General features: G+C 65.7%; 51 protein-coding genes and 1 pseudogene. 31 read left to right on the forward strand and 21 right to left on the reverse strand.

The features are described 5' to 3' along the window. The first annotated feature begins 388 nt into the window (after window positions 1-388). Both CXY80_RS04660 and CXY80_RS04665 read left to right on the forward strand, forming a co-directional pair. The gene (locus CXY80_RS04660; protein WP_158251567.1) at window positions 389-1,639 is read left to right on the forward strand and encodes a low temperature requirement protein A; all 1,251 of its coding nucleotides are present in this window, start codon (window positions 389-391) and stop codon (window positions 1,637-1,639) included. Window positions 1,640-1,830: 191 nt separating this feature from the next. After that, on the forward strand, window positions 1,831-2,214 hold the full coding sequence (locus tag CXY80_RS04665) for an ATP-dependent DNA ligase (RefSeq protein ID WP_233194987.1): 384 nt from the start codon (window positions 1,831-1,833) through the stop codon (window positions 2,212-2,214). Between the two features lie 105 nt (window positions 2,215-2,319). Here the strand turns inward: CXY80_RS04665 and paaZ are convergent, their stop codons facing one another. The 4 genes from paaZ to CXY80_RS04685 all read right to left on the reverse strand — a co-directional run bounded on the left by paaZ (window position 2,320) and on the right by CXY80_RS04685 (window position 8,999). Then, window positions 2,320-4,377, reverse strand: a complete 2,058-nt coding sequence (paaZ, locus tag CXY80_RS04670) for a phenylacetic acid degradation bifunctional protein PaaZ (RefSeq protein ID WP_104131828.1) — start codon at window positions 4,375-4,377, stop codon at window positions 2,320-2,322. Between the two features lie 131 nt (window positions 4,378-4,508). Continuing rightward, entirely contained in the window at window positions 4,509-5,402 is an 894-nt protein-coding gene (locus CXY80_RS04675) for a 3-hydroxyacyl-CoA dehydrogenase family protein (protein ID WP_092447861.1), read from the reverse strand. A gap of 46 nt (window positions 5,403-5,448) precedes the next feature. Next, window positions 5,449-6,633, reverse strand: a complete 1,185-nt coding sequence (locus CXY80_RS04680) for a thiolase family protein (RefSeq protein WP_092447862.1) — start codon at window positions 6,631-6,633, stop codon at window positions 5,449-5,451. A gap of 203 nt (window positions 6,634-6,836) precedes the next feature. Then, window positions 6,837-8,999, reverse strand: coding sequence for a DEAD/DEAH box helicase (locus CXY80_RS04685; protein WP_104131785.1), 2,163 nt, complete (start codon window positions 8,997-8,999; stop codon window positions 6,837-6,839). Window positions 9,000-9,259: 260 nt separating this feature from the next. Here CXY80_RS04685 and CXY80_RS04690 point away from each other — a divergent pair, with 260 nt between their 5' ends. Then, complete coding sequence (locus CXY80_RS04690) at window positions 9,260-9,721, forward strand: GNAT family N-acetyltransferase (protein ID WP_104131786.1); 462 nt, start codon at window positions 9,260-9,262, stop codon at window positions 9,719-9,721. A 1-nt stretch (window position 9,722) separates the two neighbouring features. Here the strand turns inward: CXY80_RS04690 and CXY80_RS04695 are convergent, their stop codons facing one another. Then, the gene (locus tag CXY80_RS04695; protein ID WP_158251568.1) at window positions 9,723-10,799 is read right to left on the reverse strand and encodes a GTP-binding protein; all 1,077 of its coding nucleotides are present in this window, start codon (window positions 10,797-10,799) and stop codon (window positions 9,723-9,725) included. Window positions 10,800-10,848: 49 nt separating this feature from the next. On the opposite strand from CXY80_RS04695, the gene ykgO reads away from it, so the two are divergent. Continuing rightward, on the forward strand, window positions 10,849-10,971 hold the full coding sequence (ykgO, locus tag CXY80_RS04700) for a type B 50S ribosomal protein L36 (protein ID WP_035839829.1): 123 nt from the start codon (window positions 10,849-10,851) through the stop codon (window positions 10,969-10,971). 126 nt (window positions 10,972-11,097) lie between these two features. Here ykgO and CXY80_RS04705 read toward each other — a convergent pair whose 3' ends face one another. Next, window positions 11,098-11,871: an IclR family transcriptional regulator gene (locus CXY80_RS04705; RefSeq protein ID WP_104131788.1), complete on the reverse strand. Its 774-nt coding sequence runs from the start codon at window positions 11,869-11,871 to the stop codon at window positions 11,098-11,100. Window positions 11,872-12,026: 155 nt separating this feature from the next. On the opposite strand from CXY80_RS04705, the gene hutH reads away from it, so the two are divergent. The 4 genes from hutH to CXY80_RS04725 all read left to right on the forward strand — a co-directional run bounded on the left by hutH (window position 12,027) and on the right by CXY80_RS04725 (window position 16,549). Then, the gene (gene hutH, locus CXY80_RS04710; protein WP_104131789.1) at window positions 12,027-13,631 is read left to right on the forward strand and encodes a histidine ammonia-lyase; all 1,605 of its coding nucleotides are present in this window, start codon (window positions 12,027-12,029) and stop codon (window positions 13,629-13,631) included. Window positions 13,632-13,866: 235 nt separating this feature from the next. Further along, window positions 13,867-15,351, forward strand: coding sequence for a M23 family metallopeptidase (locus CXY80_RS04715; RefSeq protein WP_104131790.1), 1,485 nt, complete (start codon window positions 13,867-13,869; stop codon window positions 15,349-15,351). A 57-nt stretch (window positions 15,352-15,408) separates the two neighbouring features. After that, window positions 15,409-16,035, forward strand: a complete 627-nt coding sequence (locus CXY80_RS04720; RefSeq protein ID WP_092447869.1) for a YitT family protein — start codon at window positions 15,409-15,411, stop codon at window positions 16,033-16,035. 55 nt (window positions 16,036-16,090) lie between these two features. Then, a complete protein-coding gene (locus CXY80_RS04725) occupies window positions 16,091-16,549 on the forward strand; it encodes a pyridoxamine 5-phosphate oxidase (RefSeq protein WP_092447870.1) in 459 nt (152 codons plus the stop codon). On the opposite strand, the gene CXY80_RS04730 is transcribed toward CXY80_RS04725, so the two are convergent. Continuing rightward, the gene (locus tag CXY80_RS04730; RefSeq protein ID WP_104131791.1) at window positions 16,536-17,696 is read right to left on the reverse strand and encodes a M20/M25/M40 family metallo-hydrolase; all 1,161 of its coding nucleotides are present in this window, start codon (window positions 17,694-17,696) and stop codon (window positions 16,536-16,538) included. The genes CXY80_RS04725 and CXY80_RS04730 overlap by 14 nt on opposite strands. 113 nt (window positions 17,697-17,809) lie before the next feature. Between CXY80_RS04730 and CXY80_RS04735 the strand changes: the two genes are divergently transcribed. The 5 genes from CXY80_RS04735 to CXY80_RS04755 all read left to right on the forward strand — a co-directional run bounded on the left by CXY80_RS04735 (window position 17,810) and on the right by CXY80_RS04755 (window position 23,093). Beyond that, window positions 17,810-18,604, forward strand: coding sequence for a CPBP family intramembrane glutamic endopeptidase (locus tag CXY80_RS04735; protein WP_104131792.1), 795 nt, complete (start codon window positions 17,810-17,812; stop codon window positions 18,602-18,604). Window positions 18,605-18,687: 83 nt separating this feature from the next. Next, the gene (locus CXY80_RS04740; RefSeq protein WP_104131793.1) at window positions 18,688-19,611 is read left to right on the forward strand and encodes a DUF4097 family beta strand repeat-containing protein; all 924 of its coding nucleotides are present in this window, start codon (window positions 18,688-18,690) and stop codon (window positions 19,609-19,611) included. After that, a complete protein-coding gene (locus tag CXY80_RS04745) occupies window positions 19,608-20,291 on the forward strand; it encodes a PadR family transcriptional regulator (protein ID WP_092447874.1) in 684 nt (227 codons plus the stop codon). The genes CXY80_RS04740 and CXY80_RS04745 overlap by 4 nt, the downstream gene beginning before the upstream one ends. 134 nt (window positions 20,292-20,425) lie before the next feature. Continuing rightward, window positions 20,426-22,561: an APC family permease gene (locus CXY80_RS04750; protein ID WP_092447875.1), complete on the forward strand. Its 2,136-nt coding sequence runs from the start codon at window positions 20,426-20,428 to the stop codon at window positions 22,559-22,561. Window positions 22,562-22,805: 244 nt separating this feature from the next. Further along, window positions 22,806-23,093, forward strand: coding sequence for a DUF3073 domain-containing protein (locus CXY80_RS04755; protein WP_092447876.1), 288 nt, complete (start codon window positions 22,806-22,808; stop codon window positions 23,091-23,093). 216 nt (window positions 23,094-23,309) lie between these two features. Here CXY80_RS04755 and purM read toward each other — a convergent pair whose 3' ends face one another. From purM to CXY80_RS19680, 3 genes are read right to left on the reverse strand one after another with little or no spacing between them, the layout of a single operon-like run. After that, window positions 23,310-24,434, reverse strand: a complete 1,125-nt coding sequence (purM, locus tag CXY80_RS04760) for a phosphoribosylformylglycinamidine cyclo-ligase (RefSeq protein ID WP_092447877.1) — start codon at window positions 24,432-24,434, stop codon at window positions 23,310-23,312. Then, window positions 24,431-26,020: an amidophosphoribosyltransferase gene (purF, locus tag CXY80_RS04765; protein ID WP_104131794.1), complete on the reverse strand. Its 1,590-nt coding sequence runs from the start codon at window positions 26,018-26,020 to the stop codon at window positions 24,431-24,433. Before purF ends, purM begins: the two co-directional genes overlap by 4 nt. Before the next feature lie 12 nt (window positions 26,021-26,032). Further along, entirely contained in the window at window positions 26,033-26,437 is a 405-nt protein-coding gene (locus tag CXY80_RS19680; RefSeq protein WP_199182224.1) for a hypothetical protein, read from the reverse strand. Between the two features lie 38 nt (window positions 26,438-26,475). Between CXY80_RS19680 and CXY80_RS04775 the strand changes: the two genes are divergently transcribed. Beyond that, window positions 26,476-27,393, forward strand: coding sequence for a ribokinase (locus tag CXY80_RS04775; protein ID WP_104131795.1), 918 nt, complete (start codon window positions 26,476-26,478; stop codon window positions 27,391-27,393). 95 nt (window positions 27,394-27,488) lie between these two features. On the opposite strand, the gene CXY80_RS04780 is transcribed toward CXY80_RS04775, so the two are convergent. Next, window positions 27,489-27,857, reverse strand: a complete 369-nt coding sequence (locus CXY80_RS04780; RefSeq protein ID WP_092448174.1) for a sterol carrier family protein — start codon at window positions 27,855-27,857, stop codon at window positions 27,489-27,491. 265 nt (window positions 27,858-28,122) lie between these two features. Between CXY80_RS04780 and purD the strand changes: the two genes are divergently transcribed. From purD to CXY80_RS04795, 3 genes are all read left to right on the forward strand, one after another. Further along, window positions 28,123-29,388: a phosphoribosylamine--glycine ligase gene (gene purD / locus CXY80_RS04785; RefSeq protein ID WP_092447880.1), complete on the forward strand. Its 1,266-nt coding sequence runs from the start codon at window positions 28,123-28,125 to the stop codon at window positions 29,386-29,388. Between the two features lie 135 nt (window positions 29,389-29,523). Beyond that, window positions 29,524-30,501: a phosphoribosylaminoimidazolesuccinocarboxamide synthase gene (locus tag CXY80_RS04790; protein ID WP_104131796.1), complete on the forward strand. Its 978-nt coding sequence runs from the start codon at window positions 29,524-29,526 to the stop codon at window positions 30,499-30,501. Window positions 30,502-30,673: 172 nt separating this feature from the next. Beyond that, window positions 30,674-31,546: a VOC family protein gene (locus CXY80_RS04795; RefSeq protein ID WP_092448175.1), complete on the forward strand. Its 873-nt coding sequence runs from the start codon at window positions 30,674-30,676 to the stop codon at window positions 31,544-31,546. A 37-nt stretch (window positions 31,547-31,583) separates the two neighbouring features. Here CXY80_RS04795 and CXY80_RS04800 read toward each other — a convergent pair whose 3' ends face one another. Continuing rightward, a complete protein-coding gene (locus CXY80_RS04800) occupies window positions 31,584-32,297 on the reverse strand; it encodes a TetR/AcrR family transcriptional regulator (RefSeq protein WP_092447882.1) in 714 nt (237 codons plus the stop codon). A 96-nt stretch (window positions 32,298-32,393) separates the two neighbouring features. Between CXY80_RS04800 and kynA the strand changes: the two genes are divergently transcribed. The 5 genes from kynA (at window position 32,394) to purQ (ending at window position 36,512) form a co-directional block, all read left to right on the forward strand. After that, the gene (gene kynA / locus CXY80_RS04805; RefSeq protein WP_104131797.1) at window positions 32,394-33,248 is read left to right on the forward strand and encodes a tryptophan 2,3-dioxygenase; all 855 of its coding nucleotides are present in this window, start codon (window positions 32,394-32,396) and stop codon (window positions 33,246-33,248) included. Continuing rightward, on the forward strand, window positions 33,245-34,159 hold the full coding sequence (locus CXY80_RS04810; protein WP_092447884.1) for a hypothetical protein: 915 nt from the start codon (window positions 33,245-33,247) through the stop codon (window positions 34,157-34,159). Before kynA ends, CXY80_RS04810 begins: the two co-directional genes overlap by 4 nt. Further along, entirely contained in the window at window positions 34,156-35,448 is a 1,293-nt protein-coding gene (locus CXY80_RS04815; protein WP_104131798.1) for a kynureninase, read from the forward strand. The genes CXY80_RS04810 and CXY80_RS04815 overlap by 4 nt, the downstream gene beginning before the upstream one ends. 84 nt (window positions 35,449-35,532) lie before the next feature. Next, window positions 35,533-35,817 (forward strand): phosphoribosylformylglycinamidine synthase subunit PurS, encoded by a 285-nt coding sequence (locus CXY80_RS04820; protein WP_092447886.1) that lies wholly within the window; start codon window positions 35,533-35,535, stop codon window positions 35,815-35,817. Further along, a complete protein-coding gene (gene purQ / locus CXY80_RS04825) occupies window positions 35,817-36,512 on the forward strand; it encodes a phosphoribosylformylglycinamidine synthase subunit PurQ (protein ID WP_104131799.1) in 696 nt (231 codons plus the stop codon). The genes CXY80_RS04820 and purQ overlap by 1 nt, the downstream gene beginning before the upstream one ends. Window positions 36,513-36,614: 102 nt before the next feature. Here the strand turns inward: purQ and CXY80_RS04830 are convergent, their stop codons facing one another. Continuing rightward, window positions 36,615-37,469, reverse strand: coding sequence for an EamA family transporter (locus tag CXY80_RS04830; protein WP_104131800.1), 855 nt, complete (start codon window positions 37,467-37,469; stop codon window positions 36,615-36,617). Window positions 37,470-37,782: 313 nt separating this feature from the next. On the opposite strand from CXY80_RS04830, the gene CXY80_RS04835 reads away from it, so the two are divergent. Further along, on the forward strand, window positions 37,783-38,244 hold the full coding sequence (locus tag CXY80_RS04835; RefSeq protein WP_092447890.1) for a DUF3817 domain-containing protein: 462 nt from the start codon (window positions 37,783-37,785) through the stop codon (window positions 38,242-38,244). Window positions 38,245-38,314: 70 nt separating this feature from the next. Here the strand turns inward: CXY80_RS04835 and CXY80_RS04840 are convergent, their stop codons facing one another. Continuing rightward, complete coding sequence (locus tag CXY80_RS04840; protein ID WP_233194994.1) at window positions 38,315-39,553, reverse strand: alcohol dehydrogenase catalytic domain-containing protein; 1,239 nt, start codon at window positions 39,551-39,553, stop codon at window positions 38,315-38,317. 2 nt (window positions 39,554-39,555) lie between these two features. Beyond that, on the reverse strand, window positions 39,556-40,314 hold the full coding sequence (locus CXY80_RS04845) for a phosphonatase-like hydrolase (RefSeq protein WP_104131801.1): 759 nt from the start codon (window positions 40,312-40,314) through the stop codon (window positions 39,556-39,558). Window positions 40,315-40,645: 331 nt separating this feature from the next. Between CXY80_RS04845 and CXY80_RS04850 the strand changes: the two genes are divergently transcribed. Together CXY80_RS04850 and CXY80_RS04855 are read left to right on the forward strand one after the other, a co-directional pair. After that, window positions 40,646-42,235, forward strand: coding sequence for an AMP-binding protein (locus tag CXY80_RS04850; protein WP_199182225.1), 1,590 nt, complete (start codon window positions 40,646-40,648; stop codon window positions 42,233-42,235). A 189-nt stretch (window positions 42,236-42,424) separates the two neighbouring features. Then, window positions 42,425-42,865, forward strand: a complete 441-nt coding sequence (locus CXY80_RS04855; RefSeq protein ID WP_134478884.1) for a hypothetical protein — start codon at window positions 42,425-42,427, stop codon at window positions 42,863-42,865. Window positions 42,866-43,153: 288 nt separating this feature from the next. On the opposite strand, the gene CXY80_RS04860 is transcribed toward CXY80_RS04855, so the two are convergent. After that, window positions 43,154-43,537, reverse strand: a complete 384-nt coding sequence (locus CXY80_RS04860) for a hypothetical protein (RefSeq protein ID WP_104131804.1) — start codon at window positions 43,535-43,537, stop codon at window positions 43,154-43,156. Between the two features lie 44 nt (window positions 43,538-43,581). After that, window positions 43,582-43,956 (reverse strand): endonuclease/exonuclease/phosphatase family protein, encoded by a 375-nt coding sequence (locus CXY80_RS19685; protein ID WP_369828632.1) that lies wholly within the window; start codon window positions 43,954-43,956, stop codon window positions 43,582-43,584. 518 nt (window positions 43,957-44,474) lie between these two features. On the opposite strand from CXY80_RS19685, the gene CXY80_RS04870 reads away from it, so the two are divergent. The 6 genes from CXY80_RS04870 to CXY80_RS04895 all read left to right on the forward strand — a co-directional run bounded on the left by CXY80_RS04870 (window position 44,475) and on the right by CXY80_RS04895 (window position 53,802). Then, window positions 44,475-45,458 carry an ABC transporter permease gene (locus tag CXY80_RS04870; RefSeq protein ID WP_104131806.1) on the forward strand — a complete coding sequence of 328 codons (984 nt, stop codon included), beginning with the start codon at window positions 44,475-44,477 and terminating at the stop codon, window positions 45,456-45,458. A gap of 70 nt (window positions 45,459-45,528) precedes the next feature. Further along, window positions 45,529-46,380, forward strand: coding sequence for an ABC transporter permease (locus CXY80_RS04875; RefSeq protein ID WP_104129869.1), 852 nt, complete (start codon window positions 45,529-45,531; stop codon window positions 46,378-46,380). Further along, window positions 46,377-48,437 carry an ABC transporter ATP-binding protein gene (locus CXY80_RS04880; RefSeq protein ID WP_104131807.1) on the forward strand — a complete coding sequence of 687 codons (2,061 nt, stop codon included), beginning with the start codon at window positions 46,377-46,379 and terminating at the stop codon, window positions 48,435-48,437. The genes CXY80_RS04875 and CXY80_RS04880 overlap by 4 nt, the downstream gene beginning before the upstream one ends. A 97-nt stretch (window positions 48,438-48,534) precedes the next feature. Then, on the forward strand, window positions 48,535-50,238 hold the full coding sequence (locus CXY80_RS04885) for an ABC transporter family substrate-binding protein (RefSeq protein WP_104131808.1): 1,704 nt from the start codon (window positions 48,535-48,537) through the stop codon (window positions 50,236-50,238). Window positions 50,239-50,449: 211 nt separating this feature from the next. Continuing rightward, on the forward strand, window positions 50,450-52,756 hold the full coding sequence (purL, locus tag CXY80_RS04890) for a phosphoribosylformylglycinamidine synthase subunit PurL (RefSeq protein ID WP_092447893.1): 2,307 nt from the start codon (window positions 50,450-50,452) through the stop codon (window positions 52,754-52,756). A 134-nt stretch (window positions 52,757-52,890) separates the two neighbouring features. Next, complete coding sequence (locus CXY80_RS04895) at window positions 52,891-53,802, forward strand: hypothetical protein (protein ID WP_134495468.1); 912 nt, start codon at window positions 52,891-52,893, stop codon at window positions 53,800-53,802. A 75-nt stretch (window positions 53,803-53,877) separates the two neighbouring features. Here CXY80_RS04895 and CXY80_RS04900 read toward each other — a convergent pair whose 3' ends face one another. The 4 genes and pseudogenes from CXY80_RS04900 to CXY80_RS04915 all read right to left on the reverse strand — a co-directional run bounded on the left by CXY80_RS04900 (window position 53,878) and on the right by CXY80_RS04915 (window position 57,421). Beyond that, a complete protein-coding gene (locus CXY80_RS04900) occupies window positions 53,878-54,888 on the reverse strand; it encodes an aldo/keto reductase (protein ID WP_092447895.1) in 1,011 nt (336 codons plus the stop codon). Window positions 54,889-55,004: 116 nt separating this feature from the next. Beyond that, on the reverse strand, window positions 55,005-55,940 hold the full coding sequence (locus CXY80_RS04905; protein WP_233195001.1) for an SDR family NAD(P)-dependent oxidoreductase: 936 nt from the start codon (window positions 55,938-55,940) through the stop codon (window positions 55,005-55,007). Between the two features lie 175 nt (window positions 55,941-56,115). Then, window positions 56,116-56,433, reverse strand: a pseudogene (locus CXY80_RS04910) (chorismate mutase); the annotation flags it as partial. Between the two features lie 28 nt (window positions 56,434-56,461). Further along, entirely contained in the window at window positions 56,462-57,421 is a 960-nt protein-coding gene (locus tag CXY80_RS04915; RefSeq protein WP_307725674.1) for a DMT family transporter, read from the reverse strand. Window positions 57,422-57,671 lie beyond the last annotated feature (250 nt).

Consider the following 57,671-nt stretch of genomic DNA (forward strand, 5'->3'; position numbering starts at 1 on the left):
TACGGCTTTCCGCACCTTTGGGGTACGTATAGATACATTACGGCCAGACCACCCACCCGTCAAAACGCCCCCCACCCGGGCGTGTCGCAGCCCCGACACCCCCTCCCCCACCCAGCCGCAGGGCCGGCAACGCAGACCAGCTCACGCCGGTCGTATGGCAATCTCGACGAGCTCGATCAACGAAAAAGAGCGCGTTCCGCAGATCGCCCCGCGATGGCCGGGCAGCCGCGCAGCCGGGCCCACCGTATGAACGTGGACTCAGTTTCTAGACCGGGCCCCGTGCAGAAGTGAGGGCGGGGCCGGGCAGGTGGGGACGCTTACAGGAGGACTGAAGCATGGGAGCGGAATTGGAACTGCGGATGTCGGGGGCTTGCGGGAGACTGGGGACGTGAGCCGATCATCGAAGACGACGCAGCAGCATCCGCTTGAGCATCGCGCCTGGATTCTGCGTCTCGGGTTTCGGCGAAGCCTGCTGCGGCCGGAGGACACCGAGCGCAGCGAGCGCGTCACCTACATCGAGTTGTTTTTCGACCTTATTTTCGTCTTTGCTCTAACTCAGCTCTCGCGCTATTTGTATGCCAACCAGTCCTGGGTGGGTGCACTGGAGTCGATCATTCTCGTGCTCGCCCTGTGGTGGCTGTGGGTGTATACGACCTGGGTTACCAACTGGCTCGATCCGGCCAGGCTGCCGGTGCGCGGTGTCGTCATCGGCCTCTCCCTCGTGGGTCTCGTGATCAGTACCTCGATCTACGATTCCTTCGGTGACCAGGGGCTGATCTTCGCCATCGCGTATGTGGCCTTGCAACTCGGGCGCTCGGTGTTCATGGTGCTGGCCCTCGCCCGGCACGATCCGGCCCTGCACGCGACATTTTTGCGCATTCTGCTTTGGCTGTCGGCAGCCGGCGCCTTCTGGATCGTCGGGGCGCTGCTGCCGCTGACCTATCGCCTGCCGGCCTGGCTCATCGCCCTCGCCATCGAGTACGGGTCCGCGAGCCTCGGGTTTCGCGTTCCCGGGCTGAAAGCACCCGGTGTCGACGACTGGGATGTCTCCGGCCCGCATATTGCCGAGCGCAGCGCCCTGTTCGTGATCATCGCGATCGGCGAGTCCTTTTTGGTGACCGGGTTTGCATTTGTCGACCAGGAGGTATCCGCTTTGGGGATTGCCGGTCTGTTTCTCGCCTTTGTGAACGGCGTGGCCATGTGGTGGCTCTATTTCGATCACGGGGAGCGTGCCGGGAGCAAGGCAATCGCCGCGTCGAGCGAGCCGGGCCGCATCGCTCGACTCGCCTATACCTACGTGCACGCGATCGTCATCGCCGGAATCGTGCTGACCTCGGTCGCGGACAAATCAGTGCTCGAGCATCCGGAGGATGTGATGACGCTTCCGGTGGCCGTCACCCTGGTCGGTGGGCCGCTGTTCTACCTCGTCGGGCTGCTGCTGTTTCGCTGGATCGTCGCGCGCACCGTGCTCATGTCGCACGTCGTCGGAATTGCCGTGCTCGCCGTGGCCGGTGCGGCCGCCGCCCTCGTGACTCCGCTCGGGCTGGGCGTCGCGACCTCGGTCATTCTGGTTGCCGTGGCGGCGTGGGAGACGATCGCGCGCGTTCGCGCCGGCACCACAGACGACGACGCCGGTTGAATCACGCTAGTGCTGAGCGGATGCTGGGCCCACCTTACGAACGCGGGCCCAGTTTATAATCTGGGCTCAGGTTCCGGCCCCAGGCCCCGGACGAACTGGGGGGCAGGTGGGGCCGTTGGCCTCTAGTGCTCTCCTGGCGCGGCCGAGATACTGAGATGAGCGGCATTGCTGAATTTGACTGGAAGGCGCTCATGGGCTCTCTTACGTATGACCGAGTCATCGTGGAGATCGACGACCGCACCCTGGCACACCTGCAAATGGTGATCGTTCAGAAGCTGCGCCGCGGCGAGAGCTTTCTGCTGTCCTGGCGCGATTCCGCCGAGGTGGGGTCCGGGCGCAGTTCGATCTGGCTCAATCCCGCTATTCCGCTCTACTTCAAGTTCGTGGGAGGTCGGGCGGCCACCCTCAACCGCCAGTGGATCGAAGACCTGAGCCGTTCGGCCAACAGCGCCCAGGGACTGGTCGTAGTGAGCGAGGACGACTCCATGCCGGCCACTCCTCTGTCGCCGCGACCCAGGACCACCGTCACCGCCCGTCCGTCCACGCGCGGAACCACCGTGCCCCTGCCCGTGTAGCGAGCGGGCTCAATCACGACCGAGGGGCGCGCCCGACCGCGGACCGAGCTCACGACTGCGGGCCCGCGCTCGATGCGCGGGCCCGCCCGAATTCCCTGTTGGAAGTTAGTGCTTGGCAACCAGGGTGAGCACGTCGTAGGACGCGACCAGCTCGTCGTTCTGGTTGGTCAGCACGGCATCCCAGCGCACCTCGCCGTACTCGTCGGTCTCGCGCGGGGTGATCTGCTTCGCGGTGAGCGCGACGCGGATACTGTCACCGGGCGAGACCGGCGTGACGAAACGCAGGTTCTCGAGGCCGGAGTTCGCGAGTACCGGTCCGGGGGCCGGATCGACAAACAGGCCAGCGGCCCAGGAGACGAGCAGGTAGCCGTGGGCCACCCGGCCAGGGAAGAATGGGTTGGCTGCGGCGGCCGCTTCGTCCATGTGGGCGTAGAATGTGTCGCCGGTGAACTGGGCGAAGGTTTCGATGTCCTCGAGGGTCACCGTGCGCGAGTCCGAGACGATCTGATCGCCGATTACGAGCTCGGCCAGGCTCTTTCTGAACGGATGCGTGGAGCCGGCTCGCGCAGTCGCGCCCTGGTGCCAGATTCCGGTGATCGCCGTGAGCATCTCGGGTGAGCCCTGAATGGCGGTGCGCTGCATGTGGTGCAGCACCGCGCGGATGCCGCCGAGCTCTTCGCCGCCGCCGGCCCGGCCTGGGCCGCCGTGCACGAGCTGCGGCACCGGCGAACCGTGCCCGGTCGAGGTGCGGGCGTCGTCACGGTCGAGCACGAGCACCCGACCGTTGAAGGCCGAGATGCCGGTCATCAAGGCGACGGCCACTGACGGGTCGTGCGTGGCGATGCTGGTCACGAGCGATCCGCCGCCGCGCCGAACGAGGGCGATGGCCTCATCGATGGAGTCGTAGCCGAGCACGCTCGAGACCGGGCCAAAGGCCTCGACCTCGTGCACGGCGGCGGCCGACGCATCGTCGAAGCGCAGCAGCAGCGGCTCGACGAAAGCGCCGTCGGGAGCAAACCCGGTCGTGCCGTCCGCGTGCAGAACGGCGGGGGCATCCGTTTGGCCGACGACCAGCTTGCCGCCGGCCTCCTGCAGGCGAGCGACCTGCTTGAGCACCTCGAGGCGCTGGGCAGTGGAGGCGAGCGGTCCCATGGTCACGCCCTGGGCGCGCGGGTCTCCGAGCACGATGCGCTCGCTGATCCGTGCGTGCACGGCCGCGACCACGTCGTCCATCGCCGCGCGCGGCACGATGACCCTGCGGATCGCGGTGCACTTCTGGCCGGCCTTGACCGTCATTTCGGTGACGACCTGCTTGACGAACGCGTCGAATTCGGGGGTGCCCTTGGCCGCATCCGTTCCGAGGACGGAGGCGTTGATCGAGTCGGTCTCGTTGGTGAAGCGCACTCCCCCGGTCTGCACGGCGTCGCTCGCGCGCAGCTTCTCGGCGGTCGAGGCCGATCCGGTGAAAGCGACGAGGTCGCCGAGGCGCACGTCGTCGAACAGGGTCGGCACGCTGCCGGAGACGAGCTGCAGCGAGCCTTCCGGCAGCAGGCCGGATTCGGCGAGGATGCGCACGAAGGCCTCGGCAAGGTAGCCGGAGGGGGTCGCGGGCTTGACCAGGGTCGGCACGCCGGCCAGGAACGCCGGCGCGAACTTCTCCAGGGCACCCCAGACCGGAAAGTTGAAGGCGTTGATCTGCACGGCCACGCCGGGCAGGCGCGAGTAAATATGGCGGGCGATGAAGGAGCCGTCCTTGGAGAGCGGCTCGACCGGTCCGTCGACGTAGACACGGGCGTTGGGCAGTTCACGGCGGCCCTTGGAGGAGTAGCTGAACAGCACGCCGATTCCGCCGTCGATGTCGACCCAGGAGTCGACCTTGGTGGCGCCGGTCCGGCTGGAGAGCGCGTAGAGCTCCTGCTTGCGCTCGGTCAGCAGCAGCGCCATCTGCTTGAGCAGCACGGCACGCTGGTGAAACGTGAGCTCCCCGAGCGATTTTTGGCCGACCGTGCGCGCGTAGTGGAGCGCGGCGGCCAGATCGAGGCCGTGGGTGCTGACGCGGGTGACGACCTCGCCGGTCGAGGCGTCACAGACGTCGGTACCGATCGAGACATCGGTCGGGGTCCACCAGGCGCCCTGAACGTAGCTGGGCAGAATGGTCGTCATGGGCGCCTCCTTGGCGATGGGATGGGGTGCGTTTTCGAGGATGGGTCGCGTTGTCGGAATGGCGGTCTCGACAGGCTCGACCAACGGATTGGGTGCGTTTTCGAGAGTGCCTCGCGTGGTCGGGGCGGGCATCAGGCCTCGTCCCAGTGGTAGAAGCCCTGGCCGGACTTGCGGCCGAGCTTGCCCTCGGCTACAAGTTTGCGCAGCAGCGCCGGCGGTTCGAAGCGGGCGCCGAGCTGTTTGTGCAGGTATTCGGCGATTCCGAGCCGCACGTCGAGCCCGACCAGGTCGGTCAGTTTCAACGGTCCAACCGGATGCTTGTAGCCGAGCATCATGGCGGCGTCGATATCCGAGGCGCTCGCGACTCCCTCTTCGAGCATGCGGATGGCCTCGAGCCCGAGGGCCACTCCGAGCCGGGAGGAGGCGAATCCGGGGGCATCGCTGACGGTGATCGGAGTCTTGCCGAGGGCGGAGACCCAGCTTTGGGCATCCGCTACCAATTCAGCCGAGGTCGCGCTGCCGGTGACCAGTTCGACCAAGTTCGAGGCGGGAACCGGGTTGAAGAAATGCAGGCCGAGAAAGCGGGCCGGCCGTTTCAGCTCATAGGCGAGGTCGTCGATCGAGATCGATGAGGTGTTGCTGGCGAGCGCGGCGTCATCGGGAAGCTCTGCTTCGACCCTTTGCAGGGCGTCGACCTTCAGCGCGCGTATCTCGGGGACGGCCTCCACGACAAGTTCCCGGTCGCTGAACAGACCGAAGTCGGCGCCGACGGCGAGGCGGGCCTCGAGTTCGAGACGGGTTTCGCCGGTGGCCCCGCGGGCAATGCTCGCGTCGACGGCGCGCAGCACGCGCGCGCGCGCGGCATCTGCTTCGATGTCGTTGCGTTCAACCAGTACCACGCGGGCACCGGCCAGCAGGAAGGCGTGGGCAATGCCAGCGCCCATGCGCCCGCCGCCGAGCACGCCAACCCGGTCGGGCACGCCGTTTTCGCCGCGATCACCGAGTTCCAGTTCAGAAACAGACATCAGACATCCTCCACAGTGACGATTACGACGGCCGTGCCTTTCGACACTAGACCCGCTCCAGAATGAGGGCCGAGCCCTGGCCGACGCCGATGCACATCGTGGCGAGGCCATGCCCGGCATTTTCCCGTTCCATGCGGGCCAGCAGGGTCACGACCAGGCGCGCTCCGCTCGATCCCAGCGGATGCCCGAGCGCGATCGCCCCGCCATCCCGGTTGACGATCTCCTCATCGAAGCCGAGGCGACGGATGCAGGCGATGGACTGGGTGGCGAAGGCTTCGTTGAGCTCGATCGCCCCGAGGTCAGCGATGTCGAGGCCGCTGCGCTCGAGGGCACGCTGGGTGGCGACGACCGGGCCGAGGCCCATGATCTCGGGGGCCAGGCCGACGCTCGCGCCGACGACGACGCGGGCGCGCGGAGTCAGGCCGTACTTTTTCACGGCCTCACCGCTCGCGACCAGAATCGCCGAGGAGCCGTCGTTGAGCGAGCTCGCGTTGCCGGCTGTGACGACGGAGCCGCCCGCGACGATGGGGCGCAGGGCGGCGAGGCCCTCGAGGGTGGTGTCCCGGCGCAGGCCCTCATCGACGAGTACCTCGCCCTTTTTGGTGGGCACGCCGACGATTTCGTCAACGAAGTGGCCAGCATCGATCGCGGCAGCGGCGCGCTGATGGCTGCGGAGGGCGAAGGCATCCGCTTCTAAGCGGGTAATGCCGTCGAGTCGGGCGACCTCCTCGGCCGTCTCCGACATGGAGAAGGTGGCCTTGTCTCGGGCGGCGAGTTTGGGGTTGACGAACCGCCAGCCGATGGAGGTGTCGAACTGGGCGCCGGGCTTGGCCCAGGGGCGCTCGGGTTTGGCCTGCACCCAAGGTGCGCGGGTCATGGATTCGACTCCGCCGGCGATCATGAGGTCGGCGTCGCCGGCGCGGATCGCCTGGGCGGCCATCGTGATGGCGGACATTCCGGAGGCGCAGAGCCGGTTGACGGTAATTCCGGGCACGTGGTCGGGCAGCCCGGCGAGCAGCCCTGCCATGCGGGCGACGTTGCGGTTATCTTCGCCGGCCTGGGTGGCGGCGCCGAAGATGATCTCCTCGATCAGGCCGGGGTCGATTTCGGCGCGGCGTACGACCTCGCCGACGACGAGCGCGGCGAGGTCGTCGGGACGAACCGTGGCCAACGCTCCGCCGTAGCGGCCTACGGGGGTGCGTGCTCCTCCAACGAGGTAGGCCTCGGCCATATTCTCTCCTGACGACGGTGTCTGCGTGTGGCTGTAGGTGGCTGTAGGTGGCTGTAGGTGGCTGCGGAAACGATTGCCAACTTACCGATCGTTCGGAAAGTAATTCTGGCAGACGCGGCCGGGTTCGCACAACCCGCTGGGCGCCGGGCGCGAAAAAGGGGCACCCGCCGGTTGGCGAGTGCCCCTTTTAGTTCAAACGGATGCTAGATGTTGGCGAGTTCGCGTACAGCCGCGTCACCGGGGGTGGCGGAGGTGTAGCTCGCGTCAATCTCGGCACGGTCGAGCAGCTCGTCCATGCGGCGCTTGCGCTGCTTGGGGATGAGCGTCACGACGGTTCCGGTCTTGCCCGCGCGGCCGGTCCGGCCGGCACGGTGCAGGTACGTCTTGTACTCGTCGGGGGCGTCGGCCTGGATGACCAGGTCGATGTCGTCAACGTGGATTCCGCGAGCAGCGACATCCGTTGCTACGAGCACGTTGACCCGGCCACTCGTGAGCATCTGCAGGTTACGGGTACGACGGGCCTGGTTGAGGTCACCGTGCAGGCTGGTGGCCTTGACTCCGGCGTCTTCGAGCTGGTCGGCGAGCTGCTCAGCGTAGGCCCGGGTGCGGCTGAAGATGAGCGTCTTGCCCTCACGGTTGACGAGCTCTTCGATGATGCGGCTCTTGTCGCGGTGTTCGATGACGAGCACGCGGTGGTCGATCGTGGAGGACGCCTGGTCTTCGCCGGCAACCTCGTGCACGGCCGGGTTGGTCAGGAATTCCTTGACCAGCGAGGCAACACCCTTGTCGAGGGTGGCGGAGAAGAGCAACTTCTGGCCGCCGGTCTTGGTCTGACGCAGGATGCGCTGCACGGGCTCGAGGAATCCGAGGTCACACATGTAGTCGGCCTCGTCGAGCACGGTGATAACGACTTCGCTCAGGTCAAGGCGACCCTGGTCGATGAGGTCTTCGATGCGTCCGGCGGTGCCAACGATGATGTCGACGCCGCGCTGGAGGGCGCTCACCTGACGGTACTGCGGAACTCCGCCGTAGATCTGGGTGGTGAAGAGGCCGACGCTGCGGGCGATGGGCTGCACGGTGCGGTCAATCTGCAGCGCGAGCTCACGGGTCGGGGCCAGGATGAGCGCGCGCGGCTTACGTGCGTGCTTGCGGTCCTTGGCGCCGTTGTTCTCCATGAGCTTTTCAACCAAGGGAGCAGCGAAGGCGATGGTCTTGCCGGATCCGGTCTTGCCACGGCCGAGCACATCGCGACCGGCGAGAACGTCGGGGATGGTCGCGGCCTGGATCGGGAACGGGGCCGGAGCGCCGAGGGTGGCGAGCTCGCGAACGATGTTCTCGCCGAGGCCGAGGTCGCCGAAGGTTACGCCGACAACGTCGGACGCGGTCGTTGCAATGGCTTCGAGACGCTCGAGGACGACGTCTTCGCCACCGGCGAAGGTGGGCTTGACCCCCTCTTCGCTGCGCTTCGGGTAGAACTTGCTGTCGCCGTCGCTGGGACGGTCGTTGCCGAAGTCGCGACGGGGCGGGCGGTCATCGTTGGAGCGGCGCGGGGCGCGGTCTCCATACGAGGGGCGCTCGGTACGAGCCGGACGGTCATTGTTGTAGGCCGGACGATCGGTTCGCGGAGCACGGTCACCATAGGACGGACGCTCGGTACGGGGAGCGCTGTTGCGGTCACCATAGGAGGGACGTTCGGTACGAGCCGGACGGTCGTTGTTGTAAGCCGGACGATCGGTTCGCGGAGCACGGTCACCATAGGACGGGCGGTCGTTGTTGTAGGCCGGACGCTCGGTACGCGGAGCACGGTCACCGTAGGAGGGACGGTCGTTGTTGTAGGCCGGACGGTCGGTGCGCGGAGCACGGTCACCGTAGGACGGTCGGTCGTTGTTGTCGGCCGGACGCTCGGTACGCGGAGCACGGTCACCATAGGACGGACGCTCCGTACGGGGAGCGCTGTTGCGGTCACCATACGACGGACGGTCGTTGTTGTAGGACGGACGGTCGGTACGCGGAGGACGGTCACCATAGGAGGGACGCTCGGTGCGAGCCGGACGGTCGTTATTGTAGGTCGGGCGCTCGTTGCGCTCGGTGTTGGTGCGGCCGCCGTTTTCGGGGCGAACGGAACGCGAGCCGTAGGCCGGACGTTCGCTCGAGGGACGCTCGTTCGAGCGCGCGGCACGCTCGTCTGCATTCCAGCGCTGCTTCTTGGGGGCACCCTCGTCAGCGCGGTATCCGCGGTGTCCGGGGCTCTTGCTTCCCGCGTTGTTGGAACCACCGTGGCCCGATCCGCCCTTGGAGGCGTACTTGGGATCGAAGTTCTTACCGCCACGACCGACGGTGGAGTTGTGCGAATTGCCTTGAGGCATAAAGATATCTCTGGGTTGTGTTCAGTACATGGCAGAACAACATCGCACACGCGACGTAACTGAGAACCCGAGCAATCTGTGGTCGGGGCCGTTCACATACAGTGATTTTTCACCAGCGGATTACTGGGAAACCGGCCCAACTTGACTTACAAACCCATCCGCGCACAGCGCGGTGTCAAGAGCCGACCTGTTGACGTTACCCTATGCCTCCTGAAAAGTCACGCAGATAGGTATACATTGCCTCGATCTATTCTGAGGACATGACCATTTCGATCAGTATCGAGCCGCCGCGGCAGGCCGACGTTGAGGCACTGTTGACCGCCGGCACCGTCTTCGCGCACTCCCTCTACCCGGAGGAGAGCAGCTTTCTGCTCAGCACCGACCAGCTCGAACGCCCGGGCGTTGCCGTCTACGTGGCCAGGAACGAAGACGGCGCAGCCTGCGGCATGGCCGCCCTGGTTCTACTCGGCGCCGAGCTGACTGCCGAGCTGAAGCGACTGTTCGTTTACGACGAAGTTCGGGGGCGCGGCATAGCCGGCCGCCTGCTCGACCGCATCGAAGCGGATGCCGCTGGCCGCGGTATCCGCTCTCTCGCATTGGAAACCGGCCCACTGCAACACGCGGCTATGGCGCTGTACCGCGGTCGCGGCTACGAACAGATCGACTTGTTCGGCCAGTACGTCGGCGAAGAGTTCAGCGTCTGCTTCGCCAAGAGCCTGTAACTCAGGCGGCGCTTTCGAGCGCCCAGGCGGGGAACGGGTCGGCCAGGGTGTTCCAGAACATGGGTCCGGCGAGAAATTCAGCGTCGGTGAGCAGGCAGGCATCGAGGTTGGCGCTGAGTAGACGGGCGTTGAGGTCACGTCCGAAGAAGGCGATCTCCTGGCCTAGCGGTGAATCCGGGTCATGGCTCTGCATGCCGGTCGGTTCGAAGGTGATCGTGGGGCCGGCACTGCTCCACGAGCCGACCGTCGACGGCCGAGTGGCGAGGCGAAACAGGCCACGGGAACGCAGGATCTCACCCGACTCCTCGGCGCGGTCACGAAAGAATTCGGCCAGGCGCAGCGGATGGAACGGGCGCACGTCACGGTAGACGACACAGATCAGCCCCTGCGGACTGCGTGAGAGCAGGGCGTCACCGTTGAGCTGGCGTACCCAGCCGGGACTGCATTGCAGCCAGGCGAACATGTCCCGGCGTGGCACCGGCCAACCCTCGGCACTGCCGCGGCCGTGTTCGGCAAACACGACGTGACTGGCCGGGTTGAGCAGGCGCACGAAGTCCCGAATATCGGCAGCGTCGCGGGCGTGCACGAGGTCGGTCTTATTGATCACGACGATGCTGGCCCACTCGACCTGCTCGATCAATACGTCGCCGACGGTGCGGTCGGGATCGTCGTGGGTATCGGAGAAGTTGACGTCGTGTTCTTCCGGGACCGGCGCGGGGGCTTCGCTGCGCAGGTCGGCCCAGAATCGCTCGGCATCGAGCACGGTGATGAGGTCACCGAGCCGCACCGCATGCCCATTCGCCAGCCGCTCCGGAGAGTCGCCGGTCTCAACGAGGGAACTGGCAATTTCCAGCGGGCCCACCGCGGTTGGCGCTTCGACGAAGACATCAATGGCGCACGCCTCCCCCCGGCCGACCGGCACCGCGTCGGCAACCTCGGTGAGCACCGTGCGCAGGGCATCGGACACGGAGGTGGCCAGGGCGAATGGCTGCCGCCCGAGGGTCAGGGCCACCGAGGATTTACCGGCGCCGGCCAGGCCGCTCACCACATTCACCCGAAGATACGTTTCTATCTGCATGCCTGTTAGTCTAATTGACATTCGTTCTCAATAAGCAATGGAGAAATAAATGAAGGTACGCAATTCCCTCAAGGCGCTCAAGAAGGTTCCGGGATCGCAAATCGTGCGGCGCCGCGGTCGCACCTTTGTGATCAACAAGCTCAACCCCCGCGCGAAGGCCCGCCAGGGCTAGCCCGTCGCAGCCCCTGCAGGCGGAACCGGGCTCGTGGCACTCGTTGTAGACCGAGGCACCAAATGGAACGAGTGTCCGCATCTCTAAAAAGTGCCGCGAGGCTCGGCGTGAGGCGCGGCGCGGGCGTTAGCGCGGGCGGCCACCGATGCGGCGGGACAGCTCGGCGGCCGTCGCCGCCACGGTTGCAGCGAGCGCCGGCCAGTAGTCGTCCGGGATGCGGTCGTGCGCAAAGGTCACCGCGATCGCGGCAGCGGGCCACCCCGCATGATCGCGTACGGCGAGCGCGACCGAGGCGATGCCCGGCGTGATTTCGCCATTTTCGGTGGCGTAGGTATCGGTTCGCACTCGATCGAGTACCGCCCGCAACTCAAGCCGGGAGCGCGGGCCCCGGCCGTCGCGCTGCTCGAGCGCGGCCTGGCTGGGGTACAGCGCGCGCAATTGGGCCGCCGGAAGCGCCGCCAGCAGGGCGCGACCGCTCGCCGTGAGGTGCGCTGGCAGCCGCACGCCGACGTCGGAAACGAGCGAGGGGCGGTGCGCGGCGCGCTCTTCGACCAGGTAGATCACGTCGCGGCCGTGCAGCACCACGAGGTGCGCACTCTCCCCCAGCCGGTCGACAAGCTGGGCAATCAACGGGCGACCGAGCCGGGAGAGTGGCTCCTGGCGGCTGAATCCCGTGCTCAGCTCGAAGGCGGCGATGCCGAGTCCGTAGCGGTGTTCCTCGGGCAGGTGCACGACGAACCCCTGCCCCACGAGCACATCGAGCAGCTGGTAGACGGTCGAGCGCGGCAAGCCAAGAGCGCTGGCCACGGCGGCCGCCGGTGTCGGTCCGCGCTGCGCAGCGAGGTGAGTCAGCACGCGCAGCGTGCTTTCGGCGGCCGGAACCTTCGATGCGGTCGCCATGGCGTTCCTCTCACGTTCTCGCCGAGCGGCTGCCACTTCGAGTCGAAGAAAATGCTGCCGCGTTCGTTCAGGGCGATTGCTTTGTGTCCGGTATCCCGGACACGAAGCAGCATAGCGCCCTATCGCCTGGGGCCCTGGGGGTGTCGAATCGAACCATGACCCTCACGACCACGCCTCAGACTTCCGCATCCGCGCACGACCAGAGCGGGGCATCCGTAATCGCAGCCACCGTTGTCGTCGGAACCGGCGCCCTTTCCTTCGCCGACGTGATCGCCGTCGCGAGGCACAATGCGCGCGTCAGCCTCGATCCGACCAGCCTCCAGCAAGTGGCAGCGACCCGCACCATCATCGATGCCCTCGCGGCTGACACCGAACCGCACTACGGGATCTCGACCGGTTTCGGCGCCCTCGCGACGACGTTCATCACCTCCGACCGGCGCGCGCAGCTGCAGGCGAGCCTGGTGCGCTCGCACGCCGCCGGCAGCGGCCCCGAAGTGGAACGCGAGGTCGTACGCGCCCTCATGCTGCTGCGGCTTTCGACGCTGATGACCGGGCGAACCGGCGTGCGCCCGGCCACCGCCGAGACCTACGCGGCCGTGCTCAACGCGCAAATAACCCCGGTCGTGCACGAATACGGCTCGCTCGGCTGCTCCGGCGACCTCGCGCCGCTCGCCCACTGCGCGCTCGTCGTGATGGGCGAGGGGCAGGCGCGCGATGCCAGCGGCGCCCTGCTCGGCGGCGGTGACGCCCTCGCCACAGCCGGCATCAGGCCGGTCGTGCTCGCCGAAAAAGAAGGCCTCGCCCTGATCAACGGCACCGACGGCATGCTCGGCATGCTCGTGCTCGCCCTCGACGACCTGGCCCGCCTGCTCGTGACTGCCGACATCGCCGCGGCGATGAGTGTCGAGGCTCTGCTCGGAACGGATGCTGTCTTCGCGGCGGATCTGCAGCAACTGCGGCCCCAGCTCGGCCAGACCGACAGCGCCGCCAACCTGCGCCGACTGCTGCAGGGCTCCCCGCTCGTCGCGAGCCACGCCGGCCCCGAGGATCCCTCGGTGCAAGACGCCTACTCGTTGCGTTGCGCCCCGCAGGTGCACGGCGCCGCACGCGACACCGCCACCCACGCCGCCCTCGTGGCCGGCCGCGAGCTGGACAGCGCCATCGACAACCCGGTTGTCACGGTCGACGGCCGAGTTCTGTCGAACGGCAACTTTCACGGCGCCCCGCTCGGCTACGTGCTCGATTTTCTCGCCATTGCCGCAGCAGATGTCGCGAGCATGAGTGAGCGACGCACCGACCGTCACCTCGATGGGAGCCGCAGCAAGGGCCTGCCGCGGTTCCTCGCGCACGAGGTAGGCGTGGACTCCGGGCTCATGATCGCCCAATACACAGCGGCCGGGATCGTGTCGGAGCTCAAACGGCTGGCGGTGCCGGCATCCGTTGATTCGATTCCCTCGTCGGCGATGCAGGAAGACCACGTCTCGATGGGTTGGCATGCGGCCCGCAAGCTGCGCCGTTCGCTCGACGGGCTCGGCCGGGTGCTCGCGATCGAGATCATGACGGCGGCGCGCTCGCTCGATCTGCGGGCACCGCTTGAGCCGGGCGCCGCGACCGGAGCGGTACGCGACCTCGTGCGCACCGTGGCCGCCGGTCCCGGCCACGATCGCTTTCTCTCCCCCGAAATTGAGGGCGTCGTGGCGCTCGTCGCTTCGGGGGCAGTGCGCGCGGCCGCGGAATGCGAAGCGCCCGAGTTGGTCTAGTGCGAACCGCACCTTATAGGCACCTTGGACTGCTCGTTTGACCCGTTGTGAGCGTGGGGCTGGCGTGCCATACTGTCGCCACGCCAGCCCGCCCGCCCGCGTTAGTCCATACCCGAATGGATCAGGTTTGCCGATGTTCTTAGCCCCAAGTCACGGTCCCGCTACGCTTCTCCTGCGAGCACGGCAGCGGGCCGCGACACATCGCAGGCCAGGCGGCCCGCTGGCGATCATTATCGTGACCGCGCTGCTCCTCTTCGGCGCCCCGGTCGCGGCGAGCGCCGGTGAACTTCCAGCCGGTTCGACCGGCACGTCCACGCCGACCGTGACCGCGAACCCGGAACCGAGCGCTGAACCGACCGCCGAACCAACCAGCAGCCCGACGCCCACGCCGACGGCAGAACCGACCGCGGAGCCCACTCCCGCGCCCACGACCGAAGCGACCCCCGAACCGACGCCGACGCCGGAACCCACGACTGAGCCCACCGCCGAACCGACCCCGGAACCGAACAACGAACCAGTTCCCGAGCCGACAGACGGACCGATCCCGCCCGTTGTCGATCTCCCCGATCCACCCAAGGTAGCGCCGACTCCCAGCGACACTGGCATCGAGGCGCAGGCGGCAGCCCAGGCAGCGGCCGCAGTCGTTCGCGCGACAGCCGCAACCGCCCTCGCCGAGAGTCAGGCGGCCGCGCAGCGAGCATCCGCTCAACAAGACTCGACACAAAGAGCCGCAGCGTTGGCCCTGGCGCTCACCCGGTCACAGTCAACGGAGGCGGTGCGGGCCACCGCCCAGCGTACGCTCGAGTCGACGCAGGCGAGTCAGACGCTCGCGCGCGGTCGCTCCGCACTGGTGCACCGGCTCGCCGTGGAGGCCACGCAGCAAGCCGCCGACTCCAAACGAAGCTTTGCCGTGCTCGCGCGCAAAGTGGCGCAGCAGCAATCCGGCGCTGTCGTGACCGAGGTCTTCCTCGGCGGTAATTCCCTCGGCAACGTGCTCGACCAGCTCAGCACACTCGACCAGCTGGATCATGTCACCGACAATATCGAGACGATTCAGGCCCGCGCCGAGGCCGACGAAGCCCGAGCGCAGCGGCTGAACGAGCAAGATACCGAGACCCGTGCTGCCGCGAGCGGCCTGTCGGTCGACGCGAGCCGGGCCGCGCTCGACGCTGCCCAAAACGACGTCGAAGCTGCCGGCCTGGCTCTGGTAAACGCCGCAGCTCAGGCCGCGAGTGCCGCTGCCGGCCTGTCCGGACTGGACCTGCGTCCGATCACTCCAACCGACTACGGCCAGCTGAGCGATCAGGGCTGGGCAAATCCAGCTAGCGGCCCCACAACGGATGTCTACGGGCCCAGGCCGGTCCGCCCCCTCCCCGGGGTGGGCGCGTTCCACTACGGCACCGATATTGGAGCGGGTTGCCTGGCACCGGTCTTCGCGGCCACCTCCGGCATTGTGCGCGCCGCCGGAGCGGTCGGCAGCTACGGCAACTGGATCCTGATCGACCACGGCGAAGGAGTGCAGACCGGCTACGCCCATTTGGCCGACGATGAGACCCTGGTCGATGTCGGCGATCGGGTCGGCGCCGGCCAACAGATCGGACGGGTCGGCAGCACCGGCCTGTCCACCGGCTGTCACACCCACGTCGAGGTTCGGGTTGACGGCGTAAGGATCGACCCCCAGCCGTTCTTCCTCAACCGCGGAATCATCCTCGGCGGTTGAGCCCCGCAGGGACCGGTGGCCGACGTGGGCACCGAGCGGCATTTAGACTGAATTCTCGTGACTCGTCGTGTGATTCAACTGCTGATTGGCCTGTTCCTCTACGGAATCGGCATCGCGTTGATCGTGCGCGCCGCCATCGGCGTCGCCCCATGGGACGTTCTCGCCCAGGGCATCGACAACCACACGCACCTCGGGTTCGGGCTGATCACGATTCTGCTGAGCGGTGTCGTACTCCTGCTCTGGATCCCCATCCGCCAGAAGCCCGGTGCCGGCACTCTGCTCAACGCGCTGCTCGTTGGCCCGTCAGCTGATGTTGGCCTGTGGCTCATTCCGGCCGACCTCGACCTCTGGGCCCGCATCCTCCTGTTCGCCGCGGGACTCCTGCTGATCGCCGTCGCCACCGGCCTCTATATCGGGGCACACTTCGGCCCCGGCCCGCGCGACGGCCTGATGACCGGGCTGCACCAGCGCACCGGCTGGAAGATCTGGATCGTGCGCACCGGCATCGAGGTGATCGTGCTCGGCATCGGCTGGGTGCTCGGCGGCAACGTGGGAATCGGCACCGTGCTGTTCGCCGTCTTGATCGGCCCCCTCTGCCAGCGCACGATCCCCTTCTTCGCAGTCCGCCGCCCCGCGGCCGTCTCGCCGGCGCCCGATCCCGATGCCGAGCGCGTTGCCGGGTAGCTACTGCGCGGTGCGTTAAGCCCTCGTGTCGGTGCCGAGAGGTAGCGTTCAACGCATGGCAACATGGCGAGAAATTGAAGCGGATGCTCCGCAGTTCGCAGCGCGGGTACGCTCACGATTCGACGCGGGCACCAACAAGACAATGGCCTCCCTGCGCCGGAATGGTGCCCCGCGGATCAGCGGCACCGAACTCGTGATCAACAACGGGCGCATCACTTTGGGCATGATGCCCCATTCGCTCAAGCTGCACGATGTGCTGCGGGACCCGCGGGTGGCCATCCACTCGCCAACCCTCGAGCCGCCAGTCGGGCAGCCGTCGGAGTGGGCCGGCGACGCGAAACTGGCCGGGGTACTGGTGGTGACCGAGCCGGAACCGACCGATCCGCCGGATACATCCAGTTTCGAGCTGCACGTACACGAGGTCGTGCTCACCTACATAGACTCCGACAACACGCATCTGGTCATCGAATCGTGGCACGAGGGCCGGGGGTGGGAGCGAATCAGCCGACTGTAGGCCCGCAAAACTCGGTGATCGTGCCCTCAAGAATCTCGGCGAGCGCGCGCACCGACTGCGCGTCGACCCATTCCGTGTCGGCGTGCAGGCCTTCACCGTCGGCACCGAACACCACACACGGAATACCGGCTTCGAGAATAAGCCCGGCGTCGGTCCAGAAAGGTTCGCCGCGCGTTTTCGCCGGGGCGCCGAGCACCCGCTCGGCATTGCCACTAAGCGCGCGCAGGATCGGCCAGTGCGGCTCGGCCTCAAAGGCAGCCCGCGCCACCAGCCGGGTCAGCTCAAACCGAAACTGCGGCTCCGTGCGCGCCAGCTCGGTGAACAGTGCCCGCAGCTCGGAGTCGACGCGCTCCGGGGACTCGCCGGGCAGCATCCGTCGTTCCAGGGTGAGCACGCAGCGGGCCGCGACCGTGGCGGCATCGTCACCACCGACAATCTTCGACACCCGCACGGCACCGTGGCCGAGTGTAACATGCGCCGGGGCCGAGTTCAGCTGCTGCCGCAGCTCGTCGAGGGCACGCAGCGCGAGCCCGGCATGCCAGATGGCATCCACGCCGAGCTCCGGCTGCGATCCGTGCGCGGCCAGGCCGGTCAGGCAGAGCTCGAACCAGGCGAATCCGCGGTGCGCTGTGGTCAGTTCCAGGCTGCTCGGCTCGATCACGAGGGCGGCATCGGCGCTCAATGTGCGCAGCACCTCTTCCGTTCCGATGCTGCCGAATTCTTCGTCGGCGACCAGCGTCACGATCACATCCCCGGCCAGCCCGACAGCGGATGCCCGCGCTGCCGCCACGAGGATGGCCGCGAGCCCGCTCTTGGTGTCGACGGCCCCACGCCCGTACACCCGGCCGGCGCGAAGGTCGCCGCTGAACGGATCGCCCGCGTAGGTGGCGACGCCGACCGTGTCGAGGTGGGCGTTGAGCATGAGCGAGCGTCCGCCGCCGGTGCCGCGTTTGATGCCGACGACCGAGGGCCGTCCGGGAACCTGCTCGAGCAGGGTGACCTGAAAACCCTGCCCGAGCAGCCATTCACTGCACCAGATTGCGATCTGGGCTTCACCCGCCGCTCCGGGAACCAGGTCAGGATTGACCGAATCGATGCGCACGAGGTGCTGCAAGATCGCGACCGGGTCGCTGGGAAAACGCTTCATCCCTCGAATCTAGGCCCTCCCCGCGAGAGCGGGAAAATCGCTGCCTCCGGGGTGCCGAAGCAGCACTTTTTCCGCTCTCGTTAAATTGAGAGGTGCTCTGGGTAGGGTGCAGCATGGGTACTAGATCGCGGTGGGGGCTGATTCCGGCGGCGCTGGTGAGCGCATCCGCTGTGCTGCTGTTTGCGCTGCGGATGCCGGTGGCCGGCTATGGCGTGCTGGCGGCGGCCCTGGCGCTCGCGTTCCTGATCAATCGGGCGCTGTTTCGCGATCTGTTGCTGATTGCCGTTGGGCTGGGGATCATCAGCACCATCTCGGTTGAGGCGAACATCAGCTACCCGAATATCGCCCTGATGGGCACGGTGCTCAGCCTGTCGGTGCTCGTGCCGTATCTGCTCTCGCGGTACTACTTCAAGGACCACGCGATCCGGTTTCCGATTCGCACCGGGCAACGCTGGACCCGGCTCGAACGCGCCTACCTGCCACTCGTAGTGCTGCTCGGGTACCTGATTCTGCCGAGCTACTTCATCGGAAGCGGCGCGTACCAGAATTGGCCAGCGGTGACCGCTCCCGATGAGATTGCCCGGCTGTTCGTGGGTGTGGGCTTCGTGGGGATCTGGGACGAACTGTTCTTCATCTGCGTCACCTTCACCCTGCTGCGGCGGCACTTTGCCGATTGGCAGGCCAATATTTTGCAGGCCGTGATCTTCTCGTCGTTCCTCTGGGAGCTCGGCTACCAGGCCTGGGGGCCGCTGCTGACCGTGCCGTTCGCTCTGCTGCAGGGCTACACCTTTGCCCGCACTCGCTCGCTCACCTACGTGGTCTGCGTGCACCTGCTGTTCGACGTCGTGGTGTTCGCCGTGCTGGTACACGCCCACAATCGCCAGTGGCTGGATATTTTTCTGTACTGATTGCAACTTTCAGGAACGCGATATATCGTGTCTTTCAACACACGCGATATAACGCGAGTTCATGCTCCTGAAAGGACAACCCAGTGTCATTGGAAAAATGGCTGGTCACCCCCGGGCAGACCAAAATCATCGATGTCGAATTGGTGCGCAAGCTCAAGGTCAGTCTGATCGGCGGCACGGTCGACATCATCGGCCACGACGAACCCGGCGCCCGCATTGAAGTGCACGGCGTCTCCGGCAAAGACCTGAAGATCTCGATGGACGGCGACCGCCTCGAAATCGACCATCCCCAGTTGCGCTGGGATAACTTTCTCGAGGTGTTCACCTCGTTCCGCGGCACCGCCCGCGCCGAGGTGAGCGTACTGGTCCCGCGCGACGTCGCCCTGCGCTTCGGTGTCGTCTCGGCGGATGCCCTCGTGTCCGGACTGCGCAATGACGCCAAACTCAGCACCGTCTCCGGCGATGTCGTAATCGATGACGTCGAGGGTGACCTCGAACTCAACGCGGTTAACGGCGAAATCTCGGTGCGCAACCATGTCGGAGCACTGGCCGTGCACACCGTATCGGGCGATATCACGGCGAGCGGCAGCATCCGTCGTTTCACGCTCGACGGGGTCGCGAGCAACGTGTTTCTCGACCTGGCGGGCACACCAGACCAGATCGTGACGAACTCGGTCAGCGGCAACCTCACGGTGCGGCTCGAGCCGGGCGTCGCCGCGCGGTACCACCTCAACACCCTCTCCGGAACGCTGCAGCTCGACGACCAGACCGTGCGCACCGCGTTCGGCAAGGGCTACGAAGGCTCCACCGGCACGCTCGACGGCAGCTGGCTCGACCTGCGTGGTAATTCGGTGTCCGGCGATATCTCGGTCGTGCGGCGGGAGAGCGGCGGCAGCGCGCCGGGCGGTGCAGCGTCGATGAGTGCAGCATCATCTCAGGCACCATCCAGTCAAGCGGATGCCGCAGCGCCCGCCGCGGCCGACATCACCCAGGCAGACCCAGCATGAGCGCCATGTTCGCCCACGGAAGCCTGCGCCTCTACCTGCTGAGCCTGCTCGCCGAGCGGCCCCGACATGGCTACGAGCTGATTCAGGCGCTCAGCGACCGATTCGGCGGAACCTACAGCCCCAGCGCCGGAACGATCTACCCGCGCTTGGCCAAACTCGAGGAAGAGGGCCTGGTCACCAAGCAGGCCGACGGCCGCAAGACCGTCTACGAGATCACGGATGCCGGTCGCGCCGAGTTGCTCGCCCGTGACGGAGAACTCGGCGCGATCGAAGACGAGGTGACCGACTCGGTGCGGCGCCTCGCCGACCAGGTGCGCAGCCGCGTCAACTCCGCCATGAAGTCCCTGCGCGCCGACCTGGCCTCCGCGGCCCGGCAGGCCCGCGACGCGGGGTCGCCGGCTTCGCGCGGCTACGACGGCACGCCCGAGTCCTGGGATGCCCCGGATGCACCAACGGCGGCCGAGGCGCCATCGTCGACCAGCGACGAGACCTCCGCTCGCCTGGATTCACGTCTCGCCCTGCGCGAAGCCGACATGGTACTCAACGAGTTCCGGCAGCAGCTGCGCACAGACCTGCGCACGCAAGCGGCCCGCTCGGTTGTTCCGCCCGACACGGTGCCCACGCTGCGACGCCAGCTCGCCGACGTTCGCGCGAACATCCTCGCCACGCTGCACCCGTAGGCTTTTCGAGACCGCCAGCGCGAGTCGGTGGTGGTCTCGAAAAGCTCGACCAGCGGATGATTGTGCCGCCCAGGCCACCCACCCGCATCCGCTTAAAAAAGCGACCCGATTTGACAGGGGCCAGCTTAGGTGTAATGTCGTCCCTCGTGACACCCGAGGCGAACGCCCCAGTACCGGAAAGCCGATCACCCAAGCGGTGGATCATCGGCGATCCGCTCCCCACCGAGCAGTTGGACGGCCAGCTGCTACCCAAGCACCTCGCTCTTCCCATTTTTGCCAGCGACCCACTGTCGAGCGTGGCCTACGCGCCGCAAGAACTCCTGATGATTCTGACCCTCGGCGGGCTCGCCTTTTTGAGCTTCGCGCCGTGGGTCGCTGCAGTCGTCGTCATGCTTCTCATCGTTGTCGTGGCGTCGTATCGCCAGCTGATCAAGGCCTACCCATCTGGCGGCGGCGACTACGAGGTCGCCCACAAGAATCTGGGCGAAAAGGCTGGCCTGGTCGTCGCATCCGCTTTGCTCGTGGACTATGTGATGACCGTGGTCGTCTCGGTGGCCAGCGGCGTGGACAACATCATCTCCGCCATTCCCGCTCTCGCCCCGCTCCGCGTGGAGCTCGCGGTGATCTTCATCATTCTGCTCGCGGCGGTGAACCTCCGCGGCGTGCGCGAGTCGAGCAATGCCTTCGCTATTCCGACCTACCTCTTCATCGGCAGCGTGCTGCTCATGATCGTCGTCGGCCTCGGTCGGGCGCTGATGGGCGACGCCCCCGTCGCCGAGTCCGCCGGTTACGACGTGCAGGGCGAGAACCTCGCGCAGGCCGCGTTCATTCTGCTGCTGCTGCGCTCCTTCGCAAGCGGATGCTCCGCCCTCACCGGCGTCGAAGCGATCGCCAACGGGGTGCCGGCGTTCAAACACCCCAAGGTCAAGAACGCCCAGCGCACCCTGACGCTCATGGGTGGCATTGCCATCGTGTTGTTCGTAGGATTGACCGCCCTCGCGCTGATCTCCAAGGTGCACTACGCCGAGGCTCCCTGCGACCTGATCGGCTGGGCCGAGTGCGCCACTGCGCCCCAGCGCAGCCTCATCGCGCAGGTCGCCGCTGCCACGTTCGGCAACTTCTCGATCATGTTCTTCGTGCTGCAGGCAGCGACAGCAGCGGTGCTGTTGCTGGCCGCCAACACCGCGTTTAATGGCTTTCCGCTGCTCGGCTCCGTGCTCGCGCGCGACAAGTACGCACCGAAGTCGCTCAGCACCCGCGGCGACCGCCTGATCTACTCCAACGGTGTCGTGCTCCTGGCCCTGGCCGCCTGCGTGATCATGGTGGTTTACCGGGCCAACCTGACCGTGCTGATTCAGCTCTACATCATCGGCGTCTTCGTGTCATTTACTCTCGGCCAAACCGGCATGGTGCGGCACTGGCTGAAACTGCTCAAGAAGAATCCGCCGAACCGCGGGTCGATCATTCTGAGCCTGTCGATCAACGGTTTCGGCGCCGCGCTGACCGGTGTCGTGCTCATCGTTGTCACCATCACCAAGTTCACCCACGGCGCCTGGCTCGTGTTCGTGATGATGCCGGTGCTGTTCTTTCTCATGATGGGCGTCAACCGGTATTACCGAGACGTGGCCAAGGAGATCGAGGTCGACCCCGTCACCACGTTCGGTTCGCAGGGCGATCATGCCATCGTGCTGGTCGGCAAGATGCAGAAACCGGTGCTCAAGGCACTCGACTACGCGATCGCCGCCCGCCACGTGAGCCTCGAAGCCGTGCACGTCTCGATCGACACAGCCGAGACCAAAGAGCTCAAACGCGCCTGGGTGAAACAGAACATCCAGGTTCCGCTGCGCATCGTCGCCTCACCGTATCGCGACATCAGCTGGCCGCTGATCAGCTACATTCGGGGTCGCCGCGACGATCACGGCTCCGAGGTCATCACCGTGTACACGCCCATCTACATCGTCGGCCACTGGTGGGAGAACCTGCTGCACAACCACAAGGCCCGCCGACTGCGTCAGAAGCTGATGATGGTGCACGGCGTCACGATCGCCCTCGTGCCCTGGCTGCTCGACTCGTCTGAGCTCATCTATGGTCGCCGCTCGCGGCCGATCCCCGGCCAGGATCGACGCGGTGAGCCGGTGCGATCCCGCCCGGTGTCGCGCCGTCCGCTCGCACCGCCCACCGGAGCCCCCGACACGGCGACGAAGTCGAGCCCGGTCGTTGTGCCGTCGCAGTCTCGGCCGACGGCATCGCGTCGCCGGAAGCGCAAGTAGCGTCGGGCCGGCGCCCGGGACCAGCCAGCAGCATCCGCTCGCCATGATTTGCGCGACCAGGCCGGGCCGGAGAACCGATCCACTATCCATTCTTACGGTCTGACCGGCCCGTTTGATCTTTGAGCAGCGTCAGTGGGCGGGTAGGCCCGTCATGCTAAACTAAGCTCTAGTTTTTACACATTCCGTTCGGCAAATCCCGAGTGTCTCGCGACTCGCTCGGCCTGGCATCGTAAGGGGGTCACGCATGGGGCGCGGCCGTCAAAAAGCAAAGCACACCAAGGTAGCTCGGGAGCTGAAGTACTTTAGCCCGGATACCAACTACAACGCGCTCGAACGCGAGTTGACCGGGCATCCGTCCGATCCTCGGCTCGACGAAGACCTCGCCAAGTGGCCGGAGTATGAAGCGGACAAGGCCAAGAAGGCCACCGGTGGTGACACCGTTGATTCCGCTGACGATGACGACGACGATCCGGATGACGACGACCGTTACGTCGACCACTACGCCACCGAAGACGAGAAGAAGCGCGCCTAACGCCGCCAGCGGCCTCAGTCGCGATGCCTGGTGTATCCCGCGCTGCATGGGGTGCACGCCGGGTCGTGGTGCCATTTGTGGCACGCGCGCTCGGCGCGCCACGCGCGCGATCACCACGAGGCAGCCCGTGCAGCAACCGGCCACGCCGCTGCCGCCCCGCGAGTCACCGGGGCCCGGGCAACAAGCGACCGGGTGAGTGCCCCTGAGGCGGGAACCCTAGTTCGCGTAGGCGCCGACGAGACGCACGGCGCCGCCGTTGACGCCCTTGGCGCCCTGTTCGAACCCGGTCAGGTCGTGCTCGGCGCGCGAGACGCGGCCGGTGACCCAGGCGGGAATTTTGCTCAGAGCCAGCCGCGCGATGACCGATGAAGCGGATGCCGCATCCACGACCGCGAACATGCCGACTCCGAGGTTCCAGGTTCCTTCAGCGCTTTCGAGCGTTGACCCGGCCATGTCGCCGAGCACCCGGAACACGGGGGCGGGCGACCAGGTGGACCGGTCAACCTCGACCCAGGAGCCAACAGGCAGCACACGGGCGAGGTTGGCGGCGATGCCACCGCCGGTGACGTGGCTGAGTGAGTGGATGGCGCCGGCCAGCTCTGGGTCGCCGAGGACATCGAGCAGCGGGCCGGTGTACAGTCGGGTCGGTTCGAGCAGAACTTCGCCGACCACGCCGCCGAGTTCGGCGGAGGTATCGGTGTAGCCGATGCCGCGCTGGGCCAGAATATGGCGCACGAGCGAGTAGCCGTTGGAGTGCAGGCCGCTCGAGGCCATGGCGATGACGACGTCACCGGAGAGAACCTTGTCGGCGCCAAGCACCTGGTCGGCTTCGACGACGCCGGTGGCCGCTCCGGCCACGTCATAGTCGTCGGGGCCGAGCAGGCCGGGGTGTTCGGCGGTTTCGCCGCCGACGAGAGCCGTTCCGGTCTCGGAGCAGGCGCGGGCGATTCCGGCCACGATCGAGGCGATGCGCTCGGGCACGACCTTGCCGCAGGCGATGTAGTCGGTCATGAACAGCGGGCGGGCGCCGACCACGATGATGTCATCAACGACCATGCCGACGAGGTCCTGGCCGATGGTGTCGTGCTTGTCGATGGCCTGCGCGATGGCGACCTTGGTGCCGACGCCATCCGTTGAGGTGGCCAGCAGCGGCTGCCGAAACTTGGTGAGGAAAGACACGTCGAACAGTCCGGCGAAACCGCCGACCCCGCCCCAGACCTCGGGGCCGTGGGTCTTCGAGACGGCGGACTTCATGAGCTCGACCGCGAGGTCACCGGCTTGGGTATCGACTCCGGCCGCTGCATAAGACGCGTTGGAGATACTGGACGAGTTGTTGCTCATTCTGGTCTTCCCGGATCACCGAACGGTACCTGGCCCAGACGGGCGAGGGCTTCTTCTTGTCGTGCGGCGGGTGCCAGCACGGCTTCCAGATCGGAATCGGGACCCGGGTCGCATCCGTTTGATGCGGCCGGCCGCTCGAGCAGGTTCTTGCCGAGGTGTTGCGATTCGGGCAGCGCGATCGGGTACACGCCGGTGAAGCAGGCGGTGCAGAGACGCTCCCGCGGCTGCTCGGTGGCTTCGATCATGCCGTCTTCGGAGAGATAGCCGAGCGAGTCGGCGCCGATCGACTGGCGCACCTCGTCGACCTCGAGGCCGGTCGCGATGAGCTCGGCACGACTGGCAAAGTCGATGCCGTAGAAGCACGGCCAGGTGATCGGCGGGCTTGAGATGCGCACGTGCACCTCGGCGGCGCCGGCCTCCCGCAGCATGCTCACGAGCGCCCGCTGGGTGTTGCCGCGCACGATTGAGTCGTCGACCACGATGAGGCGCTTGCCCTTGATCACGTTCTTGAGCGGGTTCAACTTCAAACGGATGCCGCGCTGCCGGATGGTCTGCGACGGCGCGATGAAGGTGCGCCCGACGTAGGAATTCTTCACGAGACCCTGACCGAACGGAATGCCGGACGCCTGCGCGTAGCCGATGGCTGCCGGAGTGCCGGATTCCGGCGTGGGGATCACGAGATCGGCCTCGACCGGGTACTCCGCCGCGAGCTTGCGACCCATTTCGACCCGCGCCTCGTGCACACCACGACCAGCGATCGTGGTGTCGGGGCGGGCGAGGTAGACGTACTCGAAGACGCAGCCCTTGGGGTCGGCCTTGGCGAACCGCTGGGTGCGGAGCCCGTTCTCGTCGATCGTGATGAGCTCGCCGGGCTCGACTTCGCGCACGAAGCTCGCGCCGACAATGTCGAGGGCTGCGGTTTCGGAGGCGACGACCCAGCCGCGTTCGAGGCGGCCGAGCACGAGCGGGCGAACGCCCTGGGGATCGCGAGCGGCGTAGAGGGTGGTTTCGTCCATGAACACGAGGCAGTAGGCCCCACGCAGCCGCGGCAGCACCTCGAGCGCCGTGGCCTCGAGGGAGTGGTCGAGGTCGCCGGTGAGCAGGGCGGTGATCACTGCGGTGTCGGTGGTGTTGCCCCTGGCCAGCTCACCGTCGACCTTGGGGTAGCGTTCACGCACGAGTTCGAGTAGCTCAGCCGTGTTGGTGAGGTTGCCGTTGTGGCCGAGGGCCACCGTTCCGCTCGAGGTGCGGCCGAGGGTTGGCTGGGCATTCTGCCAGCTCGAGGACCCGGTCGTGGAATAGCGGGTGTGCCCGACGGCGATGTGCCCGAGCAGGGTACTCAGCGAGGCTTCGTTGAAGACCTGCGAGACCAATCCCATGTCTTTGTAGATGAGGATCTTACTGCCGTCACTCGTGGCGATTCCGGCCGATTCCTGGCCGCGGTGCTGCAGGGCGTAGAGGCCGAAGTAGCTGAGTTTGGCCACCTCTTCGCCGGGAGCCCAGACTCCGAAGACCCCACAAGCGTCTTGTGGGCCCTTCTCGTTGGGAAGAAGATCGTGATTTAACAGTCCGTCGCCACCGGGCAAGCCGCAGCCTCTTTACTTCTCGTTGAACGTGGGGAATTCGTCATCGGGGGTGCCGGAGCCAGGCTCAGCGGCACGCAATTCGCTTGTGGTACTGACACCGTTCGTGCCCAGTCTATCCGCGACGACCGACATCTTGGAGCGGCCGATGATTCGGTCGATCACGAGGGCCACCACCGCGCCGAGCGCAGTGCCGATGGCGACGCCGCCGAGCAGCAGAAAGCCGAAGATTTGCATCCGTTCGTACTCCGCGGTCTCCGGGAAGGAGACGGTGAGAATGAGCGAGAGCAGCACCCCCACGATGGCGCCGAGCAACATGAAATTGCGGTACCGCGGGGCTCGGTGCAGGGTCACGGTCGCCTCGGCGCGCACGATCTCGTTCTCGGCCGACGGGTTCTGGGGCTGCTCAGAAGAACTCACGCTCCTATTGTCCCATGAGCGGATGCGAGACTGACTCTATGAACTCGATTGCGGTACTCGGAAGCGCCAACATGGACCTCGTCGTGCGGCAGTCGCGCCTGCCCCGACCAGGCGAGACGATTTTCGGGGCTGGCTTCAGCACGGTTCCCGGTGGGAAAGGACTCAACCAGGCGGTCGCCGCGGCCCGGTTGGGCGAGGCCGTGAACTTCCTAGGAGCGGTGGGAGCGGATGCCTACGGGAGCGAGCTGCGCGCGCTGATGCTGGCCGAGGGTATCCGTTCTGACGGCCTCGCGATAGCGGATGCCCCCACCGGCACCGCCCACATCTCCGTCGTGGACAGTGGCGAGAACTCGATCGTGGTGGTGTCGGGCGCGAACGCCGCGGTCACGACGCTGAGCGAGGCGCAGCGGGCGGCGATCACGGAGTCGGCGTTTCTGGTGATGCAGTGCGAGCTGCCGATCTCGGTACTGGTCGAGGGGATCGCCGCGGCCCACGCCGCCGGAGTGTTCACCGTGCTGACCCCGGCGCCGGTCATGCCGCTGCCCGAGGGGTTTCTCGCCTCGGTCGACCTCGTGGTTCCGAACCAGATTGAGGCCGCCGAACTCACCGGGGAAAGCGACCCGGTACGAGCCGCCGAGGTACTCAGCGCTGACCAGACCTGGGCGATCGTGACGCTGGGTTCGGAAGGTTCGGTCGTCGCCTATGACGGCGAGGTCCTCGGACTCGCACCGGCCCGGCCTGTGACGGCCGTCGATACGACCGCGGCCGGCGACACCTTCGTCGGGGCGCTTGTGGCGCGCCTGGCGGCGGGATACGTCCGTGGCACGGCCGTATCGCCGGACGAGATGATCGAGGCCGTGCGTTTCGCGACCGTCGCGTCGTCGATCGCGGTGACCAGAGCGGGGGCGACCTCGTCGATGCCTACCAGCGACGAAGTAGAGGCAATCCTCGTCTAGCACGTTCGCAAAAGCGCACAAACGCCCATTTGACAACGAGACCTGAACCTCGCCAAGGGACCGAAGATGGCATCTCGCGCCATCAAGGCGCGCCGCTAGTGCAGGAGCAGCACGGGCACGTGGCCGGTCAGGTCGGCGCGGGCCCCGGAGGCGTGGATGGCCCCCGACGTGACACCATCGGCGAAGGCGAGGGTGCCGGTGGCGAGGCCAAGCCAGGTGGCGACATCCATTTCGACCACATTGGGCGGCGTGCCACGGGTGTGCCGGGGGCCCTCGATGCACTGCGTGGCGCCAAATGGCGGCACGCGCACCTCGAGGGTGTTTCCTTCGGCCTGTTCGGCCAGCAGTTGCAGGGTGTAGCGCACCGCTTGGGCGCGGATATCCCGGCTCGCGGCGCAGCCGCCCTCGAGCGCTGCCCCCACGGCCGCCCGGCCGGCTCCGTCGTCGATGCGCGCTCGTGCCATGGCTCCAGTCTGCCGGATCAGGCGGCGGGCGTGTACTCCACGACGGCGAGAACGATGTTCGGCAAACCTGGCGGACATCCAATTTGTGCTCTGGGTGAGCGCGATGATGCGCGCGTCCGCGTATGGAATCAGCGCGCGGTGCAACGCCTCGATGGCGGCTTCCAACCGGTAGCCGGGGACGCTGACGGTGACGAGAGTCCGGGATTAGGGGCATGCCCATATCCCAGTGCCGTGGCGGGCCCGAGGCATCGGGTAGCCTGAAACGGTGAAAATTCTGGTCCTTGGTTCCGGTGCCCGCGAGCACGCCATCATCACCGCGCTGCTCCGTGAGGAGCCGCGGCCCAGCGTCGAGTGCGCCCCCGGCAACGCCGGAATCGCGGCCCAGGTGCCGGTTGTCGCTCTCGATCCGAACGACCCGGTCACCGTGACCGACTATGCGGTGCTGCACAGCATCGAGCTCGTCGTGATCGGTCCGGAGGCTCCGCTCGTGGCCGGTGTCGCCGACGCCCTGCGCGCCCGCGGCATCGCCGTGTTTGGGCCGGACAAAGCCGCCGCAGCCCTCGAAGGCAGCAAAACCTTCGCCAAACGCATCATGGATGCGGCCGGCGTTCCCACCGGCCGTGCCGTGCGTGCCGGTACCCTGGCCGAGGCCGAAACCGCCCTCGACGAGTTCGGCGCCCCCTATGTGGTGAAGGCGGATGGCCTCGCCGCGGGCAAGGGCGTGCTGGTCACCACTGACCGCGACGCCGCGATCAGTCACGCGACCTTCTGGCTCGAACACGGCAGCGTTTTGATCGAAGAATTTCTCGATGGCCAGGAGATTTCGCTCTTTCTGCTCAGCGACGGCGAGAACGTGCTGCCGCTCTCCCCCGCTCAGGACTACAAGCGCGCCCTGGACAACGATGCCGGCCCCAACACCGGAGGCATGGGCGCGTACTCCCCGCTGCCCTGGCTCGACGCCCAGTTCGGCAGCGAGAACGCGTTCGTCGACGAGATCATCGAAACCGTCGCGCTGCCGACCGTGCGCCAGCTCTCGTCCGAGGGCACCCCGTTCGTCGGCCTGCTCTACTGCGGCCTTATTTTGACGGATGCCGGCATTCGCGTCATCGAATTCAACGCGCGTTTCGGGGATCCAGAGACTCAGGTCGTGCTGCCGCGCCTCGTCACGCCGCTCTCCGGGCTGCTGTTCGCCGCGGCGACCGGCCTGCTCGGCGGGCTGCCCCGGCCGGTTTTTTCGGCCGACGTGGCCGTCACCGTCGTTCTCGCGAGCGAAAATTACCCCCAAGAGCCGCTCGTCGAGCGCGAAATCACCGGGCTCGACGCCGCCCTGGCCGTGGACGGCGTCACGATCGCGCACGCTGCGACCCGGCTCGTTGACGGCGCACTCGTGTCGACCGGCGGCCGGGTGCTCAGCGTTGTCGCTGTCGGGGCTTCCTTCGCCGAGGCTCGCGCCGTCGCCTACGAGGCTCTCGGGCACGTGTCCCTGGCCGGCGCGCACTTTCGCACGGATATCGCTGCCCGGGTCGCCTGAGTCCCCGCGCCGGCGCCGTCCCCACTCGTGCCGTGCATAACTGCTGCAATTTGCTGACGGTCGCCAGAACTTCCCCGTCTTTGCGGGGGCGCCGCCCGCCGAGCAGATTTTCTGCAGGAGTTGTGTGCACTGGAGATGCGGGAGAATGAACGGGTGAGCCAATCTGAGCACGAGTCCCCCGCATCCGCTGCCGCCGTCCTTGACGGGTGGACGCTCGTCTACTCGGGCAAGGTACGCGACCTCTACGTTGATTCAAGTGGTATCGAGACAGCGGATGCCGCCCCCTCCCTCGAGACAGCCTCACGTGTGCTCGTGGTCGCCAGCGACCGGGTGAGCGCCTTCGACCACGTACTCGAGCCCGGCATCCCGGGCAAGGGCGCACTGCTGACCACTCTGAGCCTGTGGTGGTTCGACCGGTTGCGCGACGTTCCCAACCACCTCGTCGCCGACCATGAATTGGTCGGCAACTCGGTGCGCGAGCTGATTCCCGCCGCCGTGGCCGGCCGAGCCATGCTCTGCCGCACCCTCGACATGTACCCGATCGAGTGCGTCGTGCGCGGCTACCTCACCGGCAGCGGCTGGAAGGAATACCTCCAGTCTCAGTCGGTGTGTGGCATTGCGCTTCCGGCCGGTCTGCAGAATGGTGACCGACTGCCCGAACCCATCTACACTCCGGCGTGGAAGGCCCCAATGGGTCAGCACGACGAGAACATCTCCTTCGAGCGCACGGTCGAGCTCGTCGGCGCGCAGGTCGCCGCCGAGCTGCGTGACCTGTCGCTCGCCCTGTTCGCGACCGCCAGCGCGATCGCGGAACAGGCCGGCGTCATTCTCGCCGACACCAAGTTCGAGTTCGGCGCCGACCGGCAGACCGGGGTGACCGTGCTCGCCGACGAGGTCTTCACGAGCGACTCCAGTCGGTACTGGGATGCCGAAGCCTGGAAGACGGGCACCACGCCGGAGACCCGGATGGCGAGCTTCGACAAGCAGATCGTGCGCAACTGGCTCGCCGCGCACTGGGACGGCGCCGGCACCCCGCCGGTACTGCCGAGCGAAATCGTCGAGCAGACCGCGGCCCGCTACCGCGAGTTGCTCGAGCGCCTGTCACGGGCCTGACCCGTCGCGGCGCTGAGGCATCTGTCGGCGCACGACGCCCTGCGCGCCGCAACCGGCGCGGCCCGCAGTCGGGGGAGCATAACTGCGCGGATCGCGGAATAGCCCGGGCGACGCCTAAGTTGTGCCTGCTGTGACCCTAACTGCGAAAGATCTGCTGGCCGCCGACACCGGAATGGGCGCCGTGACCCTGCGCGTGGGCCGCCTCGACGCCATGATCGCGTACTACCGCGACATCGTGACCCTCGACCTCATCAGCCAGGACGGCCCCGTCGCCGTGCTCGGCCGCGGTCCTGTTCCACTCGTCATTTTGCAGCACGCCCCCGAGCTCAGGGCCGCCGAACCGCGCTCGGCCGGGCTGTACCACACGGCCATTCTGTTCGACACGCAGGCCGACCTCGCCGCTGCGGTGTACTCGATCGGCACGAAATCCCCCGAAACGTTCACCGGCAGCGCGGATCACCTGGTCAGCCAGGCCTTCTACTTCACCGACCCGGAGGGCAACGGCATCGAGTTGTACTGGGACCGCGATCGCACACTGTGGAGCTGGACCCACGGCCAGGTCGAAATGGCCTCGCTCTACCTCGATCCGAACGCATTCATTTCGGAGCATATGTCGGAGCGGCCGAGCACGGGACACGCGATCGTCGGCCACGTGCACCTCTCGGTTGGCGATGTTGCCAGTGCCCGCGAGTTCTACGTGAACCGACTCGGCTTCGAGGCGACCGCGAACTTCGGCCCCTCCGCCCTGTTCGTCTCGGCCGGCGGCTACCACCACCACATGGCCATGAACACCTGGGAGAGCTCGGGCAGCGGCAAGCGCCGCCTGGCCCTCGGTCTGGGCGAGGTCAGCATTATCGTGCCAAGCACTGACGACGTGGGTGCCCTCAACGAGCGCCTGGACCACTACAACGTCGACACCCGTCACGACGGGCAGACCCTTCGCTTCGACGACCCCTGGGCCAACCGCATCCGCGTGCGCGCGGCGGATGTCGCTGAAACTCCAGGCGCCACCGCATCCGCCGCGGACCCCGTCGCCATGCCGTAGCTTCCCGGAGAGCAACGAGCGACGCTTCCGGTGACGTTCAGCGGGCGGCGCGGGCCGCCCGCCGGGTGAGGCCGTGCACGGTCGCCCGGTAGTCCTGCACGTTGAGCGGGCGACCGGGCAGCTTCGGTCGGGGCGCATCCGCCGCACGCAGGCCGTCGAGCACGATCGACAGCTGACGCCGCCACTGACCGGCGTAGCCGTCGCCGAGACTGCCGAGCGATCCGACCATCGTGACGAGCACGGCGAGATCGACCGCGTCGACGTCGCGGCGCAGGGTACCGTCCTTCTTCGCACGAGCGACCAGGCTTGCGATGAAGCCGTCGAACTCGGCGGCCGGCCGTGCCGACGGGTCGAGCTGGGCCATGCGCCGCAGTATCGGCGGCAGCGACGGGTCAGCGACCAGCCATTCGGCGACCCGTTCGGTGTAGACGACGAGCGCGTCCCACGGTGTGGGCGCGGCCTCGATCTCACCGCGCACCGCGTGCAGCTCAGCCAAGGCCAGGTCGTAGAGGGTGCGCACCAGATCGTCTCTGGTCGCAAAGTTGCGGTACAGGGTAGCCACGCCGACCTCGGCCTGGCGGGCGATCTCTTCGAGCGATGCGTCGACGCCGTGCTGCGCGATCAGAGCGCGCGCGCTGATGATGAGACGGTCGCGGTTCAGCCGGGCGTCGCGGCGACGCGGCGGCGTGCTTCGCTCGGCAGCCGAGGCAACCGGTAAGCCATCCTGGGGCTTTCGGGTCGGCGAGGTCATGCGGTCCAGTCTAGAACTTCGCCCTGTGCGCTTCGTCCCCGGTGTTGCGCCCGCCGCCGCAACGTGCGCACAATTTGAACAAGCCGAACGGAACCCATGACCCTCAAAAACAACACCCGCGATTTCGACCCCGAGATCGTCACCGATTTTCGAGAGAAGATGAGCTATGGGACCTACCTTGACCTTCCCGTTCTGCTCGCTGCGCAGAATCCGGTCAGCGTTCCGGAACACCACGATGAGCTGTTGTTCATTATTCAGCACCAGACCACCGAACTATGGCTCAAGCTCATGCTGCATGAGCTTCGCGCAGCCATCGAAGCGCTGCGCCAGGATCAACTCGCGCCGGCCCTCAAGGGCATTGCCCGGGTCAAACACATCCAGCGCACACTGACCGAGCAGTGGTCGGTGCTCGCCACCCTCACCCCGACTGAATACGCGCAGTTTCGGCACTTTCTCGGTAATTCGAGCGGGTTTCAGTCGTACCAGTACCGTGCGGTCGAATTCGCCCTGGGCAACAAGAACCGCCGCATGCTGACGGTCTTTGAAGCGGATGCCCCGGCTCACGCCCTGCTGACCGACATGCTCGAGGCACCGAGCCTGTACGACGAATTTCTCCGTTACCTGCACCGCGCGGGCTTCGACATTCCGGCCGCCATCCGGGGCCGCGACGTCACCGAGGCCTGGACGTTTCACCCCAAACTCGTTCATACTTTTCGCGGAATATACGAGAACGCGTCCCAGAATTGGGCCGCCTACGAGGCCTGCGAAGAACTCGTCGACCTTGAAGACAACTTTCAGCTCTGGCGCTTTCGCCACTTGAAGACCGTGCAGCGCATTATCGGTATGAAGCACGGCACCGGCGGTTCGAGCGGCGCGGCCTTTCTGCAAAAGGCCCTCGAGCTCACGTTCTTTCCGGAGCTGTTCGCGGTGCGCACGGAGATCGGAGCGTGACCGGCCAGTCCTTTCATGGGCACTTTCTGCACGGGCGGGGCGCGGTCTATCGAGGGTTTCTCGACGCCCACGTGCACCTGGCCCTGATTGATCCGGGCCAGCTGGTCGACGGCGGCATCGCCCGCGTGATCGACCTCGGCGGCTGGCTGCCGAACGGCAAACGCGAAGACATGCCCGATGTAGCATATGCCTACCAATTCCTCACGGCGCCGGGCGGCTACCCGAGCCAGGCTGGTTGGGCCGAACCCGGTTGGTGCCGGGAGATTGCAACAGCCGCGGATGCTGCGGCGGCAGTCGATTTACAGGCCGCGGCGGGGGCATCCGTTTTGAAGGTCACGCTGAATGCCGTGGCCGGTCCGGTGTTGAATGCCAAGGGACTGACCGCGGCGGTCGATCGGGCCCACGAATGCGGGCTGCCGGTCGTGGCGCACGCCGAGGGCGCCGGGCAGGCCGATCGGGCCTTCGCCGCGGGAGTCGATGCGTTCGCGCACACGCCGTTTTCGGAGCGCCTCGCCGACGATCTGGTGACGGCGATGGCGGCCAGCATGACTTGGATCAGCACCCTGGACATTCACGGCTGGGGCACGCCGACCGAAGCCTTCGATATCGCCAGTGACAACCTGCACCGGTTTCACGCCGCCGGCGGTCGAGTGCTGTACGGCACCGACCTCGGCAACGGGCCGCTCGTGCTCGGCATTAACCGTCGGGAAATCAGCGCCCTGCTCGGCGCCGGGCTGACCCCCGACGACGTGTTGGACGCCCTGTGCCCGCGCGCACCGCTCGGTCTGGCCCTCGCTGACACGCGGGTGACCTTCATTCCCGGCGAGCGACCACGCGATCCAGACGAATTTACCGAGTGGCTCGGCAGCGCCCGCGCCCTCACCCACTCAGAACTCGAGGTACTCGAATGACGCCCACCCTTGCCGGAGCAACCGGCCTGGACGCCCAACTCACCTTTGCGCGCCGAATGGACCGCATCGACGGCCTGGCGCACTACCGCGGCCGTTTTCTCGGCACCGACGCCGACCCCGAGACCGCCAACCCCCGTTCTTATCTCGACGGCAACTCGCTCGGCCGCCCACTGCGGGCGAGCGCCGAACGCATCGCCGACTTTCTGCAGCAGGACTGGGGTACGCGACTCATTCGCGGCTGGGACGAGCAGTGGATGGAGTTGCCCCTGCAGATCGGCGACGACCTCGGCCGGGCCTGCCTCGGCGCGGCCGCCGGGCAGGTGTTCGTCGGCGACTCGACGACCGTACTGCTCTACAAACTTGCCCGCGCCGCGGTGGATTCACGTCCCAACCGCACCGAAATCGTGCTTGACAGCGACAACTTTCCCACCGACCGCTACATTCTCGAGGGCATCGCGCGGGAGCGTGGCCTCACGCTGCGCTGGATCGACTCCGATCCGGAGGGTGGCGTCACGGCCGAACAGGTGCGCCAGGTCGTAGGGTCGCAGACCTCGCTGGTGCTGCTCAGCCACGTCGCCTACCGTTCCGGTTACCTCGCCGACATGAGGGCGATCACCGCCATCGCCCACGAACACGACGCCCTCGTACTCTGGGACCTGAGCCATTCGGTCGGCTCGGTTCCGGTGCAGCTCGACCTCTGCGACGTCGACCTCGCGGTCGGCTGCTCCTACAAGTATCTGAGTGGCGGGCCCGGCGCGCCGGCCTTCGGGTACGTCAAGAGTGACCTGCAGGACGTGCTGACCCAGCCAATTCAGGGCTGGATGGGAACGCAGGACATCTTTGAAATGGGGCCGGGGTATCGGCCGGCCACCGGCATCCGTCGATTCATGAGCGGAACGCCCGCAGTGCTGGGCATGCTCGCGATGCAGGACACGATTGCCATGCTCGACGAGGCGACGATCGAGTCGGTGCGTGCGAAGTCGGTGGCGCTGACCGAGTTCGCGATCACCCTCGTCGACGAGTGGCTCGCGCCGATGGGCGTCACCGTGGCATCGCCGCGGGAACAGACGCATCGCGGCGGGCACGTGACGATCAACCATCCGCTCATGCGTCAGGTGACCAAGATTCTGTGGGATAACGATGTGATTCCCGACTTTCGCGCCCCAAACGGGCTGCGACTCGGGTTGGCTCCGCTCAGCACGAGCTTCGTCGAGACCTACGACGGCGTGGCCGCCGTACGCGACGTGCTGCGCGGCATTCTGCTCGGCCAAAGCGGGCTGAGCCAGTAGACCGGCGGGCCCTGTCGGGCTCGACCTGTAGAATTGCAGTGATTTGCCACGACTAATAGCCCCAGACTGTATGCGGAGTGCCCTGTGCCAACGATCGTCGTCGAAGTAATGCCCAAGGCTGAGTTGCTTGACCCCCAGGGCAAGGCCGTCGCCGGCGCCCTTGGTCGCCTCGGTCAGACCCAATCAGCGCTGGCCAACGTCACCGGCGTGCGCGTCGGCAAGCGCTTCGAGATTTCCATCGACGGTGAAGCGGATGCCACGACCCTCGCCGCCGTGCGCGAGCTCGCCGACACCGTGCTCTCCAACTCCGTGATCGAGGATGTCGTCGGCATCCACGTGCAGGACGCCCCCTCGTCAGCGGTCGCCTGATGCGGATCGGCGTCGTCACCTTTCCCGGCTCGCTCGACGATCGTGACGCTGCGCGCGCGATTCGTCTTGCCGGCGCCGACGCCGTAGCCCTCTGGCACGGCGACCACGACCTGCACGGCGTCGACGCCATCGTGCTGCCCGGCGGATTCAGCTACGGCGATTACCTGCGGGCCGGCGCCATCGCAAGCCTCTCACCGATCATGACCGAGGTCATCGACGCGGCGAACAAGGGCATGCCGGTGCTGGGAATCTGCAACGGATTCCAGATGCTCACCGAGGCCCACCTGCTCGACGGCGGACTTATTCAAAACGACAAGGGCCGCTTCATCTGCCGGGACCAGGGTTTGCGCATCGAGAACAACGCGAGCGACTGGACCAACGGTTTCGAAGCCAACGCCGAAATCGTCATTCCGCTCAAGAACGGCGAGGGCTCGTTCATGGCCTCGACCGAGACCCTCAAAATGCTTGAGGGTGAAGGACGCATCGTGGCTCGCTACCTCGGAAACCCGAACGGGTCGCTGAACGACATTGCCGGCGTGACCAACGCCCGCGGCAACGTCGTCGGCCTCATGCCTCACCCCGAGCACGCCGTCGAGGCTGGCTTCGGGCCCGACACCGACGCGGCGATGGCCAGCGGTATTGACGGCCTCACGTTCTTCACCTCGGTCATCGCGCGGACGCTCGTCGGCGCGTAGCCGCGCTGCGTCGATTCGGCCAGATAGCCGCGCCCGCGCTCGCTTCATCACGTTCGGGCGCGGCATCCGCTTGGCGAGGTATCCGCTTGGCGAGCCGGGCAGCTAGCCGTTGGCGGCGATGGCGGCGACCGCGGCCAGGGCGAGGCCCATGCCGGCGACCTGCCAGCCGCCGACCCGTTCCTTGAGTACGAGCACTGCGAGCAGCACGGTCACGGCCGGGTAGAGCGCCACGAGTACCGACACCAGCGACAGCAGGCCACCCTGCAGCGCGTAGAGCAGCGTGATCGTGGCAATGACGTCGAGCGTCGCCACGAGTACGGCGAGGCCGAGAATCGTCAGCGGCGGCCTGCCCAACTGCCGGGTTCCAGTCGCCACCGCGATGACGATAACGGATGCCACGGTGCGCGCCACCACCAGCGGCCACAGCCCGGTGCCGACCTCAATCTCGTTGGTGAAGATAAAACTCAGGGCGAAGCAGACGCCGGATCCCACCGTGAACCAGGCCACCCGGCGGGTGAACCGCGGAGCATTGGCCCCGGAGACGGTGTGGTCTTCGACCCCCTTCGGCTCGCGGCTCACCATTATCACCGCGACGATCGCCAGCGCAATTCCGGCGTAGGAGATGCCCGAGGGCCGCTCCCCGATCAGCACTCCCACAATGACCGGAATTCCGGCGACGATCACGGCGGTCAGCGGCGACACCACGCTCATCGGCCCCTCGGCGAGGGCGATGTAGAACCACCACATGGCCAGGGCCATCACCACGCCGGACGCCGCGCCGAACAGCATCGACCGCCAGGAAAACTCACCGCCGACGAACGCGGCAGCGACGGCGATAATCAGGGCCGAGATCGGATACGACAGGAGGACGACCCGGAGTGCGGCCACTTGGCGGGACGCGATGCCGCCGAGAAAGTCGCTCATACCATAGGCCGCGGCCGAAACGAGGGCGAGCACGACCCCGATTATGCCGCAGCCGGGCGGTTAGGGCGGGGCGAAAGCGTGCGCATGGGTTCACGGTAGCAGCGGCCGGGTACGGCGATGCGCATCCACTTGTAGCGCCCGAACTTGCTGACCAGCCGGAACCGATCGAGCTGATCAGCAGCGCGGCCATCATCGGGATCATCAGGAACCCGGCCTCGGTTGCGCAACTGCAAGTTTCTAGTGATGCATGTTTCTTGGCGAACGCTCAGGCGTGCCCGCCGGGGGTTGTTCAGCTGCGGCTGCGACGATGGGAATGCCCCTCCCCTGCCCTGAGTTGAAAGTCACCATGACCCCGCGCCTCCTGTTTCGTTCCGTCGCCATTGCCGAAGCCATTACCTGGGCACTGCTGCTCACCGGGATGTTCCTGAAATATGTCCTGCAGGTCGGGGAGCTCGGGGTGCAGATCGGCGGGTTCCTGCACGGCCTCGTCTTCATCGCCTTCGGCCTGACGGCCGGGTTCGTCGGCGTCAACCAGCACTGGGGCCCGAAGCTCACCGCGATCGCCATGGTCACCGCGATCGTTCCGTTCGTCACGATCTCCCTCGACCGCGGGCTGGAGAAGAAGGGCCGGCTCGACGGTGATTGGCGCCGTACTCGCACCGATGATCCCCGCGATCATACCGGGGTGAGCGCCCTGCTCCGCTGGGTGCTGGCCCGCCCGGTGCTGCTCGTGACAGCCATGGCGGTCGCCCTGGTGTCGATTATGGCCACGCTGCTCACGCTCGGCCCGCCCGGCGGCGCCAGCTAGCCTCCCCCTCAATACGGATTCAATGGGGACGGGGCCCGTTCAAAGCGATGGAGCGAAACGGCGGCTCAGGTCAGCCGAGAGTAGCGGGCTGCTGCGGGGTGATTCCGACGCGGGGGTAGCGGGTGGTCGCGGCCAGCAAGAGGGCAGAATCCGCTTTCTCGAGGGGAAACGTCGTCCCCACCAGCGCCGAAAACGGATGCCGATGCCAGCCGCCGCTCAGATAGGTCACTGCCTGCTGCAGATCGGCCGGCGTGTAGTTGTGCACACCGCGCAGCGCAATCAGGCGGCGCACCATCGACTCCGGGTCGAGCAGCACGGGCTCCCCCGGCGAAACGCTTCCGACCAGCACGACGACTCCGCCGATGCCGATCAGGTCGATGACGGTTTGCACCGCCGTTTGGGCGCCGCTCACTTCCAGCGCGATCGTCGGCTCGGCCGCACCGGCATCCTGCAGCGCGGCGAGCACGCTCGCCACCCCGGTCGGCGACTCGCCGGGCGCACTCGGGTCCGCAACGGCGGCAGCACCGAAAGCCAGCGCGAGCTGCCGCCGCGCAGCATCCGGGTCGCTCACGACCACGAGGGCACCGGCATCCGTCGCCATAGCGCAGGCCGTCACCCCGAGCATTCCCGCACCGGTTACCAGCACCGTGGCTCCGGCCAGCGGCACCAGAGCGGATGCCGCAGCCAGCGCGGCGACGACCGTCGCGGTCGCGCAGGAGGCCGGCGCGAGCACCGACGCCGGAACCTGCTCGTCGACCACAACGATCGCCGTGCCGGCACACACCTGCACGTGGGTGGCGAAGCCGCCGCTGAGTTCCCAGCCCCGCTGCATCCGTTCGTGGCCGTATTTGGCCAGGTCGAGGCATTTCTGCGGGACTCCGCGGCGGCAACGGGCGCACGTTCCACAGCTCACGGTGACCGACCAGACCACGCGCTGCCCCACCCGCAAAGGCATTCCATTTGCGGCATATGCCGGGTCGCCGGTCGCGACGATGCGACCGACCTGCTCGTGGCCGAGCACGAGCGGCTTCGCGGCCGGGCGGTGACCCAGCGCCGTGTGCACGTCGGATCCGCAGACGGTCGCCAACTCGACTTCGACCAGCACGTCGCCGGGACGCAGCAGCACTCCCGGCACCGCCACGCACTCCAGCGGCAAGCCTGCTCCCAACCAGACCATCGCCTCGGCGGTGCGCGGCAGCACGATCTCGCGGCCGAGCCGGTAGCCGCTCACCGGCAGTACATCCCCGGCAGCGGTCGCCAGCATCCCGTCCGTCGACGGTGGCCTCGAGTGCGGGTCCGATTTCGACATGACTACTCGGTCGTTTCCTCACGCAGGCCGAGCAGCTCGGCGAGGTCGGCCACGCTGTCAATGACCACGTCAGCCCCGGCATCCTCCAGGGTCTCGGTGTCATGGGTACCGGTACGCACACCGACCACGAGTCCAGCGCCTGCACTCAGCCCGGAGAGCATGTCGCTGGCGGTGTCTCCCACGACGACCATCGCCGCGACGCTCGACGTACCGGTGCGTAATAAGGCGGTGAGCGGCAGGTCAGGATAGGGGCGGCCGCGACCGGCTTCGGCCGGGCACAGGCTCACATCGATCAGATCGCTCCAGCCTAGGGCGTCAATCAGCGTGTCCTGGGTCGCGCGGGAGAAACCGGTGACCAGGGCAATTTTCAGGCCGTTGTCGCGCAGCTCCTGAAACAGGTCGGATGTACCATCGATCGCGCTCACCCCGACCCGCTCGACGAGTTCACCGTAGGCGGTTTCAAAGGCTTCCGTGGCCGCCAGGGCATCCCCTTCGGAGTCGGTCAGTTCGCGAAAGACATCCAGCTTGGACTGGCCCATGGTTTCACGCACGTAGGCGACGGCCTCTTCCAACGCGTCGGCGGTGTCGGCGATGCCGCTGCGTTGCGCTGCCAGCACAAACGCCCGCTCGACGAGTCCGTTGTCGCTCACGGTGGTGCCGGCCATGTCGAAGACGACGAGTTCAACCTCGACGTCGTCCGGTTCGAAATCATCGAGGTCGAGGTCTGAGTCCAGGTCGGGAGAGAGCGGTGCAGTACTCATGAAATGCCTTTCAGAGAGGTGATCGCAGACAGTAGAAATCACGTGCTCGCCGAGACCGGTCGTCACACCGATTCCGGTCGTGGCCGACGCCCGTGCTGCCAGGACGTTCTGCAACGCTAGGCAGACCACGCCAACAGCCAAGGCGACCCGGGTAACCGGCAGGTGAACGCGCCATGGCAATTGGGCTCCGTGACACTCGGTCACCGCGCCACCTGCCGGTGAACGCGCCAGCTACACCTGGCGCCGAGATCGACACCTTCGTGACATGCACAGTTTCGCGCCAGCCCCGAGCGGTACGGTGAACCGCCGCATCCGATCAAAGGAGATCCCCGTGTTCACGAGCCCCTACGCTCCGGTCGAGATTCCCAACCTGAGCATTTTCGATTTTCTGTTCGGCGATTTGACCGAGGCCGAGCTCGATCGCACCGCAGTGATCGACGGGGCCACGGGCGAGGCACTCAGCTATCGCACCCTGGTCGACCAGATCACCCGAGTGGCTGGCGCTCTCGCCGCCCAGGGCGTCGGCCCCGGCACGGTCATCGGCCTGCTCTGCCCCAACACACCGGAGTTCACCGCCGTCTTCCACGGTGTTCTGCGCGCCGGCGCCACGGTCACCACCATCAATTCGCTCTACACCCCTGACGACATCCAGCGTCAGCTGGTCGACTCCGGCGCGACCTGGCTTGTGACCGTCTCTCATTTGTTGCCCGGCGCCAAGGCTGCAGCGCACGCCGCCGGCATTCCCGACGAGCACGTCGTGGTAATCGACGGCGAGCCGGGGCATCCGTCGCTGGCTGACCTCTTACAAGCGGATGCAGCCCCGCCCGCTCTGAGCATCGACCCGGCAGCGCACGTGGCCGTTTTGCCGTACTCTTCGGGCACCACGGCGGCGCCAAAGGGCGTCATGCTCAGCCACCGCAACCTGGTCGCGAATGTGCAGCAAGCGCGGGACCTGATCGGCGTCGTGCTCGAAGACAGGGTGCTCGCACTGCTGCCGTTCTACCACATCTACGGAATGACGGTTCTGCTCAACCTCGCCTTCAAACAGCGGGCTGCCCTCGTCACGATGGCGAAGTTCGACTTCGTCGAATTTCTACGAATGATTCAGGATCACCGCTGCAGCTACGTGTTCATCGCGCCGCCGATTGCGGTCGCCGTGGCGAAGCATCCGCTCGTCGAAAGCTACGACCTGTCGAGCGTGCACACGATTCTCTCTGGCGCTGCACCGCTCGACGGCACCCTCGCCGCGGCCGTCGCCGCCCGGCTGGACTGCCGCATTCTGCAGGGCTACGGCATGACCGAGGTCAGCCCGGTGAGCCACCTGATTCCGATCGACGCGCCGCACCTGTCGCGCGCCTCGGTCGGGGTGACCGTGCCGAACATGGACTGCAAGCTCATTTCGACCGAAACCGGCGAGGAGATCGAGGTGCCCTCAGCGGGGGTGAGCGAGCCTGGCGAGCTGCTCGTGCGCGGCCCCAACGTGATGCTCGGCTACCTGAACAACGAGCAGGCCACCCGCGAGACCATCGACGCCGACGGGTTTCTGCACACCGGCGACATCGCCACGGTGAGCGCCCTCGGCGAGGTGACCATCGTCGACCGCAGCAAGGAGCTGATCAAGTACAAGGGCTACCAGATCGCGCCGGCCGAGCTCGAGGCGCTGCTGCTCACCCATCCGCAGATCGCCGATGCGGCCGTGATCGGGGCAGCGGATGCCGACGGCCAGGAGATTCCCAAGGCCTTCGTCGTGGCATCGTCCGCCGTGACAGCCGAAGAGGTGATGGCCTACGTCACCGAGCGAGTCGCTCCGCACAAGAAGGTGCGGGCGGTCGAGTTCATCGAAGCGATTCCCAAGTCGGCCTCCGGCAAGATTCTGCGTAAGGACCTTCGCGCGCGGGAGCGTGCCGCGATGCTTCAGTAGGACGACGTCCCGGCGGTGAAGATGGATGCGGCGGCCTGAGCGGCCGCGGTGGCGGGTGGCCGGGCCCCTGTTCGGTCGCAGCGATCCCCGACTTCTCGGCCACCCGGCGGGAGCCGGCGAGGTGCAAACCCTCGCCGGTGAATCCACACGATGCCTGTCGGTGCCGGGCCGAAGTGGATAGTGTGCATTGTGGCTTCCCGACTTCCCGCACGGGTGTGGCTTCCCGCCGACACCGCCCTGTGGACAACCTGTCATATCGTGTCCGATGTGGTGAAGAAGCGACCGATAGAATCGCACATCCAAACGCTGTTTCCGTTGTCGCCCGGCGTGACGGCGCTGACCATGGGCGGGCTCCTCGTCGACGCGTTCTACGCCGCTGGAGACGGTTCGTACGCACAATCCAGGTCCTTCGCCTTTGGAAGAGGCCTGTTTGGCCTCGCTCTTGCGGCCGGCACTCTGGCGGCGAGAGCCACCGGCAACTCGAATGCGCGCAACCGTGCGGCAGCGAATGCCCAAATAGCGTGGCGCCCACTGTTTGGCGGAACCATCTTCGTCACCACGCATGGCTTCTACCTGCAGACAATGGAGGGGCTATTTGAGTGGACCTGGGACTCCATCGACCTCATGTAGCTGGTCGGCTACAACTGCCTGATCTTGCAGGGCCGGTCGAGCACTGGACCGATTACGTGGCGCCTCAACTCGGAGTGGGCGGAGCTCGTGTTTGCGCTCTGGGCTCTCGCGCGGCATCCGTCTCACCCGCAATTGCAGGACGGCTCGTGGCTGCCGGCCAACTGGCTCGAATGGGCAACTCATCAGGGCTATCGATCGCACCTGGACCGGCCCCAAATCAGCGGCTAATGAGCGTCAGCGGTTGGCCGCTGGTGTGCGAGGGAGCGTTCCTTTAGACATGCGGGCAGGTCAATTCGCGCTGACGGGAATGCCACCCATCATCACCGTCATCAGCAGGATAACCAAGAGCGCCGGGAGCACCGACACCACGTTCAGCACCAGCGCCACGATCGCCAGGCGCTTGGGACGATTCTTCATCGCGATGACGACGACGGCCACGGCTGCGCCGATCGTCAGAATGGGGACGTAGATGGCGTAGAGCAACAGCGGCCCGACAATGAACATGAACTCGGAGCCGGTCCGGATCGGCTGGGCGAACCCGACCGCGGTGGAAATGAATATGGTCAAGGCTCCGGCGATCCAGAACCAGAACGCGATCAGCGCGACGATGCTGCGACGAGGCGCGCTCTTGGCGACCTCAGCCGGAATGACGGGTGGATCGGCACTGCTCATGGTTTCCCCTTAAACCGGGAATGGTCACATCCCCACCCGCCAGCCTAGAGTCCCGCCAGGTTCGGTCCCTCCCGCGAAACAGGTCGGCGCTCGAGCCTCGGGGCGGTGCCGGCGAGATTCACGACGGCCTGTATCGCGGCGTGGTCCGACGGCCAGTCGCCCTCAAAATGCGTCACGTTAATGGCAGCCTTCAGCACGGTGGCGCTGGGCGTGACGAGGAGCCAGTCGATGCGTTTGAGATTGCGCCGCGGAAGGCGGTAGTTCAAGAACGTTCCCCACTCTTCGGTGAGGCGTTCTTCTGCTGTTTTCCAGGTATCCAGCAGCAGGCCCTGACCGGTGATCCGGTCAAAAGGGGCGGTATTCGCATCCGTGTTGAAATCGCCGGTCACGATAGTGGGCAGCATCGATGCAGCCACGATTCGTCGAACCGCGTCGGCGGATCACAGCCGCGAGGTGCGGGAGCGGTGGTCAAAGTGAGTGTTCACGACCTGAAAATCGATGCCGGTGGCGATATCGTGAAAGAGCGCGTCGACGACGACCCGCGGCGTGGCATTCCACAAAGCCGCAACCGACGCTATCGGCGGCCACTGGAGGAGTAAGCTTCTCCCCCAAAACGGGGGTCAAGCCGGTTGCGATTTTCCCGGGACCGATGGTCATTCAGCAACGTTCCCCACCTGTCAATGAGGCGGTCTTCTGCTGGATCCCTGGCATCCAGCATCGGCGCGTAAAGAGAGCTGCCGCTCGTCTCCCAAGAGACACGATGGCGAGCTTTAACTATCGCGACGGACATCAGCCGTGACACACTGCGATAGTACGAATGTTCTGCACATGTTCACCCGACGTAAACAAACGACGGTCGCATGTGTACACAGCACATACTGACTCAGCGTTGCGTCGGCGATCCTGACACGCGCTTTCACTGCAGAAAGACAAGCTCTTGATCAAGTACCTGATGCGTCGCTTCGCCGGCTGGATGCTCATGATCGTGGTCGCGACGACTTTGACTTACCTCTTGGCATGGGGATTTCTTGACCCGCGCAACAATTACGTTGGACGTCGCCCACCCCTGTCAGAGGACCAGATAGTCCAACTGCTCCAACCACGAAACCTCAGCGATACCGTTCCGCTCCTGGAGCGTTGGTGGAGCTGGTTCTCCGGCATCATCTTCCGCTGGGATTGGGGAGTAAGCCCGGTCGGCCAGTCGGTGAATGATCAAGTGGCCTATCGCATGTGGGTGAGCGCAGAGCTCGTACTCGGCGCCACGATACTCGCCACCGTCTTGGGTATTGCTCTCGGCGTGTACACCGCGTCCAGACAGTACAAGATTGCCGACCGCATCGGTCAGGCCACCTCAATCGTCACGATGAACATCAATATCGTCGTGGCGGCTCTCGGAATCGTGCTCCTGGCGATCGGTTTCAACAACATGGTGGGAACGACGGTGTTCTTCGTCACCGGCTCGGCGAGTCCGGATGTTACGGGATTCTTCCCCATCATCGTTGATGCCCTGCAGCATCTTATTTTGCCGACCGTCGCACTCGTGATCATTGGCTATGCCGGCACCCATTTCCTTCAGCGTTCACTGCTGCTCGACAACATCAACGCCGACTACGTGCGCACCGCCCGCGCCAAGGGCCTGACGAAGGCGCAGGCCATTCGCAAGCACGCGCTGCGCACCTCGCTCATTCCGGTCGCAACACAGGTGGCGTTCACAATCCCCACCGTTTTCATGGGTGCGATCCTCACCGAGTCGATTTTCGGATGGAATGGCATGGGCCGCTACTTTCTCGAAACCATTTCAAAGAATGACATCCATGGAACCGTCGCGATTGCCGCGTTTGGCGCGGTTCTGACCGCGATCGGAGCGCTGCTCGCCGACATCGCCGTCGTTGTTCTCGATCCGAGAGTGCGGGTGAGCTGAGATGCCCAGGAATTCAATCCAACCGGCCGTCGGACCAGAGACCACTGCTATTCGGCTTCCCCGAAAACGGATGTCGAAGTGGGAGCTCTACTCCAGGCGTTTTCGGCGCAATCGTCCGGCGGTCGCGGGCCTGGTGATCTTCGCCGTCCTCGTGCTGTTCGCGCTCGTTGCTCCCCTGCTTGCGCGCTACGACCACATTGAGCTCGATTTTCTCAACATCGGTGAGCCGCCGAGCGGCGAACACTGGTTTGGCACCACGAGCGCGGGCAACGACACCTTCGCCCAGGTGGCAATCGGCCTGCAACGCTCACTCATGATTGCCGTCGCAGTCTCGGTGGGAACCACGGTGATCTCTGCAGTGGTTGGTACCGCGGCCGCATACTTCAGCGGCATGTTCGAGCGGCTCACACTGCTGCTCATTCATTTCCTGATGGTCGTGCCCACATTCCTGCTTCTGGCAATGTTCTCCAACGACTCCGGCGGAGACTGGCGCATTATTTCGCTCATCATGATTCTCATCGGGTGGTTCTTCCCCGCTCGGGTGATCTGGACGATGGCCCTCTCACTGCGTGAACGAGAGTATGTGCACGCCGCCCGCTACATGGGCGTGCCGGGTATGAAGATCGTGCTGCGCCACATGCTGCCCAACATCGGTTCGCTTCTGGTGATCAACTTCACTCTTGGTGTGGTTGCCGCGGTGATGATCGAGACCGGTCTGTCGTTCCTCGGCTTCGGTGTCAAGATCCCTGATGTCTCGCTCGGCTCACTGATTGGCTCCGGGGCAAACACCATCACCAGCGCACCGTGGTTGTTCTATTTTCCAGCCGCCGCGCTCACGCTACTCACGGTCTCGATGGCCCTCGTCGCTGACGGCCTGCGGGACGCGCTCGACCCGACTTCGGCCGCTGGAGGGCGAGCATGACCAACCCACTACTTTCTGTTCGCGACCTCAAGGTCAGTTTCCCCTCGGAGACGGGCACGGTCGACGCCGTACGCGGCATCTCGTTCGACCTCAAGGCCGGTCGCACACTCGGCATTGTCGGCGAGTCCGGCTCGGGCAAGTCGGTCACGTCGCTGGCGATCATGGGGCTGCTAGACGAGAACGTCAGGGTCTCTGGCTCAATCACTTTCGACGGCCAGGAGCTACTGGGCAAATCTGACAAGCAGCTCTCCGCGATCCGGGGCAATGGTTTGGCGATGATCTTTCAAGACCCGCTGTCGTCGCTCACCCCGGTCTTCAGCATTGGTGACCAGCTTATTGAGGCGCTCACCGTTCATCGCAAGCTCTCGAAGCGTGCAGCGTGGGCTCGTGCCGTCGAACTGCTCGAAACCGTGGGGCTTCCCAATCCCGAACGGCGCATGAAGTCCTTCCCCCACGAGTTTTCTGGCGGGATGCGCCAACGAGTGGTGATCGCGATCGCGATGGCCAACAAGCCGAAACTCATCATCGCCGACGAGCCGACAACCGCCCTAGATGTGACGATCCAGGCCCAGATTCTCGACCTGATCGCCAAAGCCCAGAGCGAGACCGGTGCCGCCGTCATCATGATCACTCACGACATGGGGGTCGTCGCCAAGACAGCGGACGATGTGCTGGTGATGTATGCGGGCAGGCCGGTCGAGAAGGCCCCCGTGCACGAGCTCTTCCACCGCACGCGCATGCCGTACTCCATTGGTCTCCTTGGCGCGATCCCCCGGGTCGACAAGGCCGAAAAACAGCCCCTCGTACCGGTCAAGGGAAACCCGCCGCTGCTGATCAATCTTCCGGATGCGTGCCCCTTCGCGGCGCGCTGTCCGATCGTTATCGATGCCTGTCATTCGCGCGAACCTGATCTCGTGGCCGTTGGCAACGACAAGGTGGGCGAACACCACGCTGCGTGCATCCGTTCACACGAAATTACCGACGGTGGCCTCATCGATGGGCACCCAGTGTTTCCCCTGCCAGACATCCCCGAGCGCGCGCTGGCGGGCGTCCCCCGTGCGGATCGGCCGGTGACCCTCGAAGTACGCAATTTGACCAAGACCTTTCCCTTGATGAAGGGGGCCTTCCTTAAACGCAAGGTTGGGGAAGTCCATGCCATCCGTGGAATATCGTTTGACATCCGTGAGGGCGAGACGATGGCGATCGTCGGCGAATCGGGTTGCGGCAAGACCACGACGCTGCTGCAAATCATGGATCTGGTTGAACAGGTTGACGGCGACATCCTCCTCGGCGGGACCAGCGTCGCCGATGTGCGTCGCGGTCACGCCGAGCGCACCCTGCGGCGTGACATCCAGATCGTGTTTCAAGACCCAATGGGCGCCCTCGACCCGCGCATGACGGTGGCCGACATCATCGCCGAGCCGTTACGTGCGATCGGAACCAAGAAAGCTGAGGGCGAAAGCCGGGTCGATGAGCTGATGGACTTGGTCGGCCTCGACCCAACGCACAGCAACCGTTTTCCGTCCGCGTTCTCGGGAGGCCAACGCCAACGCATCGGTATCGCCCGAGCCCTGGCTACCAACCCCAAGATTGTGGTACTTGATGAACCCGTCTCGGCTCTCGATGTTTCCATCCAGGCTGGCGTGATCAACCTGCTCGATGAGCTCAAGGCCAAACTGGGCCTGTCCTACCTCTTCGTCGCGCACGACCTCTCCGTCGTTCGACACATCGCTGATCGCGTGGCCGTCATGTATCTGGGCGCTTTCGTTGAGCATGGCAGCGTCGACGAGATCTTCGAGAACCCCCAGCATCCCTATACGCAGGCTTTGCTCTCTGCGATTCCCATCTCGGATCCGGACATCGAGCGCACCCGCGAACGCATCGTGCTCACTGGCGATCTGGCGAGCGCCACCGATCACATTGGTGGCTGCTCGTTTGCCAGCAGGTGCCAGCTCTTCAAGGTTTTGCCGCCCGAAGATCAGGCACGTTGTCTTGGCGAAGTGCCGCCGTTGACCGGGCTAGAGAACACCCATCGCAACGCTTGCCATTTCAGATAAAACGTCTCAGCTCAGTGAGCGTTGACACCGTTCGGGTGTCACGGTTCCTGGCCGGAGTTGATTTTCCCATTTCCAGCCCCACACAGTAAGGAACGGTATGAATCAGCACAGAAAGCTCCTTGGAATTGTCGCACTGGGCGGTGTTCTCACCCTCGGTATCAGCGGTTGCACCGCGGCAGGTGACTCCGGCGACAGTGGCGAAAGCATCATTGCGGTCTCGTCAGCCGACTACAATCCCCAACCACGCGAGAACCTTCAGCAGGGTGGCGAAGTGGTCTTCCCGATCGTGGAGATCACCCCGCAGATGAACCCCCTCAACGGCGACGCGAGCGCGGACACCTCACGCCTCGCGTCGTGGTACACGCCACAGATTCTGCTCATGGAAGAAGATGGCACGCCCTACAAGAACGATGCCTACCTCGACGACTGGGAATTCGGCACCGCGGACGGCAAGACCTTCGTCAACTTCACCATCAACGACGACGCAGTCTGGAACGATGGCGCACCCATCGACTGGAAGGCGTTCGAAGCAACCTGGATCGCGAACCGCTCCTACGAAGAGGGCTACAGCCCCAATGCCACCGACGGTTACAAGGAGATCGAGTCGGTCACCAAGGGCGAAACAGATAAGCAGGCCGTCGTCACCTTTAAAGGTGAATTTGCGTGGCCCCAGATGCTCTTCACCACTGTGCTCAACCCCAATGTGAACACGCCCGAAATCTTCAACGAGGGCTACATTGACGAACCGCACGCTGAGTGGGGCGCCGGGCCGTACAAACTCAGCAACTTCGACATCAACGGCGGAACCGTGGTGTTTGAGCCAAACGAAAATTGGTGGGGCGAGAAGCCGCTGCTCGACAAGGTGACCTTTCGTCAGCTGGACCGCGCAGCATCCATCAACGCCTTCAAAAACGGCGAGATCGACATGGCCAGCACCAACACCAAGGACCGCCTCGAGCAGGTCAAGGATATGGATGGGGTCGTGACGTACCGGGCTCAGCAGACGGCCAACACGCTGCTGCAGGTTGACTCCGACAAGCCACAGTTCCAGGACATCAATGTTCGCAAGGCATTCTTCATGGCTGTTGACGTGGAGCAGCAGAAGAAGGTCGTCTGGAACGGTCTGAACTACGAAGAGGATCCCGCTGGTTCGTTCACGCTGTACGCCTTCCAGCCCGACTACGTCAACGCGCTCGAAGAGGCCGGCTACAAGTTTGACCTCGAAGGCGCAAAAAGTCTGCTTGACGAGGCCGGCTGGACCGCGGGCGAGGACGGAATTCGCGCGAAGGATGGCGTCGCCCTCGCGTTGACCTACCCCATCTTCAGCGACGACCCCGTGCAGGAGGCTGCCGCCAAGGCTTTGCAGCAGCAGCTGAAGGCCGCCGGTTTTGCTGTCACCATCGACACGCGGTCGCCTCAGGACTTCTCGACCGACTACTCCACGAAGAACTGGGACATATTTTCGCTTCGCTTCACTGCCTCTGACCCCTTCGGTGCGGCATGGTTCTGCCAGATCTACTGCTCCGACAGTGGGCTCAATCTCTCCGGAACGGGAACTCCCGAGATCGACGCGAAGATTCACGACCAGCTTGAGTCGATCTCCGACCCCAAGGAGCAGACGGTCCAGGCGATGAAGCTCGAAGCCGAGATCCTCGCCGAGACCTGGGGCATCTTCCCGATGTATAACGGACCAGAAATTTGGACTGTCAAGGAAGGCCTCGCAAATCTCACTCCCGAGCCCTACGTTGGCTTGGACCTCTTCGGCGTGCAGCCCGTCGAGAACATGGGTTGGGAGAAGTAGGGACTGACCTTCTGAACCCAACAGGGCGGGTCGGGTGCTGCGGCATCCGACCCGCCCGTTTTTCGTTGGGGGCAGAGCTGAGCCGAGTAGTCCTCCCTGCGGGCCGAAGGCACCCGATTCCCGTCTGCCGCACCATGCCGATATCGGCATAACGAGGCGACCGGTAGACTGACCGGGTCAAGCATCCGCTATCTCGGGGAGAATTCCACACGTGACCGCTGTTTCCAATACCTCTTCCCGCGGCGTCGCCGACACCGTTTCCAACGCCATTGCGACGCCGGAGAAGGAGCAGCCCTACGGCGCGCTCGGGCTCAAGGCCGATGAGTACGCGAAGATTCGCGAAATTCTGGGCCGCCGCCCCACGTCGGGCGAGCTCGCCATGTACTCGGTGATGTGGAGCGAGCACTGCTCCTATAAAAGCTCGAAGATGTACCTGCGCCAGTTCGGCGACAAGGTCACCCCCGCCATGAAGAAGAACCTCATGGTCGGCATGGGCGAAAACGCCGGTGTGCTCGACGTCGGCGAAGGCTGGGCGGTCACCTTCAAGATCGAATCGCACAACCACCCCTCCTACATCGAACCGTTCCAGGGTGCCGCGACCGGCGTCGGCGGCATCGTGCGCGACATTATCTCGATGGGCGCCCGCCCGGTCGCCGTGATGGACGCCCTCCGCTTTGGCGATATCAACGATGCAGACACCGCCCGCGTCGTGCACGGCGTCGTCAGCGGCATCAGCTTCTACGGCAACTGCCTCGGCCTGCCCAACATCGGCGGCGAAACCGTCTTCGACCGGGTCTACCAGGGCAACCCGCTGGTCAACGCGCTCTCGGTCGGCGTGCTGCGCCACGAAGACCTGCACCTCGCCAACGCCCGCGGCGTCGGCAATCAGGTCGTATTGTTTGGAGCCCGCACCGGCGGCGACGGCATCGGCGGGGCATCCATTCTCGCCTCGGACACGTTCAGCGCCGGCGGACCCACCAAGCGCCCAGCGGTGCAGGTCGGCGACCCGTTCGCCGAGAAGGTACTCATCGAGTGCTGCCTCGAACTGTTCGCGGGCAAGCTCGTCGAGGGTATTCAGGACCTCGGCGCGGCCGGCATCAGCTGCGCCACTTCTGAGCTCGCCTCGAACGGTGACGGCGGCATGTTCATCGAACTCGAGAAGGTGCTGCTGCGCGATCCAACGCTCACCGCCGAAGAGATCCTCATGAGCGAGAGCCAGGAACGCATGATGGCGATCGTCACGCCCGAGAAGCTCGAGGGCTTCCTCGCCGTCACGACAAAGTGGGACGTTGAGACCAGCGTGCTCGGCGAGGTCACCGACACCGGCCGGTTGATCATCAACTGGCACGGCGAGGAGATCGTCAACGTGCTGCCACGCACCGTGGCCGTCGACGGCCCGGTCTACGAGCGCCCGCTCGCCTACCCCACCTGGATCGACGCCCTCCAGGCCGACACCGCCTCCGTGCTGCCCCGTGCACTCGACGGCGAGACCCTGCGCGAGCAGTTCCTCGATCTGCTGGGCTCGCCCAACCTGGCCGACCCGAGCTGGATCACCGACCAGTACGACCACTACGTGCAGGGCAACACGGCGCTATCCTTTCCCGACGATGGCGGTATGATCCGCATCGACGAAGAGTCGGGCCTCGGCTTCGCGATCGCCACCGACGCCAACGGCCGCTACTGCCAGCTCGACCCGTACCGCGGCGCGCAGCTCGCCCTCGCCGAGGCGTACCGCAACGTCGCCGCGACCGGCGCCGTGCCGGCCGGCGTCAGCGACTGCCTCAACTTCGGCTCGCCCGAGAACCCCGAGGTCATGTGGCAGTTCCGTGAGGCCGTCACCGCCCTCGCCGACGGATGCCTCGAGCTGGAGATTCCCGTCACCGGCGGCAACGTCTCGTTCTACAACCAGACCGGCGACCAGCCGATTCACCCCACCCCGGTCGTCGCCGTGCTCGGCGTGATCGACGACGTCGCCCGCCGCATCCCGAGCGGCTGGCAGGACGACGGGCACAACATCTACCTGCTCGGTGAGACCCGCCTCGAACTCGACGGCTCGGCCTGGGCCGGTGTCGTGCACAACCACCTCGGTGGTCGTCCGCCGGTTGTGGATCTCGGCCGGGAGAAGGCCCTCGCCGGTCTGCTGCACGCCGCATCGAAGGAAGCCCTCATCGACAGCGCCCACGACCTCAGCGAGGGCGGGCTTGCCCAGGCCCTCGCCGAAGCCGTGATGCGCTTCGGGGTGGGCGCACGGGTCTGGCTGGGTGACATCTGCGGGCGCGACGGGGTGGACGCATCCACTGCCCTGTTCTCGGAGTCGGCCGGTCGCGTCATCGTCAGCGTGCCGCGCGAAGACGACGTGAAATTCCTCGGACTGTGTGCCGGCCGGTACATTCCGGTGCTGCGCATAGGTGTGACGGACAACACCCTGCACGCCCTGGAGGTGCAAGACGTCTTCGCTGCGACTCTCTCGGAGATGCAGTCGCGTCACCGCACCACCCTCCCCGCCGCCTTCGCCTAGCTAGCTCGCGAGAGCGCAAAAAGTGCCCGATTGAGAGGTTCAATCGGGCACTTTTTGCGCTCTCGCGAACCTTGCCAGGGGCTTGGGGTGTGGATAACTCTTGGGACTCGTTGAAGTTGGGTCACACTGTGGGCATGAATCGGTCTCACAGACTTCCACCGGACTTTGACGGACGTCCATTCAGCACGGCCGAGGGCAGTGGCGCCGGCCTAACCAAGAAGCGGATGCGGGCGTCCGACTTGGCGCGTCCCTATCCGGCAACGCGCACCCCGCGTGGAAAGAACAACTCGGTAAACCTGCTCATCCACACCTACGCCCACCGCATGTCCGAATCAGACTTTTTCAGCCATGTGACTGCTGCTCGCGTGCACGGGCTCCCACTGCCCTACGCCGTCGAACGTACCCAAACCATTCATGTCTCAACCGAAGCACCCGCGCTGCGCGACCGGGTACGCGGGGTTCGCGGCCACCACGTCGCCCCCCAGACAGTCACCGTGGTTGACGTTCAGGGCCTGCACGTCACGAGTGCGGTCGACACCTGGTGCCAGCTATCTACCATGCTTGGACTCGACGACTTGATCCGGATCGGCGACGCACTCATGCGCCGCAAGCATCCGTTCGCAACGACGCGCGACTTGCTCACCGCCGTTCGTCGCTATTCGGGACACCGGGGCGTGAAGCTCCTGCGCGAGGCGCTAATTTGGATTCGACCGGGCGTCGACTCACCCCGCGAGACCGACCTGCGGCTGCTGATCGTGCGGTCCGGCCTGCCAGAGCCCGAGGTCAATGGTCTGATTCTGGGCCGCACCGGCGTGAAACTTGCCACCGGGGACCTGGTCTTTCGCCGGTACCGTGTTCTGCTCGAGTACGACGGCGGGCAGCATCGCACCGACGAGAACCAGTACCACTGGGACGTTGACCGCCTCGACGCGCTCATGGAGGAGACCTGGCGAGTCATCCGCATCAACAAATCCCACCTCCGCAATCCGCCCGAGGTGATCCGCAGGGTGACGGTGGCGCTCATGGCCGGCGGCTGGCGGCCGTAAGCCGAGAGCGCAAAAAGTGCCCGATTGAGAGGTCCAATCGGGCACTTTTTGCGCTCTCGCGAGGAAGGCGAGTCGCTATTCGCGGCCGGCGGAGACCCACTGGGGGTTGAATGACCGGCCGGCGACGACGCGGTCGGCGAGCGCGTCCAGGCGCTCGACGTGCGCAGCATCGAGACGGATGCCCGCGGCCGCCAGGTTCTCGTCCACGCGCTCAATAAACCTTGAGCCGGGGATGGGCGACACGGCAACCCCAAGAGCGCGACCCTTGTCATAAATCCACGCGAGCGCCACCTGAGCCGGCGAAACCCCGGCCTCACGAGCCACCGCCAGCACCTCGTCGAGCATCGGCTGGTTGGCGGCGAGAGCCTCAGGGGCAAACCGGGGAAACTTGTGGCGACCGTCGCCGTCGGTGAGCGAGGCACGGTCGAAGAGTCCGGTGAGCCATTGGCGCCCGAGCGGCGAGTACGGAACGAACCCGACTCCCAGCTCGATCGCCGTCGGAATAACGTGCCGCTCGACGTCCCGGCTGATAATGCTCCACTCAGACTGCACCGCAGCGATCGGGTGCACGGCCACCGCGCGACGCAGCTCATCGCCGGTCGGTTCGGACAAGCCGATGTGGCGAATCTTTCCCGCCTGAACGAGCTCGGCGAGTGCACCGACGGTTTCTTCGATCGGCACTTCGGGGTCGACCCGGTGCTGGTAATAGAGGTCGAGGTGGTCGGTGCCGAGGCGGGCGAGACTCAGGTCGATCTGCTCGAACACGTAGGCACGGTCACCGCGGATGCCGCGCGCTCCGATGCCGCCACCAGAGAGGATGCCGAACTTGCTCGCCAGCTGAACCTCATCGCGCCGGGTGGCGATCAAGCGTGCGATGGTCTGCTCGCTCAACCCGTTGCCGTAGACGTTGGCCGTGTCGATGAAGGTGAGACCGGAGTCAACAGCATGCGTCACCGTGCGCAGGGCGTCGTCGGGGTCGATGGGTCCGTAGACCGGAGTGAGCGACATGCCTCCGTAGCCCTGCAAGCTGACCGTGAGGCCGTCGCCCAGTGTGACTGCGGTCAGGGTGGCGGGAGTTGTACTCATTTGGTCAGGATAGCGGCGTGGCGACACGATGCCACGCGTATAACGTCACGCGAGAGCGCAAAAAGTGCCCGATTGAACCTCTCAATCGGGCACTTTTTGCGCTTTCGCGAGAGGGATTAGAGGAAGGGCTCGTCGATGAGGGTCTCGGCTCGCTCCCAGAGACGCGCGGCCACGGCTCGGTCGCGGGAGGTGCGGGTGGCGGGCTGGCGCACGGGGCGGCCACGGGTGAGCAGGCGCGGGCCGAAGTAGTCGCCACCGTGGGCATCCGGGTCGATTGCAGCACGCACGGTCGACCAGGCGCCGTGGTGCTTGCCCTGCGCGCCGACCACGGTTTGCGCACCGTCGATCACCCGTTTGATCCGCGAGACGCTATTGACACCGGGAATGGTCGGAGTCAGCCCCGAAATGGAATATCCCGGATGTGCCACCAGGGATTGCACCATGCCGGCGCCGGTCGCCCGTAGCCTCCGGTCGAGTTCGAATCCGAACACCTGCATGGCGATCTTGGATTGCGCGTACGCCTTCCACCCGTTGTACGTGGTGGCGAGCTGCAAATCATCGAGGGACGAATCCATCAGTCGGGAAATCAGCGACCCGAGCGACACCACCCGGCTGCCGGGCGTGCGGCGCAAGGCCGTAAGGGTGCCGGCGGTGAGCGCGAAGTGGCCCAGAAAGTTCGTCGCGAAGATGAGCTCGTTGCCGTCGAGGCTCACCTGCCGGTCGGCAGACGGGTGCACGATTCCGGCGTTCAGAATCAGACCGTCGAGACGCGGCAGAGCACGCAGGGTCTCGCTGACCTCGCGCACCGACTGCAGGTCTGATACATCCAGCTGCAGCACAGAAACGGATGCCCCGGGCGCGCGATCGCGGATGGCCGCCGCGGCGGCATCCGCTTTCAGGGTGTTGCGGCAGGCCAGAATGACGTGCGCGCCAGCCCCAGCGAGTTGCTCACTGGTGAAATAACCAAGGCCCGCGTTGGCGCCGGTGACCACGAAGGTCTTGCCGCTCTGGTCGGGGAGGGAGCGCAGATCCCAGCTCACGTTGCTGACCACACGGTTCCCACAGCGCGGCGCCGAACGATCACGACGCCCGGCTCGGTGCATGCGCGGTCGGCGGGTGCGGCACCGGGTGCGTCGCAGCGCGCACAGCAGTCTTAGCGGGCACAGTCGCCGACCCAGCCGGAAGCCCCGCCGCAGCCCCAGCGGCCCGTCCCACCACGACCGGCTCGCCGCCGGCGATCTTCACGTGGTGGTGGATCACCTCGGCGATGATGAAATTAAGGAACTTCTCGGCGAAGGCCGGGTCGAGGTGCGCTTCTTCGGCGAGCCCGCGCAGGCGATCGATCTGCATGAGCTCACGCGCCGGGTCGGCGGCCGGCAACCCGTGGGCGGCTTTCAGACGCCCGACCTGCTGGGTGAATTTGAACCGTTCGGCCAGCAGATGAATGAGCGCGGCGTCGATATTGTCGATGCTCTCGCGAATGCTGTGCAGCTGGTCGATCGCAGCCGCGGCGGCTTCTGGGGGTAGTTCCTCGTGTACGGCCATGGTTTTACGATAATGCATGCTGCCCGCGTCAAACGGATGCCGCCGCCTCCCGGCCCCGCACCCCGAACCACCCGAGCCGCAACCGTTTCTGCGTGAGCAGGATGCCCACGAGCACCAGCAGCGCCCCGGTCGGTTCGTGCCAGGAGAACGTTTCGGCCAGCACGAGCACCCCTAGAATCACGCCGACGACGGGTGTCACGTAGGTCACCGTGGACGCGTTGGTCGGGCCCCACGCGCGCAGCACGTTGATGTTCCAGATGTAGGTGACTCCGGTGCCGAGGGCACCCAAAGCCAGCAGACACAGCACGATCGGCAGCGTCAATTGCACCGGGCTCCAGGCCAGCACGGGAGTCAGCAGCAACATGATGCCACCGCCGATGCCGATATTGAGAAAGGCGAAGGTGCTGCCGGCGATCGGCCGGCCGCTCAGAAAACGACGCGTGTAGCCATAGGTGAAGCCGTAGCTGACGGCCGCGCCGAGGCAGGCGAGCTGACCCCAGAAGTCGCCGGTGAGCGAGGAGTATTGCCACGGACCGATGATCACGACGACGCCGAAAATGCCGAGCATCACCCCGGCCACCTGGGCGCGCACGAACTTCTCCACCCGAAACGCCAGCGTCGCCAGGAGCGCCGTCATGATCGGAGTGACCGCGTTGTAGATGCTCGCCAGACTCGACGAGACGTACTGTTCGGCCCAGGCGAAGAGCAGGTGCGGAATCACGCATCCGGTGATCGCAATTACCAGAAAGTGCAGCCAGACCACGCCTTCGCGCGGCAGCACCGGCCCGTTGTTCACCCGCGGCCGGTTCACGAGCACGATCAGGCCGAGGGTGAGTCCGCCGAGCACGAGTCTGGACCAAGCGACCTGACCGAAGCTGACCCCGTCGAGCGCGATCTTGATGAACAGAAAGCTGGAGCCCCAGATCAGCCCCATACCGAGAAATTGCAGGGTGACGAGGGTGTTGCTGGCGGCAGGCTGTGGGGGCACGGTCTGAGCCTATAGTGGGCGTCGGCGCACCAGCGCCCCGCCGAGCTCAACGTCTGAAAAGCGCCGAAGAATGGCAGCAGGTGCCGCACCCGGCCGGCGGGAATTCCCGCCAATCGGGGATCAACCGCCGCACAATTTGGCGGTTCGCCTCGCCCTACTCGCAATGGCCGCCAGAACTGCGGAGATTTCGCCAGAATAGGTCCAATTCAGCCCGTATTCAGCGGCTCCAGATGAGAATCTCCGCAGTTAT

The sequence above is a fragment of the Cryobacterium sp. M91 genome, from assembly GCF_002929615.1.
Taxonomy (GTDB): Bacteria; Actinomycetota; Actinomycetes; order Actinomycetales; family Microbacteriaceae; genus Cryobacterium; species Cryobacterium levicorallinum.

Coding starts and splice junctions, on each gene's coding strand:
- CXY80_RS04685 (WP_104131785.1), bottom strand. CDS start 8,999: ATGCCTCAAGGCAATTCGCACAACTCCACCGTCGGTCGTGGCGGTAAG.
- CXY80_RS04885 (WP_104131808.1), top strand. CDS start 48,535: ATGAATCAGCACAGAAAGCTCCTTGGAATTGTCGCACTGGGCGGTGTT.
- CXY80_RS04665 (WP_233194987.1), top strand. CDS start 1,831: ATGGGCTCTCTTACGTATGACCGAGTCATCGTGGAGATCGACGACCGC.
- CXY80_RS04725 (WP_092447870.1), top strand. CDS start 16,091: ATGGCAACATGGCGAGAAATTGAAGCGGATGCTCCGCAGTTCGCAGCG.
- paaZ (WP_104131828.1), bottom strand. CDS start 4,377: ATGACGACCATTCTGCCCAGCTACGTTCAGGGCGCCTGGTGGACCCCG.
- CXY80_RS04745 (WP_092447874.1), top strand. CDS start 19,608: ATGAGCGCCATGTTCGCCCACGGAAGCCTGCGCCTCTACCTGCTGAGC.
- purQ (WP_104131799.1), top strand. CDS start 35,817: ATGCGGATCGGCGTCGTCACCTTTCCCGGCTCGCTCGACGATCGTGAC.
- CXY80_RS04690 (WP_104131786.1), top strand. CDS start 9,260: ATGACCATTTCGATCAGTATCGAGCCGCCGCGGCAGGCCGACGTTGAG.
- CXY80_RS04840 (WP_233194994.1), bottom strand. CDS start 39,553: ATGTCGAAATCGGACCCGCACTCGAGGCCACCGTCGACGGACGGGATG.
- CXY80_RS04895 (WP_134495468.1), top strand. CDS start 52,891: ATGAATCGGTCTCACAGACTTCCACCGGACTTTGACGGACGTCCATTC.
- CXY80_RS04795 (WP_092448175.1), top strand. CDS start 30,674: ATGGGCGCCGTGACCCTGCGCGTGGGCCGCCTCGACGCCATGATCGCG.
- ykgO (WP_035839829.1), top strand. CDS start 10,849: ATGAAGGTACGCAATTCCCTCAAGGCGCTCAAGAAGGTTCCGGGATCG.
- CXY80_RS04835 (WP_092447890.1), top strand. CDS start 37,783: ATGACCCCGCGCCTCCTGTTTCGTTCCGTCGCCATTGCCGAAGCCATT.
- kynA (WP_104131797.1), top strand. CDS start 32,394: ATGACCCTCAAAAACAACACCCGCGATTTCGACCCCGAGATCGTCACC.
- CXY80_RS04845 (WP_104131801.1), bottom strand. CDS start 40,314: ATGAGTACTGCACCGCTCTCTCCCGACCTGGACTCAGACCTCGACCTC.
- CXY80_RS04730 (WP_104131791.1), bottom strand. CDS start 17,696: ATGAAGCGTTTTCCCAGCGACCCGGTCGCGATCTTGCAGCACCTCGTG.
- CXY80_RS04875 (WP_104129869.1), top strand. CDS start 45,529: ATGTCGAAGTGGGAGCTCTACTCCAGGCGTTTTCGGCGCAATCGTCCG.
- hutH (WP_104131789.1), top strand. CDS start 12,027: ATGACCCTCACGACCACGCCTCAGACTTCCGCATCCGCGCACGACCAG.
- purM (WP_092447877.1), bottom strand. CDS start 24,434: ATGAGCAACAACTCGTCCAGTATCTCCAACGCGTCTTATGCAGCGGCC.
- CXY80_RS04675 (WP_092447861.1), bottom strand. CDS start 5,402: ATGTCTGTTTCTGAACTGGAACTCGGTGATCGCGGCGAAAACGGCGTG.
- CXY80_RS04780 (WP_092448174.1), bottom strand. CDS start 27,857: ATGGCACGAGCGCGCATCGACGACGGAGCCGGCCGGGCGGCCGTGGGG.
- CXY80_RS04900 (WP_092447895.1), bottom strand. CDS start 54,888: ATGAGTACAACTCCCGCCACCCTGACCGCAGTCACACTGGGCGACGGC.
- CXY80_RS04790 (WP_104131796.1), top strand. CDS start 29,524: ATGCGGGAGAATGAACGGGTGAGCCAATCTGAGCACGAGTCCCCCGCA.
- CXY80_RS04735 (WP_104131792.1), top strand. CDS start 17,810: ATGGGTACTAGATCGCGGTGGGGGCTGATTCCGGCGGCGCTGGTGAGC.
- CXY80_RS04750 (WP_092447875.1), top strand. CDS start 20,426: ATGTCGTCCCTCGTGACACCCGAGGCGAACGCCCCAGTACCGGAAAGC.
- CXY80_RS04775 (WP_104131795.1), top strand. CDS start 26,476: ATGAACTCGATTGCGGTACTCGGAAGCGCCAACATGGACCTCGTCGTG.
- CXY80_RS04755 (WP_092447876.1), top strand. CDS start 22,806: ATGGGGCGCGGCCGTCAAAAAGCAAAGCACACCAAGGTAGCTCGGGAG.
- CXY80_RS04800 (WP_092447882.1), bottom strand. CDS start 32,297: ATGACCTCGCCGACCCGAAAGCCCCAGGATGGCTTACCGGTTGCCTCG.
- CXY80_RS04705 (WP_104131788.1), bottom strand. CDS start 11,871: ATGGCGACCGCATCGAAGGTTCCGGCCGCCGAAAGCACGCTGCGCGTG.
- CXY80_RS04695 (WP_158251568.1), bottom strand. CDS start 10,799: ATGCAGATAGAAACGTATCTTCGGGTGAATGTGGTGAGCGGCCTGGCC.
- CXY80_RS04880 (WP_104131807.1), top strand. CDS start 46,377: ATGACCAACCCACTACTTTCTGTTCGCGACCTCAAGGTCAGTTTCCCC.
- CXY80_RS04680 (WP_092447862.1), bottom strand. CDS start 6,633: ATGGCCGAGGCCTACCTCGTTGGAGGAGCACGCACCCCCGTAGGCCGC.
- CXY80_RS04815 (WP_104131798.1), top strand. CDS start 34,156: ATGACGCCCACCCTTGCCGGAGCAACCGGCCTGGACGCCCAACTCACC.
- CXY80_RS04860 (WP_104131804.1), bottom strand. CDS start 43,537: ATGAGCAGTGCCGATCCACCCGTCATTCCGGCTGAGGTCGCCAAGAGC.